The organism is Kitasatospora sp. Xyl93, from assembly GCF_055383135.1.
Map to the genome: position 1 here is coordinate 3,798,950 of NZ_AP029185.1, position 56,918 is coordinate 3,855,867.

The following is a 56,918-nucleotide window of genomic DNA, read 5'->3' on the forward strand; positions in this document are numbered from 1 at the left end:
GGTTCGGCCCGACGAACGGCCTGCTCGCCCTGCTGTGGCTGGTCGGCACCGCCACCGCCCAGACGCTCTGGTGGCGGACCCGCCGCACGCTCGCCACCACCCCGCTCGACGCCCCGCAGTCCTGAACTCCCCTTGGAGGCAGCACAGATGAGCACCCCCCCCGGCAACCCGAGCAGCCCCTTCCCGCCCCCGCGCCGCTCCGGCAACGGCGGCGGCGCGGGCGGCGGCAAGACCCCGCCGCCGAACGGCGGCAACTCCCGCACCCGCGTCGGCCCGAGCTACCACTTCAACTACACCCGCAACACGACCGGCGGCGGTGGCGGGGCCGCGTACGGCGGCCGGGGCCCCGGTGGTCCGGGTCCGGCGGCGGGCGGGATCGGCCAGCCGTCCGGCGGCCGGGGCGCGGGCGGCGGGTCCGCCTACTCCCCGCTCGGCGACCCGGAGTTCTTCACCAACGCCGACGTGCGCAACTACTGCGAGCAGGGCCGCTCCGCCATGTCCCGGGTCTCCTTCGACCTGGCCATGGCCTACGAGCTGCTGAACGCCGTGCTCAAGGAGGTCCCCGACGCGGACGGCCGCCCGTTCGGCTCCCTGACCCGCGCCCGCCGGGTGGCCAAGCACCTCAAGAAGGCCGCCGACGACGCGAAGGACTGCGCCGCCGAGATCGCCCGCACCTACGCCGCGTTCCAGCGCGAGTACGACCCCGAGATCTCCCGCGTGGCCCAGCCCCGCCGTCAGCCCCACCGCAAGTTCGAGTTCGGCGGCTGACCCGTCCCTGATCCCCGGCCGGGGCAGGGCGCGCACAGCCCTCACCCCCATCCGGTCGGGTGAGCTGTGCCGCGCGCTGCCCCGGGCCGGGCCCTCTCCCAGCTTCCCCACTTCCCACGCTGCCCAGGGAGGCCGCCCGTGCGCCGCCACCAGCCCCAGACCCTCGCCCACCTCGACACCGGCCAGACCGGCTACCTGCACCTCGACCCCAACCAGCACGCCGGCGGCGTCGGCGAGTACCTGCTCCACCGCATGAAGCCCTACCTGCCACCGTGGATCGTCGCCGCCGGAACCGGCATCCTCTCTCTCCCGGCGAACCTGATGTGGGACGAGTCCGCCGCCGCTGCGGTCGGGCTCACCCTTGCCTCGCTCGGCCTCACCGTCGCCACCTGGTGGGCGGGCAAGCCCACCAGCCAGCAGCGCCGCCTCCACTCCGCCATCACCGTCGCCGCCGGGACGTCCTGGTTCACCGCCGCAGCCCTCGCCGGACCCGCCGCCGGGCCCCTACCCAGCCTCTACCTGATAGGGGGATCGGCACTCGCCGCAACCTGGAACATCCGCCAGTTGCTGCGGGTCAACCCCGAGGGCGCCGGCGAGGGCGCGGACAAGGGGCTGCTGGAGAAGGTCGGGCTGGCCAAGACCATGGTCACCTCGGCCACGGTGCAGCCGAACAAGGCGACGTTCGGCCTCCAGCTCCCCGGCGGCGAACTGACCCCGGACGACGTGTCCAAGGCCCTGCCCAAGCTCGCCAGCGCGCTGCGGGTCGCCAAGAACGCCGTGCGGATGACCCCGGACGCCGACGACTCGTCCAAGGCCGTGCTCACCGTGGTGCCCAACGACCTGCTCAAGGCCGGCGCCCCCTACCCGGGCCCGTCCTACCCGGGCGGCTCCATCGCCGACCCGGTCCACGTCGGGATCTACGAGGACGGCGCCGACATGGCGATGTTCTTCCCCGGCGACCCCGAGGCTGGCCGCAACGCCATGCACCTGCTCGGCATGGGAATGACCGGCAGCGGCAAGTCCGAGGGATGCATCACCGCGCTGGACGAGGTCATCACCCGCCGCGACGTGATCGTGTGGGCGTCCGACCCCGCCAAGGCGGAGCAGACCCTCGGCCCGCTGCTGCCCGCGATCGACTGGGCCGCGCTCGACATCAAGTCCACCAAGGCCATGGTCAACGCGCTGAAGGCCGTGATCCCGGCCCGCACGTCCTGGCTGGCCAAGTACGGCTACAAGCAGTGGGTCCCCGCCTGCGCCGGGGTCCAAGCCGACGGCTCCCCGGGCATGCCCTACCTGATCGCCTGGTTCGAGGAGGCCGCCAAGACCCTGCGGGAGATCGATGAGGACGCCCTGACCGGCATCGCCCAGGAAGCCCGCTCCGCCGGGATCTCCCTGGTCGTCTCGCTCCAGCGCGCTTCCGGTGCCCAGATGAGCACCGACACCCGCGCCTCCCTCGGCTCGTCCTGGGTGTTCGGCCTGCGCGACGACCGCGACGCCATGTTCGCGCTGCCCGACGAGGCCATGGACGCCGGCGCCTCCCCGCAGGCATGGAAGGACAAGCGCCCCGGCTACTGCTACCTGACCGCGAACGGCATCCCGGAGACGTTCTGGGCCACTCCGGGCCGCGCCTACCTCACCCCGGTCGACGCCATCACGCGCAACGTCGTCGAGTTCGCCGACGTCCGCGCCGAGTGCGACCCGGTCACCGCCGCAGCCGCCGCCAAGGCCGCCGGCCCCGCCTTCACCCAGCGCACCCGCTACCCCCTCCCCGCCCTGCCCACGGCCGACGACGGCCGGGACGGCGACGAGGACGGCGGCATCTACGAGGAGAACGCCCCGGTGGACTTCGACTACGACCTGACCACCGACGAGGACGGCGAGGACGACGGGTGGATCGACCCGGACGCCGAACTCCCGCCCGTTGAGCGGGTGGTGGAGATCGCCCCGCCCGAGGTCCCGCCGCGCACCCGGGTCGGCACGAACGAGGCCCGGAAGATCATGGCCGAACTGCTGGCCCAGTTCGCGGCCGAGGGCCGCACCGAGATCGCCCCGGCCGACTTCATGGAGCACTGCGACCGCTTCCGCCGCTCCCGCGGCTGGGTGTCCGGACAGGTCTCCGAGATGGTCGACGCCGGCCGCCTGCGGGAGACCGACGAGGCCGGCCGCTACGAGATCGTCCCACTCGACCGGGCCGCCGCCTGAACCACCGCCCGGACCGTTCCTGACGGCCCTGACGCGTCTGACGCGTCTGACGGCTCTGACGCCGAACGGGCCGATTTCCCCAGGTAACGCGTGCGCGCGAGGGGCTTCTGACGCGTCTGACGCCCCGTTTCTGACGCCTCTGACGCGCCTGACGCCCCTCGCTCGCCGTGGCCTGACACCCCCTCCGCCACCGCTCGACTACGCCCCGGGGCAGCCCCGGGGCGCCCGGAAGGACCCTCCGCCGTGATCGTCACCGTCTCCTCCGCCCTGCTGTTCGCGATCATCACCGTCGTCCTCGTCCGCTCCCAGCGCGTCAGCGCCGGAAGCGCCGTCCTCATCTGGCTGTCCGGCTTCACCATCGCCGGCACCGGCCTCGCCGGACCCGTCAACAGCGCCCTCGACTCCATCGCCCACTACGTCGCCACCCTCCACTGAGACCGCCCCAACTCGCCGACTGGAGAAGCACCGTGGACCACACCGCCAACCCGCAGCCGCCGTTCGCCGCCCCGGTGCTCTACACCCAGGACGGCACCCCCTACTACGCCAACCAGCCCGCTCCGGCCCCGATCGCCCTCTACCACCCGACCGCCCCGCTCCTGGCTCCTGTCCACCAGCCCAGCCCGGCCCTCTCCTACCTGCCCGTCCCGCACACCTCCGCCCCCGCGCCGGTCCCCGTTCCGGTGAGGGACCCGTGGCCCGCCCGCCTGCTCGCCGGTGGCATCGGCGTCGGCGCCGGCGGCCTCGGCCTCGGCTTCCTGCTCCAGACCCTCGCCGCCGCCACCACCGGTCTCGGCCTGCTCGTCGGCGCACTCGGCGTCCTCTACCTGCTCAAGAACGGCGGCGGGGGCGGCCGGGGTGGGCAGGGCGCCGTGAACGTGAGCGTCAACGTCACCAACCGCAACCGCTGACCTTGGAGAACCCCGTGTCCTACTGCGACGAGTGCGCGTCCGAGTACTGCACTGGCCACTGGCTGTGCGAGGAGTGCGAGGACGACGTCTGCCCCGAGTGCTCCGGCTGTTCCTGCCCTGACGCGTACTGCGAGGGCCCGCACCACTGACCGGCCCGTGCCGACCGGCCGTGCTACCCGGACTACCGCCGCCCCAACCGGCGGCCGGGTCCGGGTGGCGCGGGGGACGGACGGACCGCTCCCACACAGCACGACGCCCCACAGCTATCGGGACTTCTTGGCAGAGAGCCGGTGGCTGCGGGGCCGTGCGTCCCTCCAACGAGACGGGATCAGCATGCCCTCTCCCTTGCAGACCACACCACCCGCCCGGTACCGGGCCGTCGACCTGTTCGCCGGTGTCGGCGGACTCGACCTCCCCGCCCGCGAGTTGGGTGTTCACGTGACCGGGATCGAGTGGAGCCCGGACGCGTGCGCCACCCGCCGAGCGGCCGGATTGACCACGATCGAGGACGACGTACGCCGCTACGGCCCCGGCGACTTCCCCGACGCCGAACTGCTGCTCGGCGGCCCGCCGTGCCAGCCGTTCTCCGCCGCCGGCACCGGCGCCGGTCGCCGCGCGCTCGGCGATATCGTCGCCCTCGCCCACCGGCTCTCCGAGCGACAGACCGTCGCCCGCCACGGCCACACCCCGGTGGACGACCTGATCCGGCTCGTCCTGGAACCCCTGCGGTGGGCCCTGGACGCCACGGACGCCGGACGGCCCTTCGGGGCGGTCGTCCTGGAGCAGGTCCCCGCCGTCCTGCCCGTCTGGCAGACCTACGCCGCGATCCTGCGGGCCGAGGGCTACAGCGCCGTCGCGGGCACCGTGCGGGCCGAGCAGCACGGCGTCCCGCAGACCCGCAGGCGAGCCGTCCTCATCGCCCGTCGCACCGGCACCGCCGCCCTGCCTGCGCCCACCCACCGGGCCTACGCCAAGGGCGTGCTCCGCACGGCAGGTGATCCGGGCCTGCTGCCGTGGACGGCCATGAGCGACGTTCTGCCCGAGCGCGGCCGGTTCACGGTCGTCTCCAACTACGGCACCGGCGGCGACCCCAAGGCCCGAGGACGGCGTGGCAGCAACGAGCCGTCCGCGACCATCACCGGGAAGATCAGCCGCGTCCGCGTGCTCGCCGACGACGGCACCGAGTCCCGGTTCACCTGGTCCGAGGCGGGCGCCCTCCAGTCGTTCCCCGTCGATCACCCGTGGTCCGGGCGGGACATCGGCCAGCAGATCGGCAACGCCGTCCCGCCCCGACTCGGCGCCGTCCTGCTCTCCGCCGCCCTCGGCGGCTAGGCCCGCCGTGTCCGCCGTCCTGGACTGGCGCGACGCCTCCCACTTCGACCGCACCGGCCCGCGTCCCTGCCGCTGGTGCCGCCGCCCCACCCCGCTTCGCGACGAGCAGCGCAGGCCCTCACACAAGGTCTGCGCCGAGCAGCACGCCGCCGAACTGGAAGGACCCGATGAACAGCAACCCGCAGATGACGGCCGCGCTCGCGGCGGCCGAACGGGGACGGCGAGTGTTCCCGCTGGCCCCCGACTCGAAGTACCCGGCGCTGCACAGCAAGGAGGACTGCCCCGGCACCGGGCCGTGTGAGGGCGGGCACCTCGGGTGGGAGCACCGCGCCACCACCGACCCCGGCGTGATCCGCCGGGCCTGGCAGGTGGCCCCGTACAACATCGGCCTCGCCTGCGGGCCCTCCGGCCTGCTGGTGGTCGACCTGGACACGCCCAAGCACCGCCGCGACACCCCGCCCGCCCGCTGGGCCGAGCAGGGCATCACGGACGGCCGGGACGTGTTCGCCGCGCTGTGCGAGCAGCACGACCAGCCGTGGCCGCAGACGTACGAGGTCCGCACCGGCCGGGGCGGCGCCCACCTGTACTTCGCTGCCCCGGCGGGCGTGGTCCTGCGCAACACCTGCGGGGAGAAGGGCAACGGGCTCGGCTGGAAGGTCGACACCCGGGCCCACGGCGGCTACGTCGTCGCCCCCGGCAGCATCGTCAACCGCCGCCCCTACACCGTCGTCAACGACACCGACCCGATCCCGCTCCCCGAATGGCTGCTCGGCCTGCTCACCCCCAAGCCCGCCCCGGCCCTCGTGGTGGACGCGAGCGCGGTGCGGGCCCGGATCGGGCGCCTCGGCCCGTACGTGGACACCGCCGTCGCGCGGGAGACAGCCAAGGTCCGGGAGATGCGCGAGGGCGGGCGCAACGACCGGCTGTTCGCCTCCGCCGCCGCCCTCGGCCGCCTCGTCGGCTCCGGCGCGCTGCCCGGGGCGGACGCCACCGACGCCCTCCTGAGCGCGGGCCTGGAGGCCGGTCTCGGGGAGGCGGAGTGCAGGCGCACGATCGCCAACGGCCTCGCCCGGGGCGCCGGTACGGTGGGGCGTGCCGCATGAGCAACCGTCACCCGTCCTGCGCCAAGGAAAAGCGCTTCTCCTCGGGGCATCGCCCGAGGCGGTGGGCCGAGTGAACGCCCCCGCCGCGCCGTCCGAGTCGCTGTTCACCGAGGGCTGGGAGGACACCGCCCCGCCCGGGATCGACCCGGGCCCGCCCGGGTGGGAGGACCCGATCCCCCTCGGCGAGGCCCGCACCCTGCCCGCATTCCCCTCCGACGCCCTGCCCAAGTGGCTCGGCGCCATGGTCGACGCCGTCGCGGAGGAGACGCAGACCCCGGCCGACCTCGCCGGAAGCCTGGCGCTGGCGGTGCTGGCCGCCGCCGGCGGCGGGCGGGCCGTGGTGGTCGTGCGCGGCAGGTGGCGTGAGCCGGTGAACCTCTACGTCGTCGTCGCCCTGCCCCCGGCCAACCGCAAGAGCGCCGTCTTCGCGGCCATGACCCGCCCGCTCGTGAAGGTGGAACGGGCCCTGGTCGAGCAGAGCGCGAGCGCGATCGTGGAGGCCAACACCACCGCCAGCCTCGCCCGCGCCGCCGCCGACAAGGCCGCCGCCAAGGCCGCCACCGCGAGCGAGGACGAGCGCGAGGAGCTGAACCGCCTCGCGCTCGACCTGGCCCACACCGCCTCGGAGATCACCGTCCCGGCCGAACCGCAGCTCATCGCCGACGACGGCACCCCCGCCGCCATCACCAGCCTCCTCGCCGAGCAGGGCGGGCGCCTGGCCGTCATGTCCGCCGAGGGCGGCATCTTCGACACCATCGCCGGCCGCTACTCCGGCGGCACCGCAGACATGGAGGTCTTCCTCAAGGGCCACGCCGGGGACCTGCTCAAGGTCAACCGGCAGTCCCGCGACAAGCAGTACATCGACAACCCCGCCCTGACCATGGCCCTCGCCGTCCAGCCCTGCGTGCTGGAGGACATCGGCCGCAACCGCCAGTTCGACGGCCGGGGCCTGCTCGCCCGCTTCCTGTACTCCATGCCCGAATCCCTCGTCGGCCGACGCAAGACCCTGCCCGACCTGATCCCCGACGAGGTCACGGACGAGTACGAGAAGCGCGTGGCCGCGCTCACCCTCGCCATGGCCGACTGGACCGACCCGGCTGTCCTCACCACCACCCCCGAGGCCGGGGCCGCGCTCGTCGCCTTCCAGGACCACATCGAACCGCGCCTGGCCCCATGCGGCGCCCTCGGCCACATCAGCGAGTGGGCCGGCAAGCTCGTCGGCGCCACCGTGCGCATCGCCGGCCTGCTCCACCTCGCCGAGCACGGCGGCGACGCCTACAAGCACCCCATCACCGCCGACACCGTCGAACGCGCGATCCGCCTGGGCGAGTACTTCACCGTCCACGCCCTGAACGTCTTCGAGGCCATGGGCGCGGACAAGGCCCTCGCCGGCGCCCGCACCGTCCTCAAGCACCTCACCGCCTACCCGACCCCGTCGTTCTCCCGGCGCGACCTCATGGCCAAGCTCTCCCGCGCCGAGTTCCCCACCGTCACCGTCCTGGAGACCGCCCTCGGCCTGCTCGAAGAACACGGCTGGCTCCGCCACGAACCGGCACCTCTGCGCGAACCCGGCACCCGGGGCCGCCCGCCCGCCCCCCGGTACGCCACCCACCCGCAGCTCCACCCCAACTGATCCACGGCACAAGGCCGCCCGCAGAATCCACAAAATCCACGAAACCGCCCACCACCCGCCCTGACCAGCACCAACGCCCAGCGCACCCGCCCGCCACACAAACCAACCGGAATTCCACAAAAACCCAGGCGTACCCACCCTCGGGCCGCCGCCGGAACCCACCCCGGCGGCGGCCCGAGGCACGTCCGCCTATTTCTGCGGAATAAGTGCGGACTTCTGTGGAGAACCCCGCCCAACCACATCACCGCAGTTCAGACACCACGCAGAGGGTTTCTGTGTATTCCGTGGTTTCCGTGGCACCCCGCACCCTGGCCCGCCCTCCACCACGCGGACCGCCGCCCCTTCGCCAAGGAGTAGCCGCAGTGACCGTCACCACGATTCGCCCGGTTCTACTGACCGCCGAGGAAGCCGCGAAGATGCTCCGAATCGGACGCTCGACGCTCTACCAGCTCCTGGCGGAGAAGGAGTTGACGTCCATCAAGATCGGGCGCTCCCGCCGTATCCGGCCCGCCGACATCGAGGCATACATCGAGCGCCAGGCCGCCAACGCCGCCTGACCCACAACAACCGCCTGTCGAGGGCATCCAGCAGCACGCCGGGTGCCCTCGGCCCTTTTCAGGAGCACCACTTGAGCGAGCGTAAGTCCCGCATGCCCAACATGGAGTCGACCATCTACCAGGGCGCGGACGGCCGTTGGCACGGCCGCGTGACCATGGGCGTGAAGGCGGACGGCAGCCCCGACCGACGCCACCGAAGCGCCAAGACCGAGCCCGAAGTCCGGCGCAAGGTCAAGAAGTTGGAGGCCGATCGCGACGCAGGACAGGTGGCGGCGGCCGGCCGGGCGCCGACGGTCGAGCAGTGGATGACCACCTACCTGACCACCATCGCGAACCAGCGGCTGAAGCCGCGCAGCCTGGACGACTACTGGTCGAAGACCCGGAACCACATCATCCCGGGCATCGGCAAGCACCGGCTGGACCGGTTGCTGCCGGAGCACCTGGACGAGCTGTACGGGCAGATGCGCGCCGAGGGCCGGGCCGGATCGCACATCCTCAAGGTGCACCGGATCATCTCCCGCGCGCTGAAGATCGCCCACCGCCGGGGGAAGGTCGCCCGCAACGTCGCCACGTTGGTGGACTCCCCCACGGTGGAGGAGACGGACGCGAACCCGTTCACCCAGGACGAGGCCCGCCGTTTCCTGGTCGCCGCAATGAAGCGCCCGACCTGGGTCCGGTGGGTGGTCGGCGTTGGGCAGGGCCTGCGCCAGGGCGAGGCGCTGGGCCTGCGCTGGAAGTATGTCGACGAGGAAGCCGGGCAGATGGACACGTCCTGGCAGCTCCAGCGGCTGAAGTGGCGCCATGGGTGCGACGACCCGCACGCGTGCGGCGAGCGGCTGCACCGGGACGCGTGCGAGCCCGGGTGCGCCAAGCACCGCCGCTACACACGTGGGTGCCCAAAGCCCTGCCCTCCGAAGTGCGACCGGCACGCCAGTACCTGCCCGAAGCGACACGGCGGCGGCCTCGCCTTCACCCGCCCGAAGACCAAGGGCAGCCGCCGCACGACCCCCTTGCTCCCGCCGCTGATCCCGCTCCTCCGCGAGCAGCGCCAGCAGCAGGAGGAGTGGAAGGCGGCGGCCGGCGAGGAGTGGCAGGACTACGGCCTCGTGACCTGCCGTCCCGACGGGCAGCCGATCGATCCTCACGCCGACTGGGAGGAGTTCAAGGAGCTGCTGGCCGAGGCCGGGATCGAGGACCGGCGCCAGCACGACGGCAGCCGGCACTCCGCCGGGACGATCCTCAACGAGCTGGGGGTGGACCCGTTCACCATCATGGAGATCCTCGGCCACTCGCAGATCAGCATGACCCGCCGCTACGTCAAGACGACCACCCCGACGACCCGCGAGGCGGCCCGAAGGATGGGCAACGCGCTCTGGCCCCAACCGGCCGGAAGTGAGACCACAACTGAGACCACGAACACGCGAGCGGCCCGCGCCCGGCGCCGCCGACGCATGATGTAGACGACAAAAGGCCCGGTCAGAGTACTGACCGGGCCTTTTGGTTTCTGAGCCGCCTGCGGGATTCGAACCCGCGACCTACGCATTACGAGTGCGTTGCTCTGGCCAACTGAGCTAAGGCGGCACCGCTGCCATGTGTGGTGGCAACGCGGGCCAGTCTACACAGGTTCGCGGGTGATCCGTAACGGGGTGGTGGGGGCGGTGGTCAGGCGGAGGAGACGGCGAGTTTGGCGGCGAAGCCGGCGAAGAGGACGGCGACGCCGCTGGTGAGGGTGGCGGAGAGGCGCTTGCGGCGGCGGAAGGCGGTGGCGAGGGTGGTGCCCGCGAAGATCAGGAGGGAGAGGTAGAGGAAGCTGAAGGTCTGGAGGATGCCGCCGAGGAGGGCGAAGGACAGGGCGGGCTGACCGTAGGAGGGGTCGACGAACTGGGTGAAGAAGGAGAGCAGGAAGAGGATCGCCTTCGGGTTGAGCAGGCTGATCACCAGGGCGCGGCGGAAGGGGTTCTCGGTGGATTCGGCGGCCGCTTCGGCGGTGGGGTCGGCCGCGGCGCGGCGTTCGCGCCAGAGCTGGCGGGCGGCGCGGAGCATGCCGTAGCCGATCCAGAGCAGGTAGGCGGCGCCGCCGAACTTGACCACCGCGAAGACCGCCGGGTTGGCCTTGAGCAGGGAGGCCGCGCCCAGCGAGGTGAGGCTGATCAGGGTGAGGTCGCCGATGAAGACGCCGGCCGCCGCCCGGTAGCCGGTGCGGATGCCCTTGCGGGCCGCGACGGACAGGACGTACAGGGAGTTGGGGCCGGGCAGCAGGATGATGACGAGGGCGCCGAGGACGTACGTCGCCAGGTCGTTGACTCCGAGCACGATGCGCTCCGGTGCAGGGGAGGGTGGCAGGGGGCGCTCATCGTAACGTCGCACCGGTGATCGGTTGAAGTGAAAACCACCTGTCGGACACCCGGCTCCAGGCCGCCCTACCGCTCGCAGCGCTTGCCCTGCTCCGGGGCCTCCCCGGTCAGCAGGAAGCGGTTCACCGCGCCGTCCACGCAGGGGTTGTGGCGGCCGTACGCGGTGTGGCCGTCCCCGTCGAAGGTGAGCAGACGGCCGGACTCCAGCTGACCGGCCAGCGACCGGGCCCAGGCGTACGGGGTGGCCGGGTCGCGGGTGGTGCCGATGACGACGATCGGGGCGGCCCCGGCGGCCCGGATGGTGTGCGCCGCGCCGGTGGCGCGGACCGGCCAGTAGGCGCAGGTCAGGGCCATCCAGGCCATGTCGCGCCCGAAGTGCGGCGAGACCCGCTCGAACTCCGGCACCGCTCGCTGGACGTCCTCCGGCCCGGTGAACGGAGCGGGCAGGTCGAGGCAGTTCACCGCGGTGTTGGCGAACATCAGGTTGGGGTACGAGCCGTCCGCCTCGCGCCCGTAGTAGTCGTCGGAGAGCTTCAGCAGGCCGGTGCCGTCGCCGGCCTCGGCGGCGGCGAGCGCGGTGCGCAGCTCGGGCCACAGGAAGTCGGCGTACATGGCCTGGATGACGCCGGTGGTCGCCTGGGACTCGGTGAGCCGGCGGCCGCCGTCGGTGGTGGGCAGCGGGGCGGTGCGGACGCCCGCGAACAGGGCGGTGAGCTGCTCGCCGACCTGCTGCTCGGTGCGGCCGAGCGGGCAGTCCTCGCGCGTGGCGCAGTCCTGGGCGAAGGCGGTCCAGGCGGTCTCGAAGCCGCCCGCCTGAGTCCGGTTGCCGGTGACGGAGTCGAGCGCCGGGTCCATCGCGCCGTCCAGCACCAGTCGTCCGACCCGGCCGGGGAACAGCCCGGCGTAGGTGGCGCCGAGGAAGGTGCCGTAGGACTTGCCGACGTAGTTCAGCTTCTCGTCGCCGAGCAGGGCCCGCAGCACGTCCATGTCGCGGGCGCCCTCGACGGTGCTGAGGTGGCCGAGCGCCGCCCCGGCCTGCTTCCGGCAGCCCTCGGCGAACTCCTTGTCGGCCGCGATCAGCGCGTCGATGCCGCGCTGGTCGCCGGGGGTCAGGTCGACGGTGGTGTAGGCGTCCATCCGGTCGCCGGTCAGGCAGTTGACGGGGTTGCTGCGGCCCACCCCGCGCGGGTCCAGGCCGACCAGGTCGTAACCGGCCCGCACCCCGCGGTCGTACGTCCGGGCGGCGGCCTCCAGGTACTCGATCGCCGAGCCGCCGGGCCCGCCCGGGTTGAGCAGCAGGGAGCCTAGCCGTGTGCCCGGGGAGGCGGAGGTGGGAGGGGATGCGGCGTCGGCAGGGAAGGCGGAGGAGGCGGAGGAGGCGGGGGAGGCGGAGGAGTCGGGGACGGACGGCTCCGCCGTCGCGCGGGCGGCCGCCAGGGTGAGGTCGCCGTCCCCCGGGTGGTCGTAGTCCAGCGGAACCCGGAACGTCGTGCACTCGAACCCGCCGTCGCACGGCTGCCAGGCCAGGCGTTGCGCGTAGTACGGCGCGAGCGCGGCCGGGACGGCGGCGGGCAGCGGCTCCAGCGGGGTGGCTGCCGCCGGGGCCGAGGGCGCGACGGGAGCGGCCGAGGGCGAGGAGGACGCCTTCGCCGCCCCGGACGGATCGGCGCTGCAGCCGCCCGCCAGCAGCCCCGCGACGACCAGCGCCGCGGCCAGCGCGCGTGCCTGCGCCCGAGTCCGTGCCTGTGTCTGTGCCCGCCCGACGGCCCTCATCCGTCACCTCTCCGCAATCGACCAGCACGTGAACAACCGGAGGAACGACCAGGGGGACAACCGGTGGATCAACTCCCGAGAGCACCCGGAGGAAACGCCGCTGCCCGGCACCCGCCCCGGGGTACCGGGCAGCGTAGCGCCGCCGGAGCGGCGCTCAGGACGCCTTGGCCAGTGCCTCGGCCAGGTACTGCGCCGCCTGCCGGACCAGCCGCAGCCGCTCCCGGTCGGGGGTGTAGTCCTGCACGTTGTCCGAGATCCGCACGTCGGCCTTGGCCGCCGCTCCGGGCCCGGCCTTCAGCGCGGCCTGGAGTTTGCGGGCCGCGTCCAGCCCGGCGGAGTCCGACCTGGCGGCCGCCAGCAGCAGCCTGGCCGCGCTGCCGGCCGGGGCCTCGGCGCCGGTCTGGGTGAGCGCGGTGGCGTCGTACCGGCCGGAGACCGCCGCGGCCGCCCCGTACAGGTCCGGCCGGGACAGCCCGGCGGCCGCCGCACAGGGCGCACCGCCGTCGACGCCGAGGGTGCCCCAGGAGGCCGGGCCGGGCGGCAGGGCGCGGAAGGAGGCCGCGATGGTGGCGCGCAGCGTCGCGTCGTCGGCGACGGCGGCCGGGGCTGCGGCGACCAGCTCGCAGGGGTGCGCGGTGCCGTTCGGCGCCTCGGGGGCGACCAGGATGAAGGGTCGGGTCTTGCCGGTCTGGAGAGCCGAACCGATGCCCTCGAAGACGTCGGGGACCTCGGAGTCGGCGGTCTTCTGAGGCGTGGCGGCCTGCATCACGACGACCGGGAAGCGGGCGTTCGGCTCCTTGGAGTACTGGGGCGGGAGCCAGACCCGGATGTTGCGGGGGCGGCCGTCGGGGCCGAGCACGGCGGACTGGAGCAGCTCACCACCCCCGGGGTGGCCGACGCTGTCGAAGCGGCTGGCCACGACCGGAGCGCTGGTGGGAGCGGACACAACGGCGGGAGCAGCGGCTGCGGCTGCAGCGGCTGCCGATTCGGCGCCTGCGGGCGGCGCCGCCTGCTGCTGGCGGGCCGCCTCCCCCGAATCGGCCCCGGCGCCCGCGGCCGAGTCCACGACCGGCTCCGCCCGGTCCGGCTCCTGGGCGTCCCGGCCGAGGCCGCCGAAGGCGCCGAACGCGGTGAGCACGGTCAGCGCGGTGACGCACACCCCGCAGACCATCGCGCCGCCCGCCCGCAGCAGCATCGGCCAGCGGTCGCCGGCCAGCTCGTAGGTCTCGGCGGCGCGCAGATCGCGCCAGCGCTGGCGGGCCCCCCGGGCCAGCCAGACCCCGCCGAGGGCGGCGGCCAGCAGGGGGATGACGAGGAGCGAACGAACCACGGGACGCACCACCTCTGGAGGGGGCCGCGCCGAACCGGAACCGGCGCGTGCGGGAGGCGACCGCCCCCATAGCGGGCGCAGTCGGCCCCCAGCGTGCACACCGGGCGCGCGGTCACACGACGGTGTGCCCGGCGAGTGTCGCCCGTTCACTCGAAGGGGGGACGTCCCTCGCTCCGGGGGGCCTACGGGCTCGCCCGCTGAAGCGCACCGCCCGGTGGAGCGCACCGCTTGGTGGAGCCCCCGGTGGAACCGCGCCCGGCACAGCGGGCCGGCCCTCGGAACGCATGACGAGCGGGCGACCGAGCGAGCGACGGAACAGCCCTCGGACAGACGCCCCGGCCCGACGCCAGGACGCCCCGGCCCGAGGCCCGGACCGTCCGGCACTCAGCCCGCGCGCAGCGCCACCGTCATGGCCTCGACCGCCAGCAGCGGGTCCACGTTGCGGTCCAGCGCCTGGCGGCACGCCAGCACCGCCTCGATCCGGCGCAGCGTGCTCTCCGCCGGACCGGCCTGGGCCACCCGGTTCAGCGCCTGCCGCTGGTCCTCGTTGGCGAGCGCGCCGGTGGAGCCGAGCTGGATGGCGAGCACGTCCCGGTAGAAGCCCAGCAGGTCGAGCAGGGCGACGCCGAGGGTCTCCCGGCGGGTGCGGGTGGCGCGGCTCTTCTGCCGCTTCTCCAGCTCCTTGACCGCGCCGGCCATGCCGCGCGGTGCCTTGCTGCCCTCGGCGGCGCCGTAGGCGGCCTTGAGGTCGTCGGTCTCCTTGGCGTCCTGGGTCTCGGCGAGCGCCTCGGCGTCGGCCTTGGCGGTGTCGACCAGGCGCTGGGCGGCGGTCAGGCAGCCGCCGATGTCGCCGATCTCCAGCGGGATGCGCAGCACCTCCGTCCGCCGCGTCCGGGCCTGCTCGTCGACGGCGAGGCGGCGCGAGCGCTCGATGTCGCCCTGCCCGGCGAGCGCGGCCAGTCGGGCCGTCTCCGGGTCCACCCCGTCGCGGCGGACCAGGGTGTCGGCGACCGCCTCGGCCGCCGGTGTGCGCAGCACCAGCAGGCGGCAGCGCGAGCGGATGGTCGGCAGCACGTCCTGGACGGAGGGGGCGCAGAGCAGCCAGACGGTGCGCGGGGAGGGCTCCTCCACGCCCTTGAGCAGCGCGTTCGCGGCGGCCTCGGTGAGCCGGTGGGCGGCGTCCACCAGGATCACCGACCAGCGGCCGCCGGTCGGGTAGCTGGAGGCGCGCATCACCAGGTCGCGCATGTCGCCGACGCCGATGGAGAGGCCGTCGGTCCGGACGTACTTCACGTCGGCGTGGCTGCCGGCCAGCACGGTGTGGCAGCCGTCGCAGAACCCGCAGCCGGGCGTGCCGCCGAGCGCGAGGTCGGGGCTGGTGCACTGGAGGGCGGCGGCGAAGGCGCGGGCGGCGGTGACCTGCCCGGCGCCGGGCGGGCCGGTGAACAGCCAGGCGTGCGTCATCAGGGAGGCGTTCGCGCCCTCGACCGGGACGGCCCCGCGACCGGCCTCGACCGTCGCCCCGGCCGCCCGGGCGGCGGCGGTCAGCTGCTCGACCACCCGCTCCTGGCCCACCAGGTCGTCCCAGACGGCCACTGCTGCTCCCAAGCTCCGTACGGCAGCGCTCCCGGCGCCTCTTCCCCGCCGTCGAGCATACGTCGCCGCTCCGACACCCACTGCTCCGTCCGGGTCACGGCGAACGGGGCGGCCCGGTCCCCAGGCCCTGGCCGCGACGTCCCAGGCCCAGGCCCAGGCCCGAGGCTCCCGCCCCGAGGCGACGGACCTCCGCCGACCGGCCTTCCCCGACGGACGGCCCACCCGACGAAACGCGGCGGCGCCGCCGGGGACCTGCCCCGACGGCGCCGCACACGCGTGTCCGGTCAGCCCCGGCGGCCCCAGCGACGGCCCTTGCCCTTGCCGTCGCCCTTGTCCTGGGCGTCCCCGCGTCCCTCGGGACGCTCCGCGCCGGCCTGCGGGCCGCCGTACGGACCCGACTGGCCCTGGCCGCCGCGCTCCCAGTGCGTCCACTCGTCGTGCGAGCCGAGCAGGGTGTCGGTGAGGCTCGGCAGGTCGTCCAGCGGCGTCTCCTCGGCCCACTCCGGCCGCGGCCGCTCGGTGCCCGACTGCGTCTTGGGCTCCGGCTCGGCAGCCGGCTCCGCGCCGACCACCGGCAGCTCGCGGGTGCTGTCCACCGGCTCCGCCCGCCGCGGGCCCTGGGCCGGTCGGCCCTCGGTACGGCTCTGGGCACGGCCCTCGGTACGAGAGTCGGCACGACCCGGCTCGATCCGAGGCAGCACCTCGGTCCGGTCGGTCTCCGCCGGAATCGTCGGCAGCACGGCCGTCTCGTCCACCGCCGAGGCCGGTACCACCGGCAGCTTGGCGGTCTCGTCGACCGATCCGGCAGCCCCGCCGGCGGCCCGGCGCGCCTCAGCGGCCTTTCGTGCCTCGACGGCCTCCGCGGCCCGGACGGCCGCCTGACGGTCCCGCGGCGACAGCTCGCGCGTCGCCTCGTCCCCGAGCCCGCCCGAAGAAGCCTGCCCCGCCGCCTGTGCCGACGGCCCCGACGGCCGCGACGGCGCCTGCGAGGCATCCCGCGGAGCGTCCGCCGGAGAAGCGTCCCGGACCGCCCGCAGCTCCGTGGTCACGGCATCCCCGGCCGTCCCCCCGGAAGCCGGGCCCGAACCCGTACCCGGAGCAGAACCCGGAGCAGCACCCGGCCGCCCCTCGGCCCGGTCCTCCGCCGACTCCGCCGCCGCAGCCGCGGCCGCGAGCGCGGCGGCCTGCGCCAGCCGCGCCTCCTCGGCCCGCTGGAGCGCCTCCTCCGCCCGGCGGCGCTGCTCCTCGCGGGCGAGCTCGCGCTGCCGCTGGAGCTCGGCCTGGGCAGCCGCCTCGTCGGCGATCCGCTTGCGCTCGGCGGCCTCCGCGGCCAGCCGGGCCTCCTCGGCGGCGCGGCGCTCGGCCTCCTGCTCGGCGCGGCGCTTCGCCTCCTCCTCCGCCCGGCGGCGGGCTTCCTCCTCGGCCTTGCGCCGGGCCTCGGCGGCGGCCCGCTCGGCCTCCTCCTTGGCCAGCCGCTCCTTCTCCTCCTGCTCGGCCCGCAGCTGCGCCAGCACCTCCTGCCGCTTGCGCTCGGCGGCCTCCTCCACGGCCTTCCTGCGGGCCTCCTCGGCTGCGCGGCGCTCGGCCTCCTCCTTGGCCAGCCGCTCCTGCTCGGCGCGGGCGGCCTTCTCCTGCTCGGAGAGCGGCAGCTCGCGGTCGAGCCGGTGCCGGATGGCGGTGGTGACGAAACCGGGGGCCTGGCTGCCGTCCACGACCAGGTAGCGCGCCGGGTCGGCGGCGGCGAGGGCGAGGAAGCCGGCCCGGACCCGCTGGTGGAACTCGGTGGGCTCGGACTCCAGCCGGTCCAGCGCCTCGGTGAAGCGCTCGCGGGCCCTGGTCGGGTCGACGTCCAGGACGACGGTCAGGTCGGGCAGCAGCCCGCCGGTGGCCCAGCGGGAGATCCGGGCGACCTCGGTCGCGGCCAGGTCGCGCCCGGCGCCCTGGTAGGCGATGGAGGAGTCCATGTACCGGTCGGTGATCACCACCGCGCCACGGGCGAGGGCCGGGCGGATGACGTTCTCGACGTGCTCGGCGCGGTCGGCGGCGTAGATCAGCGCCTCGGCGCGGTGCGACAGGCCGGTGTTGCCGACGTCCAGGACGAGGCCGCGCAGCCGCTGGCCGACCGGGCTGCCGCCGGGCTCGCGGGTGAGCACGACCTCGTGCCCCTTGCCGCGGATCCACTCGGCGAGCGCCTGGGCCTGGGTGGACTTGCCGGCGCCGTCGCCGCCCTCCAGGGCGATGAAGAAGCCGGTGCCCGCGCCCCGGTGCGGCGCCGGGCCGCCCGGGCCGCGCACCGAGTCCACCAGGTCCCGGACGAACGGCGCGGTGCCGCGCCGGTCGTCGGTGCGCAGCAGCACGACCGCGGCGAGCACCAGCGTGAGCAGCCCGGAGGTCGCGACGGCCAGGGCCGCGCCGCCGTGGATGAAGGTGAAGGAGCCGGGCTCGACGGTGCCGTACTCGACGTCCCCGTAGCCGGCGGCGATCAGCGGGACGGCGACCAGCGCGGCGGCGACCACGGCCCGGAGCACCGCGAACAGGTGCTCGGTGACCTTCGGCAGCCGGGCCTCCTCGACCTCCTGGGCGAGCAGCGTGCGCCCGGCCGAGACCACGATCCCGGCGGCCAGGCCGGCCAGCACGGTGAGCAGCAGGACCAGCACGAAGTCCAGCACCAGCCCGGCCAGGATCAGCGCGACGCCCTGGGTGAGCAGGGCCAGCGCGAGCAGCCGGCGGCGGGACAGCGAGGGCAGCGTGGCCCGGGTGAGCCGGGCGCCCAGGGCGGGCGCCCCGGTGGCGGCGAGCACCAGCAGGCCGTAGCCGATCGGCCCGGCGCGGTGCTCGGCGGCGGTGAGCAGCGCGAGCGCGGCGACGCCCGCCATCGCGGCGTAGCCGGCCGCGACGGCGAAGGTGAAGTACGGAGCGCTGCCGGTGCGGCCCTTGCCCAGCGCGGGGCCGGGGGCGGCGTCGGTCGGGGCGCGCAGGCCCTGGAACGGGGAGACCGGGGCGACGGACACCGGGCCCCCGGGCAGCTGCTGGAGGTAGCCGCGGACCGCCGAGGCGGCGAACAGCCCGGCCGCGCCGAGCGCCGCGAAGGTGAGCTGGTGGGCGCGGAGCCAGTCGGAGCCGAGGGCCGCGGCGATGTTGTTGAGCAGGGTGAAGGCCACCAGGCAGACGGCGCCGAGCGGCACGGTGACCCAGCCGGTGAAGCGGTCGATGCCCCGGACGCTCTCCAGGTTGGCCGCGGCCGGACGCTGCTCGGCGGCCGGGGCGTACGGGTCGGCCGGCGGCAGCAGGCCCGGGACGGCGGCGGCCTCGGCGATCCCCCAGACCCGCTCGGCGGCACCGGTCAGGAACACGGTGGCGAGCAGGACGTAGGCGGCGGCCCCGGAGGGCCTGGCGGTGGAGCCCAGCCAGACGCTCCACCAGGGCGCGAGGCCGATCAGCAGGGCGCGCAGCACGTCGGCGCCGAACAGCGTCCAGCGCCGGTCCAGCTTGCCGGCCACCAGCCGGTGCACCGGTCCGAGCAGCGCCACGCCGACCAGGCCGGTGGCCAGCACCCGGACGGCGAGGACCGCGGCGAGGGCGAAGGCGAGGCTGCGCGGCGGGCTGCCGAACCGGCCGCCCTCGGCGGCGGCGATCACGGTGAGCGCGAGCAGCACCAGCAGGCCGAGCCGGTCGGCGGTGCCGCCGATCAGCTGGGTGGTCCACAGGCGCCGGTAGGCACGTGTCCGCAGCAGCGCCCGGGCCCGGTCCATCGGAGTCCCGGCGGGCGCGACCTCGGGCAGGTCGGACGCCCAGGCTCTGGCGGCCGGGGCGGCGCTGGGGGTGGGCTGCTCCTCGCTCGTCATACGGTCAGCGTAGCGGGCGGGGCTTGGCCGGATTGCGGCGAACGGGCTTCCGGATCCCGCTCATCACCGGGTTGTGACGTTCCCCGCACAGATCCCCGCGCGCATCCCGGCACGCATCACCGTGCGCATCCGCGCACGCGTCCCGGCACGTCCGGCCCACATCCTCATGCGCATCCCGGCAAGACCCCCGTCCCACCCCGGGCAGCGCTCGGGCCCGCACCCCGGGATCGGGGTGCGGGCCCGCTGTCACCGCCGGGGATCAGCCCTCGTCGGTGGCCGTGGTCTTGCTCGCGGCCGTCTTCTTGGCGGCCGTCTTCTTCGCCGCCGCCGTCTTGGTGGTGGTGGTCTTCTTGGCCGCGGTCTTCTTCGCGGCCGCGGTCTTGGTCGCCGCGGTCTTGGCCGTGGTCGTCTTCTTGGCCGCGGCCTTCTTGGCCGGGGCCTTCTTCGCGGCCTTCTTCACCGGCCCGCGCGCCCGCTTCTCGGCGAGCAGCTCGTACCCGCGCTCCGGCGTGATGGTCTCGACGTCGTCGTCCTTGCGGAGCGTGGCGTTCGTCTCGCCGTCGGTCACGTACGGGCCGAAGCGGCCGTCCTTGACCACCACCGGGCGCTCGCTGACCGGGTCGTTGCCCAGCTCCTTGAGCGGCGGGGCGGCGGCGGCCCGGCCGCGCTGCTTGGGCTGGGCGTAGATCGCCAGCGCCTCGTCGAGGGTGATCGTGAAGAGCTGGTCCTCACTGGTGAGCGAACGGGAGTCGGTGCCGCGCTTGAGGTACGGGCCGTAGCGGCCGTTCTGCGCGGTGATCTCCGCGCCCTCGGGGTCGGTGCCGACCACCCGCGGCAGCGAGAGCAGCCGCAGCGCGTCCTCCAGCGTGACGGTGTCCAGCGACATCGTCTTGAACAGCGAGGCGGTGCGCGGCTTGACCGCGTTCTTGCCGGTCTTCGGCGTGCCCTCGGGCAGGATCTCGGTCACGTACGGGCCGTAGCGGCCGTCCTTGGCGACCAGCATGTTGCCGCTGACCGGGTCCTGGCCGAGCTCGAAGTCGCCGCTGGGCTTGGCCAGCAGTTCCTCGGCCAGCTCGACGGTGAGCTCGTCCGGCGGCAGCTCGTCCGGGATGTCGGCGCGCTGGCCGGGCTCGCCCTCGACCGCCGAGGCGCGCTCGACGTACGGGCCGTAGCGGCCGACCCGCAGGGTGATGTCGTCGCTGACCCTGAACGAGCTGATCTCGCGGGCGTCGATCGCGCCGAGGTCGGTGACCAGTTCCTTCAGGCCGCCCAGGTGGTCGCCGTCGCCGTTGCCGGCCTCGGCGGCACCGCCCGCGGCGTGGCCCTCGCCCTCGCCGAAGTAGAAGCGCTTCAGCCACGGCACGGACTGCGCCTCACCGGCGGCGATCCGGTCGAGGTCGTCCTCCATCTTGGCGGTGAAGTCGTAGTCGACCAGCCGGCCGAAGTGCTTCTCCAGCAGGTTGACCACGGCGAAGGAGAGGAACGACGGGACGAGCGCCGTCCCCTTCTTGAAGACGTACCGGCGCTGGATGATCGTGTCGATGATCGACGCGTAGGTGGAGGGGCGGCCGATCTCCCGGTCCTCCAGCTCCTTGACCAGCGAGGCCTCGGTGTAGCGGGCCGGCGGCTTGGTGGCGTGGCCCTCCGGGGTGATCCGCTCGGCGGCCAGCGGGTCGCCCTGGGCGACCTGCGGCAGCCGGCGCTCGCGGTCGTCGAGCTCGGCGTTCGGGTCGTCGGCGCCCTCGACGTAGGCCTTGAGGAAGCCGTGGAAGGTGATGATCTTGCCGGAGGCGGAGAACTCGACGTCCCGGCCGTCGGCGGAGGTGCCGCCGACCCGGACGGTGACGGACTGGCCGACCGCGTCCTTCATCTGGGAGGCGACGGTGCGCATCCAGATCAGCTCGTACAGCCGGAAGTCGTCACCGGTCAGACCGGTCTCGGCGGGGGTGCGGAAGCGGTCGCCGGACGGGCGGACGGCCTCGTGCGCCTCCTGCGCGTTCTTGACCTTGCTGGCGTAGGTGCGCGGCGCGTCCGGCAGGTAGTCGGCGCCGTACAGCTGGGTGACCTGGGCCCGGGCGGCGGAGACCGCGGTGTCCGACAGCGTGGTGGAGTCGGTGCGCATATAGGTGATGAAGCCGTTCTCGTACAGCTTCTGGGCCACCTGCATGGTCCGCTTGGCGCCGAAGCCCAGCTTGCGGCTGGCCTCCTGCTGGAGCGTGGTGGTGCGGAACGGCGCGTACGGCGAGCGGCGGTACGGCTTGGACTCGACGCTGCGGACCGCGAACGCCGTCTGCTCCAGGGCGGCGGCCAGCTGACGGGCCGCCTGCTCGTCCAGGTGCAGGGTGTTCGCGCTGGCGGCCTTCAGCCGGCCGTCCTGGCCGAAGTCGCGGCCGCTGGCGATCCGCTTGCCGTCGACGGAGGCCAGCCGGGCGCCGAAGGTCTCCGGGTTCGCGGCGTCGGCCGGGGTGCGGCCGGTGCCGAAGGTGCCGACCAGGTCCCAGTACGAGGCGGTGCGGAAGGCCATCCGCTCGCGCTCGCGCTCGACCACCAGCCGGGTCGCGACGGACTGCACGCGGCCCGCCGACAGCTTCGGCATGACCTTCTTCCACAGCACCGGCGAGACCTCGAAGCCGTACAGCCGGTCGAGGATGCGGCGGGTCTCCTGGGCGTCGACCAGGCGCTGGTTGAGCTCGCGCGGGTTGGCCACGGCCTCCTGGATCGCCGACTTGGTGATCTCGTGGAACACCATGCGGTGCACCGGCACCTTGGGCTTGAGCACCTGCTGGAGGTGCCACGCGATGGCCTCGCCCTCGCGGTCCTCATCGGTGGCGAGGAAGAGCTCGTCGGACTCCGCGAGCAGCGACTTCAACTTGCTGACCTGGGACTTCTTGTCCGCGTTGACCACGTAGATCGGCGCGAAGTCGTGATCGACGTCCACCCCGAGACGGCGTACCTCGCCGGTGTACTTGTCCGGCACCTCGGCCGCGGTGCTGGGGAGGTCGCGGATGTGCCCGACGCTCGCCTCGACGATGTAGCCGGGGCCCAGGTAGCCCTTGATCGTCTTCGCCTTGGCCGGCGACTCGACAATGACGAGTCGCTGTCCGTGCGCGGTCTCGCTGCTCGGGGACACCTTCGCTCTTCTCTCCCGGTCCTTATGTGGCTGGTCGGCGCCGGCAGCACGGGCTGCGCTCCGCCCGACCCCTCCACCGTCCCAGGGCTGCCGCGGCACGACACCCCCACCAGCGGAGTGTGACCGTACCCCGGCCACCCTTGTCAAACGGACTGATCCCGCTTTTTCACTTGCCGGGCTCACCGACGCCACTCGAACGGTAACCCGATGACGGAGGTTCGCGCCCCGCGGAGGGGGGCCTTCGGCAGGTTCCGGAGGATGGAATGACGGATTTCAAGATCTGTCAACGAAAAATCGACGGGCGGGCGCGGGGTGGCGCGAATTCGCCCGGGGGCGCGTTCGGCGGCGGGACGCTCGGTGTCCGCGCGGCGCTCGCTCGGCGCTCGCTCGTCGGGTGGTCGGCGGGCGGTGGTCCGCGGGCGGCGGTGGGCGGGCGTGGGGCTCAGGCGCCGGCCACGGCCAGCAGGCCTGCGCCCGCCGCCAGGCAGCCCACGCCCAGGACGCTCCACAGCAGGTCGACGACGGCCGCCCGGCCGACCTCCCCGGCCGCCAGCACCACCCGGCTCGGATGCCGCGGGTCGTAACAGATCCGCACCGGGACACCTGGCGCGAAACGGTCCGGCCGGCGCAGCGGAGTGTGCCCGCGCGGGCGGGCGATCACGAGCCCCGCTATCCCGCACGCGCCGGGGCCGCCGACCGAGGGCGGCACCGAGAAGGAGAGCAGCGGCGCGCTGTCCAGCTGGCCGTGCACGTCGTCCTCGGCCACCACGGTGGCCACCGTCGGCACCCCCCGGTGGCGCACCCGCAGGCGCAGGCTCACTTCCGCGGCGCACCAGAGCAGCAGCACGCCACCGAAGAGGGCGAGCACCGACCCGCCCACCATCGCCGTCGTCGTGTCCACCCCTGGCCCCCGGCTCCCCAGCTCTGTCCACAGCCTGTGGACAGAGCTTCACAGCGGAGAGCCAACGGGAGACAGCCGTCCGGCGGCGGCCGGACGAACCAGGGGGTACGGGCGGGTGAACCGGGCCCGGATCCCGACGGGGTCCGGGCGTCCGGTCAGACCAGACCGGTCACGACTGACCGGTTTCGACCGGCCGGCTTCGACAAGACCGGCTTCGACAGACGGGTCTCAGCGGACCGGCTCCGACAAACCGGTCTCAGCGGACCGGGTCGATGAAGCCCTGCTCGGTCAGCAGGCGCAGCGACTCCGGCACCCGGTCCCGCAGGACCACCCGGTCCTCGCCGAGCAGCTGCGCGATGGCGTCCACGATCTCGCCCGCCGACAGCGTCCCGTCGCAGACCCCGACGAAGCCGGCGCCCACCGTGTCCACCTTCGTGGCCCTTCGCATGCCGCGGTTGTGACGCAGGATCACGTGCTCGGGGTCCTCCGCGCCCGGCGCGCCGACCTGCTCCTGGACCACCTCGTCGGCCAGCACGTAGCGGGCCGCGAGCAGGCCCGCGTCGTCGTGCGAGCGGAGGAAGTCCTGCCGGTCGAACCAGGCCTCGATGTGCGGGCCGAGCGGCTGCTCCACCGGGTGCGGCCACTCCTCCGCCCGGACGGTCGGACGCTCGGCGCCGCTCGCCCGCAGGGTGATCCAGCCCATGCCGATGCTCTCGACCCGGCCCGCTTCGAAGGCGTCCAGCCACTCGCCGTACCGGGCCTGGTAGTCCCCGCCGGGGCCGCGGTGGTCGCCGCCGTCGCGCAGCCACAACTCGGCGTACTGGGCCACGTCCTGGACCTCGCGCTGGACGACCCAGGCGTCCAGGCCGGTGCCCGCGACCCAGCCGGCCAGCCGCTCGTGCCAGTCCTCGCCCTTGACGTGCTGCCAGTTGGCGAGCAGCTGGCAGTAACCGCCGGGCTCCAGGTGGTCGGCGGCCGAACGGACCAGGCTGCGGCACAGGTCGTCGCCGGCCATGCCGCCGTCGCGGTACGTGAACCGGCCACCCGGCGAGATGACGAACGGCGGGTTGGAGACGATCAGGTCGAACTTCCGCTCCCCGACCGGCTCGAACAGGCTTCCGGCGGCCACCTCGGTGTTGTCGAAACCGGACAGCGCCAGCGTCAGCTCGGTGAAGCGCAGCGCGCGCGGGTTGAGGTCGGTGGCGGTGACGGTACCGGCGTGCCGGGCCGCGTGCAGCGCCTGTACGCCGGAGCCCGAACCCAGGTCCAGCGCGGCCCGGACGGGGCGGCGCACGGTGATGTTGGCCAGCGTGGTGGAGGCGCCGCCGACGCCCAGCACCAGGTCCTTGCGGGCCACCCCGTGCGCGGTCTCGCCGGAGCCGATGCCGCCCGCGCCGCCCACCGCGCAGCCCAGGTCGGAGACCACCCAGGCGTCCGAACTGGGCATCCCGGCGACCTCGTTGGCGTACGGCCGGACGTCGACGGTGGCGCGCACCAGATCGCCGTCGGGGCGCAGCCAGCCGTCCGCCAGGCAGTCCTCCACCGGCAGCGCGGCGGCGGCCGCCCGGTACGGGACCGGCTGCTGCAGCAGGAACAGCCGCACCAGCGTCTCCAGCGGACTGCCACCGCGGGTCGCCCGCAGCGCCGGGACCGCCTCGCTGCGGGCCAACGCCGAATAGCCGATGGGCCCGAGCAAGTCCAGGCATCCGTCGGCGGTGAACGAGGCGGCGAGCAGCGCCTCGCGGAACTTGGCGAGGCGGGTGGGGTCGAGAACGGGGCTACTGATCACCCCGCCATTGTCCCCCGCCGCCCAGCCCGCGGCCGCCGCTGCGCCCCGCGCCCATCGGACGGAAGCCCGCGCCGCACCGCGCGCCCCCGGAAGCCGCCGTGCGCCGCCCTGGCGGGCGCGCCGAGTCGTTCGGCGGGCCGCGGGACACCGCACCGGCTCCCGCGGGCACCGGCTCCCGGGGACAGCGGCTCCGCGGACGCAGGCCCGCACGGCCGGTTGTCGGGCGGCGCGCGTCGCCCGCCGCTGACGGCTACCGGGGCCGGTGTCAGGGGCGGGCGCGCGGATCGTCCGGTCCGCCGGGCTCAGCTCGCGCTGGGGGCGGGGGTCTCCGGGGCGGCGGGCGGGGCGGCCGGAGCGGTGGTCGAGCCGGCCGCGGCCGGGCTCGCGCCGTCGGTCGCACCGGGCGCCGGGGTGGCCGCCGGGGCACCCGGGGTGTCGGTGGCACCGGGGGCCGGGGTCGTGCCCGCGCCGCCGGGGGCCGGGGTACCGCTGGCACCGGCACCCGCGCCACCGGTGGTACCGCTGGTCGGGGCCGTGGTCGGGGACGGCTTGCAGCCCTCCTGCTTGGCCATCGCCGCGCCGAGCTCGCCGCGCTGGAGCTTGCTCTGCGCCTGGGTGGAGAGCGAGGCCAGCTGCTGCACCTGGTCGGCCACGCTGCGCAGCCCGTCGGCGAACTTGGCCTGGTCGTTGTTGGGCAGCGCGTCCAGCTTCTTCTGGACCTCCACGTAGCCGTCGGCCGCCTTCTTCAGCTCGTCGACGGTGTCCTTCTGGAGGGTCGCGCCGTCCTTCACCTTGGGCGCCCCGGCCGAGTCGATCGCGGCGGCTATGTCCTGGTTGGTCTTGGCCAGCCGGCCGATGTCCGTGGAGAGCCGCTTCTGCAGGTCGGCCGGAGCCTCGCCGGTCTTCACCTGGCCGGTGTCGGCGAGCGCGCTCTGCGCCTGGGTGATCGGGGCCTTGGCCGCGCCGCAGACGGTCGACGCCCAGGAGTCCAGCTGCTTGCTGTTCTGCTTGCCGTCATCGCCGCAGCCGACGGCACCGAACGCGAGCAGCACGCCGAGGGCGGGTACGGCCAGCAGTCGCTTGTTCACCGGGAGAAGCCTTTCGGTTGCGGTCGTCATCGGTCGTCGAACCTACACGGCCGGTGCCCGTCCCCCGGCTCCCCGGTCCCCGCTGCCCGTTCACGCATGGGGCACCCGTCTCGACACCCCCGACCGGACCGTTCCCGGCCCCCGGGCGTCCCCGCCCGTCGCCCGGAAGGCACCCGCGCGCCGGCTCCAGGGCCCCGCCGGACCCGGTCCTCGCACGGCATGCTGACGGGCCGGCTGACTGATCGGCCGGTCGGATCGACGGCCGGTCGGCGGCCGGTCGGCGGCCGTGGCGAAGTCGGCGCCCTCCCCCGGGCGCCGGCCGAAGAGCCGTGCGGCAGGGCGGCAGGGCGGCAGGGCGGCCCGACGCGTCCGCGGTGACGGGGCAGCCGCCAGTGCGGGATGGTCCGCCCGGGCGCATGACGAGGTGCCGGCCTCCGGCTTGGGGCGCGGGCGCACGGGAAACGGGGACGGGCGGAAACGCGGAGGCGGAGCCTCAGACCGCGACGGATGGGACCGAAACCGGCCAGCTCATCCGGATCAGGCCACCGTCCGCGCCGTTGGTGACCTCCAGGTCCTCGACCAGGCCGGTGATCACGGCGAGGCCCAGGGTGTCCTCGTCCGGCTCGCCGCCCTCGGCGGCGCCGGAGGCCGGGACGGCGGCAGGGCCGGCCTCGTCCTCGACCTCGATGAGGAAACGCTTCTCCTGGTCGGTCAGCGCCACTCGGACGGTGCCGCCGAGGCCGCCGCGCTGGTGCAGTCCGACCGCGCGGGAGCACGCCTCGCCGACCGCGAGCCGTACCTCGTCGAGCACCGACTCGTCGACCCCGGCCCGTCTGGCGACGGCCGCGGCGACCAGTCGGGCCGTCCGCACATGCTCGGGAAGCGCGCTGAATCGAAGTTCGACGGTTGCCATCTCTCCCCCTCGGGGTGCTTCGACCGGGGCCGGACGTCCGGCCCCTGCGGACCGGCGGAACCGGCCCAGAAGCGCCCGGGGGACGCGCCGGGCCACGCGGGCCCCGGCACCCGGACGCGATGAACGAGCGGGCCGGCCGCACGGGCCGGCCCGGTCGCGTCAGTCGGTCGCGCTGACCGCGTCGTCCACCGAGGTGTGAATCGGGAAGACCTTGGTCAGGCCGGTGATGCGGAAGATCTTCAGGATGCGCTCCTGGTTGCAGACGAGGCGCAGCGAGCCCTCGTGAGCGCGCACCCGCTTCAGACCGCCCACCAGCACACCGAGGCCGGTCGAGTCGAGGAAGTCAACGCCCTCCATGTCGACGACGAGGTGGTACTTGCCGTCGTTGACGAGCTCGACCAACTGCTCCCGCAGCTTCGGGGCGGTGTACACATCGATCTCGCCGCCAACCTCGACGACCGTACGATCGCCGACTGAACGGGTCGACAGGGACAGGTCCACGGAACCTCCAGCACCTTGCCTTGCTACGTCATGTGCGATCCTCGGCCGGACGGCCGCCACCGCATGGTCGCGAGCCCGGGCGCGCCCAGCCAACGCGTGGCAAGCCTCAGCGCTGCGACCCACGGCCATACGGCCGTCACGGCCACATTCAACCACCTGCGACCATGCCCGCACGATGGCTTACGACGATTCTCCGTCACGCCGGTGACACACTGGGTCCCCATGCCGCCCCGACACAGCCCGCCCGAGGCACTGCTCACGACCCTGGCCACCGTCCGGGGACGGTCCGACCGGCTCACCCATACGGAGCACCTTCCCGCCCGACCTGCGCGTTATTCACCGTGGCCCGACTCGATCCGTCCGGAGATCGTGGCCGCGGCGCGCGCCGTCGGGGTGGAACAGCCGTGGGCGCACCAGGCAGAAGCGATGAATCTGGCCAAAAGCGGCCAGACTGTGGTGATCGCCACAGGCACCGCCTCGGGCAAGTCGCTGGGCTATCTGGCCCCGGTACTCAGCGATCTGCTGGACGGCACCGAGGCCCGCAACGGCCGTGGCGCCACCGCGCTCTACCTGGCGCCCACCAAGGCGCTCGCCGCCGACCAGCGCCGCCGGGCCGCCGAACTCGCCCCGCCGAGGGTCCGCGCCGCGCTGTACGACGGCGACACCCCGCCCGAGGAACGCGAGTGGGTCCGCCAGTACGCCTCCTACGTGCTCACCAACCCGGACATGCTGCACCGGGGCATCCTGCCCGGCCACGCCCGGTGGTCCTCCTTCCTCAAGGCGCTGCGCTACGTGGTCGTCGACGAGTGCCACAGCTACCGTGGCGTGTTCGGCTCGCACGTCGCCCAGGTGCTGCGGCGGCTGCGCCGCGTCTGCGCCCGTTACGGTTCGTCACCCGCCTTCCTGCTGGCCTCCGCCACCACCGCCGACCCGGCCGCGACCGCCCGGCGGCTGACCGGGCTGCCCGCCGCGGCCGTCACCGAGGACGCCTCTCCGCGCGGGCCGATGGTCTTCGGGCTCTGGGAGCCGCCGCTGACCGAGAACGTCGGCGAGCACGGCGCGCCCGTGCGCCGCACCGCGACCGCCGAGGCCGCGCACCTGCTGACCGACCTGGTCGAGCGGGAGACCCGCACCGTCGTCTTCGTCCGCTCCCGGCGCGCCGCCGAGCTCGTCGCGCTCCAGACCCAGGACCAGCTCGACCGCGCGCTCGCCGGACGGGTCGCCGCCTACCGCGGCGGCTACCTCGCCGACGAACGCCGCGCCCTGGAGCGCGACTTGCACACCGGCCGACTGCTCGGCCTCGCCTCCACCTCCGCTCTGGAACTCGGCGTCGACATCTCCGGCCTCGACGCCGTCCTGATGGCCGGCTACCCCGGCACCCGGGCCTCGCTCTGGCAGCAGGCCGGCCGGGCCGGCCGGGAGGCCCAGGGCGCGCTGGCCGTCCTGATCGCCCGGGACGACCCGCTGGACACCTACCTGGTGCACCACCCGGAGGCGCTGTTCGCGGCCCCCGTCGAGGCCACCGTGCTCGACCCCGACAACCCCCACGTACTCGCCCCGCACCTGTGCGCGGCCGCCGCCGAACTCCCGCTCACCGATGCCGACCTGGAGCTGTTCGGGCCGTCCACCGCGCCGCTGCTGCCGGTCCTGGAGCGGCGCGGCCTGCTGCGCCGGCGCAGCGACGGCTCCTGGTACTGGACCCGACGCGAGCGCGCCGCCGACGCGGTGGACCTGCGCGGCAGCGGCGGCAGCCCGGTGCAGATCGTCGAGGCCGACACCGGCCGACTGCTCGGCACGGTGGACGCCGCCGCCGCGCACACCACCGTCCACACCGGGGCCGTCCACCTGCACCAGGGCCGCACCTACCTGGTCCGGGAGTTCGACCTGGAGAGCTCCGTGGCCCTGGTCGAACCGGCCGACCCGCCGTACACCACGGCCGCCCGCGACATCACCTCCGTCTCCGTCCTCGACACCGACACCACCGTGGAGTGGGGCGAGGGGCGGCTCAGCTTCGGCTCGGTGGAGGTGGTCAACCAGGTGGTCGGCTACCTCCGGAAGCGGATCTCCACCGGGGAGATCATGGGCGAGACCAAGCTCGACCTGCCGCCCCGCACGCTGCGCACCCGCGCGGTCTGGTGGACCGTCACCGAGGACCAGCTGCTCGACGCGGACATCCCGCCCGACCAGTTGCCCGGCGCCGCCCACGCCGCCGAGCACGCCTCGATCGGCCTGCTGCCGCTGTTCGCCACCTGCGACCGGTGGGACATCGGCGGCGTCTCCGTCCCGCTGCACCCGGACACCGGGCTGCCGACCGTGTTCGTCTACGACGGCCACCCGGGCGGGGCCGGCTTCGCCGAACGCGGCTTCCAGCGGGCGGTCCAGTGGCTGTCGGCCACCCGGACGGCGATCGCCTCCTGCGAGTGCGAGCGCGGCTGCCCGTCCTGCGTCCAGTCACCCAAGTGCGGCAACGGGAACGACCCGCTGGACAAGGCCGCCGCCGTCCGGCTCCTGGACGTCCTGCTGGCCGGGGCACCCGGAGGCGCGGGGGAGCCGGACCGGCAGCAGGAGCCGGACCGGCAGGACCGAACAGACGAGGCGGGCGGGCGGGGCAGGCAGGGCGGCCCGGAGACGGCGGAGGCGGCCTCGGAGCTGGACGGTGGAGCGCCAAACGGTGGAACGCCGGACGGTTCATGAGACCGCCGCCGCGGTGCTCGGGGCTCCGCTCGGAGCACCGCCCGGCCCCTCGCCCCGACCCCCGCCCGGCCCCTCGCCCGACCCGCCCCCCGGAACGTCCTCGGGAACGGTGACCGGGGCCCGTACCGGCCCTGCCCGTGCCCTCGCCCGCGCCGGGCCGACCGGCAGCCGGGCCGGGAGCCCGCGGACCCCCACCTCGGCCACCACCTCGACGGCGTCCGCCGACCGGTCGACCGCACAGGACACCAGCCCGGCGCCCTGTACGGCGGCGAGTTCGGCGGCCCGCGCGCAGCCCCCGTCCGGGTCCAGCAGCAGTCGGTCCGCCGCGGCCAGGGCCGCGAGGTCGGCGGCGGACTCGGCCCGGTGCCGGGCGGCGACCGCCGAGCCCACCGCGATCGTCGCGGCGAACACCGCCGTGCCCAGCATCGCCAGGGCGACCAGCCAGACCGTCGCCGAGCCGGCGTCCGGCCCCCGCCCGCCCGCCGCGACCGCTCGGGCGGCACGGGCACTCGCCACCAGGCCCGCCGACGCCCGCAGCCGGCTCAGGACGGCCATGGGCCACCGCCTCCCTCCGTAACCGCCACCAGGGCGTCCTCCCGCGCCGCCACGGCCGCCGCGGTGAGCCGGACGGCGAGCAGCCCGCCGAGCCTGCCCGGCCCCGCGCACGGCGCCTCCACGTCGACCCGCACCGTGTCGGCCGCCAGGGCCACCCGGACCTGCGCGCCCGGCGGGGCCGCCGCACGGGCGAGTTCGGCCGCGTCCGCCTCCCCGCGCGCTGCCGCCCTGGCACCGACCCGGGCGGCGTCCACGCAGCGGATCTGCGCGGCCGCCGCGAGCACGCCCCAGATCAGCATCGCCACGAGCAGGACGAGCGCCGGCAGCGCCACCGCCGTCTCCGCCGTCACGAAACCCGCGTCACCGCGCCGCCCCGGCCGCAGCGACCAGGCCCGGCCGACACACCGCTCCCCCGCCCGGCGAGGGCCTGCCCCTGCCCCCTGGCCGGGCATCCGCCGGGCGGACCTCCCGGCCGAAGACTGGGGGCGCGGCGCGCCGCAGAGGCGGGTTCGTCGACCGGCGCTAGGTCGCATGGAGCGCCCGCACCAGCATGTCGGTCAGCGCACCCGTGATGGCCTCGCTGGTCACCACCTTGTACAGCCCGGCCGCGAGGGCGCACGCGCCCAGCGTTATCTTGTGCAGAAGCAAGCCGTAAGGCAAGTAAGTCAAGTAGGGTGATCTCTACTTGATTTACAGATATCCGGGGGGTGTTAAAGCAAGTTGGCTACGTCAGCGATGTTGCATCGTCACTACCGGGCCGAGCGGGCGACTTCCGCTGACAGCAGTACGTTCTGGGTGGTCGTCAACGACTCCTTCGAGCTTCATGTCGAGGCGTCCGTGTACCTGGCCGCCCTGCGCAACGGGGGCCGGTCGTGGAACACCGGGAAGACCTACTCGGGCCGGATCGCCCTGTACTTGTCGTACTGCCATGAGTTCGGTGTCGACTGGACGCGGCCCTCCCTTGCTCAACTGCACGCTCTGCTAAGGTGGTTGGTCGACGTTTCGCTTCCGCCGCGCGGCCGGCGCCCTGAGGTAGAGCCGAGGTACCGGGACGAGGGCACGGCGAACGCGATCGTCGGCACGATCGGCGAGTTCCTGACCTGGTCGTCGTTGCAGGGCTGGGTGCCGGTCACGGTCGTCAGCCAGCTGGTGCAGCCGAAGTACCTGCGGTTCACCCCGGCGGGCTTCGACCCGGGCGAGGACGGTCAGCGCCGTCACATCGACGGGCGACGGATCAAGTTCCGCGTTGCGGTGCCGGGCTACGAGTGGCTGACCGACGACGAGATCAGCCAGATCGTGGCCGCCACCACTCACGCTCGGGACCGCTTCCTGGTGGTGCTGCTGGCGGTCACCGGGATGCGGATCGGCGAGGCCCTGGGGCTGCGGCGCGAGGACATGCACTTCCTTCCGAACTCGTCCTCGCTGGGCTGCAAGGTCAAGGGTCCGCACGTCCACGTGCGCCGCCGCGTGAACAGCAACGGGGCGTACGCGAAGTCCGTGCAGCCGCGGTGGATTCCGGTGGATGACGAGTCGATCGCGCTCTACACCGACTACCGCTACGAGCGGGACGAGGTGGCGGAGGCCCTGGACAGCGACATGGTGTTCGTGAACCTGTTCCGTGCGCCGCTGGGCCACGCGATGAAGTACGCGAACGCCTACGAGCTGTTCAAGCGGCTGGCCGCCCGTGCCGGGTTCCGGGCCCGGCCGCACATGCTCAGGCACTCGGCGATCACCCGCTGGGTGCGCAAGGGAGTGGACCGGGACGTGGCCCAGAACATGGCCGGGCATCAGTCCCCGGCCTCGATGGACCGCTACACCCATGCCACTGACCAGGACAAACGCGATGCGGTCGAGAAGGTGGCCGCCAGGTTCAGGGAGGCCACAGCGTGACCGTGACCGGCAACGTCGTCCCCCTCCAGCGGCCTGGGGCCGCGCCGGAGGCCCCGAGGCCCGGCAGCGTGCCGCCCGGTGCCGACAGCTGGATGGCGTGGTTGCGCGAGAACACCGCCGACAACTGGCGGCTGCTGGAGTGGAATCCGTCCACGCTGGTGTTCACGGGCGACATCGACAACCCCCGCACGGTGGTGTTCCGCTGCGGGGTGGCGGCCTGCGACCAGCTGGCCAGCGCGCGGAGCCTGTGCACGGCGTGCGGGAAGGCCCACAAGGCCAGCGGGATGCTGGTCAAGGAGTTCAAGGAGACCTTCGTCCCGGTGCGCGACCGGACGGTCACCGGCGTCCAGCTGCGGTGCCGGGTGCAGGACTGCCCCCGCGATTCGCACCTGTGGAATCTGTGCAGCTCGCACTCCTCGCTGCGGCAGAAGGACATCGCCCGTAACCCGTCGTCCCCGCTGGACGACTGGGTGGCGCGGCAACGGCCGTACGATCCGGTGCCGACGTGCCGGGTTCGCGGGTGCCGCTACGACGGCCGCGGCCAGTACGGACTGTGCTTCCAGCACGGCCGGCGCTACCGGCAGCACCCCGCCTCGAACACCGGCGCCCCGGTGCCGCCCTCCTGGCTGGAGCACCAGGCCCCCTACCTGCGCGTCCACCAGTTCTCGCTGGCACCGCTTCACCCCGTCGCCCGGCTGGAGGTGCTGTACGCGCTCCAGCAGCGCGACGAGCGGGGGCAGAAGATCGACCCGCTGGCGGTGCGACGGGTGATCGCCTTCGTGGCGGAGTCCTTCGACAGCCTGACCACGGTCGGCGCCGACGCGTTGCCGGGGCCCTCGCACTCCAACGTGGACGCACTGATCCGCGAGACCCACCGGGTGGTGACGGCCGCGTTCGCGCGCTTTCAGGGCGTCGACCCGGCCGAGCTGCCGGTGCTGGACCTGGCCGAACTCGGGGTTCGGGGCAAGCGCGGCGGCCGGACCAGCCGCAGCGGGAACCTCGACCTGACCGAGCTCAAGCAGCCGTGGCTGCGGCAGGTCCTGGTCTCCTGGATCGACGACACCAAGCCGAACACCGGGGAGGTCCGCCGGGCCTACCGGGCGTACTGCACCGCTGCCCGCGCGCTGGACCTGCGGCCCGGCGGCGGGACGGACGTGGCCGAGCTGGGCTTCGCCGACATGAACGCGGTGGTCGACGCCTTCCGGGTCCTGCCGAAGCTGGACGGCGAACCGATGAGCAACAAGGCCCGCAGTGCCCTGCTCTCGTTCTTCTACAGGGTGCTCGATCACAGCCGCGCGGCCGGCTACCTCGACGGCATGTCCGCCTACTTCGCCCGCCACAGCACCCACGTGATCGCCGTCGAGGACGCCGAGGAGGACGAGGCCGGCAAGTCCCTGCCGGACACGGTGATCCGCCAGCTCAACGCCAACATCCACCTCCTCGGCGAGGGCGTCACCCACGGCCGGATGACCCCCGACCAGGTGAAGGCGATGTGCACCGCGGTCTACGAGCTCCTGCGCGACACCGGGCGCCGCCCCTACGAGATCGCCGAGCTGCGAGTCGACTGCCTCAAGCAGAGCAAGGGCGACTGGGCCCTGATCTGGGACAACCGCAAGGCCAAGCGCCTGCGTCGCAGCCTGCCGATCGCGAGTGAGACCGCGCAGACCATTCACAGGTGGCTGGAGGTCCGCGAGACCATCGACCTGCCGACCGGCAGCGGGCGGTTCCTGTTCCCCCCGACCGGGGAGAACGGCCTCCTGCGGCACCTGCTGCCCGAACACATCGCGAACATCATCCGCAGGTGGGCCGACAGCATCGAGGTCATCGAGGGCGAGGAGATCGGTAAGGACGGCACCCTGCTGCCCTTCGCGCGCTCCCTGATCTTCCCGTACGCCTTCCGGCACTCGTACGCCCAGCGGCACGCGGACCAGGGCATCCACCCTGACGTGCTGCGAAAGTTGATGGATCACCGTTCGCTGGCAACTACTCAGGGTTATTATCGCATTACTGAGAGGCGCAAGCGCGAGGCCGTCAACGTCATGCGCCTGCACACCATGGACCGGTGGGGCCAGTCCGCGCCGCTGTCGTCGGCGATGGCCTACGAGGCCCGGTCGGTGTCGGTGCCGTTCGGCAACTGCACCGAGGCGTCCAACGTGAAGGCCGGCGGCCAGCACTGCCCGATCCGGTTCCAGTGCGCCGGGTGCAGCCACTACCGGCCCGACCCGTCCTACCTGCACGCCATCGAGGACCAGATCCGCTCCCTGATGACCGACCGCGAGGTCGCGCTGGCAATGGACGCGGCCGAGTGGGTCATCGCGGGCTTCGACAACCAGATCGGGGCCTACAAGGAGGTGACCGCCAAGATTCGTGATCAACTTGCCGGCATGAACGAGGAGGAGCGGGCCCAGATCGAGGAGATGTCCACGGTGCTGAGGAAGGCCCGGGCGGGCACGGCCGGGCGGGGGGCCGTCGCGCTGCCGATGCCCAGCTTCCCCGGCGTGCGGGACGGGGCCGGGGCATGACCGGGAAGGCGGCCCGCAAGCCCGGCGACGTCCTACGCGAGCTCCGCCACCGCGACAGCCAGGTCAAGCGGGCCAAGGTCCTGGCGGCGGTCGACGCGATGAAGGGCCGAGGCGAGCCGATCACCTTCCGTGCGGTCGCCCGCGCGGCCGGGGTGTCCCACACGCTGGTCTACTCCGAGGGCCTGCGCGAGTACGTCGAGTCGGCGATGCAGGGCCAGGCGAGGACCGAGCGCCGCCGCAAGCAGGCCGGAGCGGGTGCCTCGGCGGCGAGCGTGGCCACCGACCTTGAACTCCTGCGCGCGGAGAACAAGGCCCTGCGCGAGGAGCGGGACAGCCTCAAGGCGGCCGTGCGGCGCGGGATCGGTGCCCAGTTGGAGAACGGCGGCACGAAGGAGCTCACCGAGCGGGTCCGCGAGCTCCACGCGGCCCTGGAGCGGATGGCGAACGAACGCGACCAGGCCCGCGCCGAGCGTGACCACCTGCGGGCCGAGCTCGCCGAGACGCAGGACCAGCTCACCTCCGTCCGGGAGGCCAACCGGCGGATCTTCAAGTCCGTCAACACCGGCCATACCCCGTAGCCGGGTGCCCGGGGCGCCATCGGCGCCCCGGGCACCGTCAGGCACTCGCCGCCGGCGGGCGGTTCCTCAACTCGATGACCTCGGCCTCCAGGTCGGCGATACGCTCCGCCATCCTGTTCACGGTCCGCTGGGTCTTCATCGCCTTGCTGCCGAGCTTTTCGACACCGCTGACCATGCGCATCGCCCCGTCGGCGACCTCGGCCATCTTCGAGAACGCGTCGGCGTCCACGCTGCTTTGGACAGTCGCCTGGAACGCGCACGCGCGGTGCATCTCGGCCATGGCGGCCACGCTCTTGCGGCAGGCCAGCAGCGCGTCCTGGGCGCCGAACTCGTCACCCTGTCCCGCGCGGTGGAAGCGGGTGACCGTCGCCCCGCGCCGCAGCGGGTCCCTGGAGCGCATGAACTGTTCCAGCCGGTGGCCGTCGACGGCTGCGGCCACGCGGGCCCGGCGGACCGCCGTCCTGAGACGGCTGGCCACCGGCAGGCCGACGCCCGCGGAGATGTCCGCGTAGGAGACCTCGTGCCCGGCCCGTGCGTACAGCCACAGCAGCACGTCGACCGTGTCCTGCTCCGCCCTGGTCGGCGGCCTGTCCTCGCTGTGGCTCACCCCAGCTTCTCGCTCTCTTCGATGAACGCCCGCAACGCGGCGTCGTCCAGGACCGCGTACGGGCTGGCCACCAGGTCCTTCACGAAGTCGAGGGCCGCCGCCGCCGACTCGCACAGCTCGGACAGGGTCCTGCCACGGTCGGCCGTGAACTCGATCGGGTGCTGCTGCAGCAGGGACAGCACCCGCAGGGTCCCCAGCCGCACCTGGGCCAGCTCGTTGAAGACCTGCAAGGCGGCGTCCGCCTCGCCCGGCCCGGCCGCGGCCCGCACCGCGGCGACCGCCGCACTGGAGTCCATCACCTCGCCGTCGCCCTCCGGCGACCAACTGTCGGAGCGGCCGTCGAGCTCCCGCGCGTGCTGGTCCGCAACCGACTGCGCGGCCTGCCTGGCGGCCTGATCCTGGGCCTCCGTCTCGCGGCGCGTGTGCTCGGCGATGCCTTCGATGGCGGCCACCCGGGTCGTCTGGTCGGCGATGACCGCGGCCTTCACCGCCTTCGGGTGCCGGGCGACATCGACCGTGCTGGCCGGGCTCACCCCGACCCGTTCGGCCTCTGCCTCCAGGGCGTCCCGGCGGTCGCCCTTGCCCATCCGCGCCTCGTAGCTTTTGTAGAAGCCGTGCTCGCCGTAGAAGGGCACCTCGGCCTCGTCGGGAAGCTCCACGTACTCGCCCGCAGCGATCTGCTCCAGCGTGGGGACCTTGCCGGCCGCCGCAGCCCTGACCCACGCTTCGTGCAGGGCCAGCACCCGCTTGGTCGCGGTCTTGGCCTTACGGGCGAACTCGACCGCAGGGACCTGGCGGCAAACTTTTCGGCCGAAAAGTTTGTCCTGCTGCTCGAAGCTGAGGCCGTGTCCGATGCCCGGCTCGACGCGGCGGGCGACCAGCAGGGCCAGGGCCCAGCCCCCGCCCCGGTTGTGCCGGGCGAACTCCGCGATGTCGGCTTCCAGGCCCTCGTCCGTCTCCTCCACGGTCGGCGGCGTCACACCGCCACCGCGACCTTCACCGCGCGGGGCCCAGCGTGTGCGGGCTTGGCCGCGCTGTCGAGCCGCATCTTGACCCAGCCGGCGGCCAGTTCCAGCTTGACCAGGGCCTCCCGGGCGGCCGGGATCTGCTGCTCGACCAGTTGGGCCGAAGGGTGGCGGTTCACGAAGGAGCCGGCCTGGTCGCCCAGGGTCACGAGGGCCCGGGCGAGCGGCATCCACTGCTCGACCGGCTCGCGGCCGTCCAACTGCTCACGGTCGCGCTCCCGGCGGCGCTGGGCGTCGATGGTCCGGCGCACGGACGTCCGCAGGTTCGTGTCGTCCTCCAGGAGCGAGCAGACGATCTTCTCCCGCTCGCTCCCGCTCAGGCCGCCCAGGTACGACATGAGCTTGGTGGAATCCCCGGAGGCGGGGTCGACCAGGTCCTTGAGGGCCGGCGCGGTGCCCAGGACCTGCTGGTAGGACGCGAGGGTGACGCGGTCGCGGCCCACCTCGCGGGCCTCTTTCAGCAGGGCGCGGAGCTTGGTCCAGTTCTCGTCTGCCGGAATACCGCCCAGCCTGGACCGGGCGCCCTCACGCAGTGTGCTGTAGCTGACGTGCACGTTGCTCTCGGCGATCAGCTTCCGGATCGCCGGGGTGGCCATCCGGGCGGTGTGGCGGTACTCGCGCCCAGTGAAGGGCGTGAGCCCGATCCGGCCGCAGAACTCCTCGAACACGCTGTCGCTGTTCAGCCCGGCAACAGCCAGCAGCTTGTCGCCGATCGCCAGCCGATTCTCTCGGCCTTCGTCCATCAGGCGGCGGCCTTCGCGGACATCCTCGTCGGTGTATGTCATATGGGCTTCCCATCAGAGATCAACTCGACGGGCACGCATCGTAATCATATGAACGCACCATGCGGGCGCGCTCAAACACCATAATGATTCGATTAGTTGACGGATCATCAGCACTGATCTGGGGCGTCAAACGCGGACCCCCATCACAGGTTCACTCTTACGGGTGAACCTGTGATGGGGGTCCGGGAGGAGCGTCCTGGAAAGTCCGGCCGGGGCGGGCTATGCCGGGATCGGGGTGGTCTTGAGGCGGTCCATGAGGTCGGCGACGCCGTCGACCTGCCGGTAGGGCTTGAACGCCGGCGCGAGCTCGCGGATCAGGGTGACGCACCGTTCGGCACCGATCCGGGTGGCGAGGTCGAGCGACTGGTTCGTGACGGTGAGGGCCTGTTCGACCTCGCGCGCCTGCAGAAGGCTGCGGGCCTCGTAGGTCAGGAAGATTCCGCGGGTCTTGTCGCGGGATCGCGGCAGCAGGCTCATGCCCTCGTCGATCCGGGCGTGGGCCTCCTCGCTGCGGCCGAGGTCGAGCATGCACTGACCGGAGTCGACGGCTAGGTCCGCCGTGCTCATCCACCGGCACCAAGCCGGGGCCGGGTCGGGGCTGTCGGTCAGCAGGGCGGCCTCGGCGGCGGCCAGGTCCCGGTGGCAGTCGGAGGCGGCGCCGAGGGCGGCGTGCGCGCGGGCCCGGCGGAGGTGAAGCAGGGAGCGGGCGGTGGGGTGCTGGGTGTGGATGAGGGCCTGGCTGAGCGGTTCGACGGCGGCGTCGGGCTGAGTGAGCCAGATCGACTGGTAGGCGAAGTCGGAGAGGATGCCAGCGCCGAGGTCGCGGTCCCGGGCGGCATGCGCGTTGGTGAGGGCCGCGTTCCAGAGCTTGCCCGCCGCGTGGTGGTGGCCCTGGTCGAAGCGGTGCCAGCCGCAGGTGCTGGCCAAGGAGGCCGCCAGCAGGTGAAGCCGTCGGCCGACGGGTTCGGTGTAACGGCCTTGTTCCAGCAGGTCGGTCACCGTGTCCAGCTGGGCGTCCATCAGCTTGGCGGTGTGCTGTCGCTGTTCGGTGGGCAGGGCGGTCAGCTTGGCGCTGGTGTCCTCCAGCCAGTCGACCAGTTCGCCGTCGACGTGCTTGCCGTTCAGGGCGGTGGTGAGCCGGTCGGGTTCGAGGGCGGCCCACTGGGTGGAGAGCCCGGCCAGCGCGAGCGCGCTGAAGGTCATGAAGGTGCGGCGGCGGTGGTCCATGGCGGCTCTCTGTGCATCTCGAAGGGCGAGGACGGTGAACGCCGATCCGAGCGGCACCGGCTGTTCCTGCCCCGGCAGCCAGTGAGGCCACTCGACGGCTTCCAGGTCGGCGATTGGGACATCGAAGGCTTCGGCGATCAGGAGCTGGGATTCGATGCTGGGCGTCTTGCGCCAGTTCTCCCACTTGCTGACGGCCGCCTTGTCGGTGCCCGAGCGAAGGCCCTCGGGCCTGTTCCTGGCGGCGTGGTGGATGCGGGCCGCGAGGTCGGTCTGGGACCAGCCGCGAAGCGCGCGGGCGTACGCGAGGGGGTGCCGGATCTGGTCGTCCACGGGGCCAATCCCATCATCGACGGTGACCGTGAGCCTACTGCGAGCGATGGCGGGACAACCCCGGGACTACAGACAACGCCTGGATGGTGACCATGAGTTGGGCTCTACTCGTCGTGCACCGACAAGTTCCTTCACGAAGCGGAAGGAGTCCGCGCATGAAACGACGCGCTGCGGTCATCGGCCTCGGCCACCAGGCGATCGAAGACCACCTGCCCGGCCTGCTCGCATCCTGCAGGGCCGAGCTCGTCGCCGTCTGCGACAGCAACCCCGACACCCTGCGGCAACGACAGGAACAGCTCCAGGTTCCCGGATTCACCCGCGCCAGTGAGCTGCTGGACGCCGTGGCCCCGGACTTCGTGGTCGTCGCCGTCCCGCACCACGCCGGCCGGGAGGTCGTCCAGGAATGCGCCGCCCGGGGCGTCCACGTCCTCAAGGAGAAGCCGTTCGCCACCTCCGTGTGGGAGGCCCGGGATCTCGCCCAGGTCTGCCAGGCCGGGCAGGTCGAGCTGATGGTCACCCTCCAGCGGCGCTTCAACCCGATCCACGCGAGCGTCGCCGGGATGCTGGACCAGATCGGCACCCCGTTCCTGATCGACGGCCAGTACACCTTCCACACCGACGACCCCGGCGCCGGCTGGCGCGGGGACATCCGGCAGGCCGGCGGCGGCTGCATCATCGACATGGGCTACCACCTCATCGACCTGCTGCTGTGGTACTTCGGCCTGCCCAGCCGGGTCATCGCCGAGTTCTCCACCACCGCCCTCCCCGGCGGCGGCTACGACGCGGAGGACACCGCCGTCATCCAGCTCGGCTACGACACCGACCTGTACGGCTCGGTGCTGCTGTCGAGGTGGGTGGCTCCGAAGACCGAGCGCCTGCACGTGGTCGGCACCCGCGGCTCGGTGCTGCTGACCAAGGGCACGGTCCAGCGCCTCGACCTGCACGGCGCCGTGGTGGAGGAGCTGACTCGCCCCCACGCCCCGGCCTCGGCGGCGACCGCGCAGATCGACTACTTCTGCCGGGTCCTGGATGGCGAGCGGCCCAACACCTCCGGCCCCGACCAGCACCTCGCGCACGCCGCCTTCATCGCCTCCTGCTACCAGTCCAAGGCAGCGGGGCGTTACATCGACCCGAAGGAGATGCTGTGACCAGCGTCCTTGCCCTGCTCGGCGGCAAGCCCGCCGTCACCGCCGACGGCCCGCACTTCAGCTGGCCGCCGATCGACGACACCACCCGCGCCAAGGTCGCCGCCCAGCTGGACGAGTCGATCTCCGTCCCCGGCCGGTCCGGCATCGTCGCCGAGCTGGAGGACGGCCTGCAGGAGTACTTCGGCGTCCGGCACGCGGTCACCACCAGCTCCGGCACCGCCGCCCTGCACGCCACCTACTGGGCCGCGCGGATCAAGCCCGGCGACGAGGTCATCGTCCCGGCCTGGACCTTCCACGCCACCGCCTCCCCGCTTTTCCACCTCCGCGCGGTGCCCGTGCTGTGCGAGACCCGGCCGGACGGCAACATCGACCCGAACCGCATCGAGGAGCTAATCACCCCCCGCACCCGGGCCATCATGGTCACCCACCTGTGGGGCAAGCCCGCCGACATGACCGACCTCGTCGCCGTGGCGAACGCCCACGACCTGGCGGTGCTGGAGGACGGCTCCCACGCCCACGGCGCCAGCATCGCCGGGCAGAAGATCGGCACGTTCGGCCCCGCTTCGGCCTTCTCCCTCAACGGCCCCAAGCCGCTGTCCGGCGGTGAGGGCGGCTTCGTCCTCACGGACGACGACGACATCTACCACCGGGTCATCACGCTCGCGCACTACAACAAGCGGGCCAAGACCGAGATCCCGGAAGGCCATCCGCTCGCGCGGTACGCGGTCACCGGGGCCGGCCTCAAGCTCCGCATCCACCCCCTCGCCGCCGCCATCGCCCACGACCAGCTCGCCCGCCTCGACTGCTACCTCGCCGGACGGGCCGAGGTCGCTCGCTACCTCACCGGCCAGCTCGCCCGGATACCCGGCCTGGAGGTCACCGAGATGCCTGAGGGGGTGATCCCGTCCTGGTACGGGTTGACGCTCACCTACAAGCCGGATGAGCTCGGCGGCCTGCCGATCGAGCGCTTCCACCAGGCGCTGATCGCCGAGGGCGCCACCGAGTTCGACCGGCCCGGCTCCACCTGCCCGATGAACCAGCTGCCGCTGTACCAGCAGCCCAGCATGCTGTTCCCCGGTCACCCGCACTCCCACCGCCGGTACAAGCCAGGGGACTTCCCCGTCGCCGAGCACGCCCACGCCCACACGATCAAGCTCCCGGTCTGGCATCGTGAGCAGGATCTGGAAGTGGCCGAGCAGTATGTCCGCGCGGCCACCAAGATCAGCGACCATCACAAGGAGCTGCAGTGACTGTCACCTCCCCCGAGTTCGTGGCCAGCCTGGCGGCCGACGCCGACGCCGCCGGCATCACCGGCTTCGTCGCCGCGGCCGTGATCAACCACGACGGTCGGGTCCTGCTCGTACGGCGCAACCCCGACGACTACATGGGCGGGATGTGGGAGATCCCCTCCGGAACGGTCGAGACTGGCGAGACCATCCTGGATGCCCTGCACCGCGAGACCGCCGAGGAAACGGGCCTGGCCATCGACCAGGTCACCAGCTACGTCGGGCACTTCGATTACCAGAACAGCCGCGGCGGTACGACCCGCCAGTTCAACTTCGCCGTTACGGTGGAGAAGACCGAACCGGTCGTCCTCACCGAACACGACGCCCACCAGTGGGCACTCCCAAGTGAGCTGCCCGAGGTCAGCGACGCGGTCCGCAACCTGATCGCACCCTGAGCCTGGCGGCTGCACCCCTCCAGCCATGCGGCCCGCCTCTCGGCGCTTCGAGAGGCGGGCCGCAGTCACATCGAGCCAGCTAGATGAGGTATGAACACACTGACCTGCATAGGCAACCGTCACTAATCGAGATGGGCGCCTGCAACGTCACGCAAGCCGGAGAGGACGTCGGAAACTTGTCGGCCGTGAGAGGTAAGTCGGTAGGTGATGGTCACGGGCCGGGTTGCGGTGACATTCCGAGACACCAATCCACTGCCTTCCAATTCGGCGAGGCGGCCCGAGAGCACTCGGTTGGAGATCCCGACCACGGATTCCTGGAGCTCGCCGAACCGGCACTCTTCAGCGGTGTGGAGCGCCAGCAGGATGTGCATTGTCCACCGGGCCGAGAGGGTCTCGACGAGATCACTCTCGGCCCGGGTCAGCGCGGCGCGGCGGTTATCAGCCGTCATGGCCCTCCTATAACCGTGGTGGCGCCAGCTTAGAAGGGGGGTTCCTCTTCGGCCTGGTCGGTGTCGAACAGCGTGCCGGTAGGACTCTCATCCACCTCCGGCTGGGCCTTCGGGGTGTTCTTCTTGAGCACGACGAATGTTGTGGGCTTCCCCTTCTCATCGTCACGGCGGTCGCGCGTCCACTGACCGGGGTAGAGCTCATCGAGTGCTCTCACCACGAGGTTGAAACCCCACTGCCAGCCTCCATCCGTGTCCCGCTCGTGCGCGGGTGCCTTCGCCTTAAGAAGGTTGGCGATGTGCGACCACTTGATGCCGCGCTCGCTCTCGATGAGCTCGTGGAACTTTGAGGTGTTGTCGAGATGCAGAATGGCGATGGCGCTGTCATCGGCAGCCGCCTCGGAGTCGTCCATGTCGCTGCCGCCATCGCCGTCGGCGGAGTGGCGGGCAGCCAGGATGGCGGCTGCTTCGTTGGTCTCCTGGCGTCGGGCATCTACCCCGGCACGGATTTGGGCCGCGAAGTGATCGGGAGCCGGAAGGTTGTACTCCGGATCCGCGCTCTCGTGGGCGCCCTCGAAGCTAAGTACGCGTACGGAGATGGGGTAGGGGCGCGAGCTTCGGTCGGTGCCGGGCGCGCTGGACCAGTAGATGCCGTTGCCGACGAGAGGCTCGTTGAGGAGCGTGGCCAAGAGGTCGTCGGAGAAGTGGGCGTTCGCCTTCTTCAGAGACACGAGGTCGCCCTGTGACAGCAGGTGGAAGACGAAGAAGTTATCGCCCTGGCTGAGGAGTTCGTGGGGGAGGCTGCCCGGCTGCTGGGTGATCAGCAGGGCGCCGAGGTCGTATTTGCGACCTTCCTTGACCCAAGAGACAAAGGGGCCATCCTCACGCTGGTTGGAGCCTCCGAGGACGGACTGGGCCTCCTCGATGACGGCGATGGTGGGAATGGACTTCGGATCGGCCTCGGTGAACTGGTTCTGGTTGTGCTCGAAGATGTCGCTGAGGAGCACGCCGGCCAGCTGAAGCCCCTGGGCACCGCGCATCTGCGAGATGTCGACCACGCAGAGCTTGCCCTTGCTCAAGCAGTCCTTGAGTACGGTCAGCAGCTGGCTCTTGGGGTCGTGGAGGGCGTTGATCACGCGCGTCATGTTGCTGATCGCCGCGTTGACCTCCATCTCCGACATCCCCTTGACGTTGAGGATCTTCTGAAACTCGGCGCCGTCCGTTCCACCCTTGTGACGGTAGACGAGGTCAACCAGCTTTCCCCAACGGGGCGGATCGAGGGCCTTGAGCTTAATGACGTTCTGCTGATCCTGCCGTTCGGGAGGCAACGCGATGCCGAGTACGCGGGCCGGGCTCAGCTCCTTGATGTTGAGCTTGACCCCGTTGACGACGAAAGAGTCGTAGAAGTCGCTCGGGCCCTTGCGGTTGGTGAAGACGACGAGCTTGTCGCGCAGGTGAGGCACATCGCACAGAGCGGGGCGGCCCTTGAAGTCCGGCCAGAAGTACTCTCCGTCGGGATCGAAGATCACCGTGCCCACCGGCACCTCGCCGTTGCGGCGCGGCACGGTCGGCTGAGTCTCATAGAGCGCGGAGAACAGCAGCTTGACCAGGTTGGACTTGCCGAAGCCGGCACGAGCGAAGACGAAGCTCCGGCGGGCCACGAGCTTGTCGACCTGGAAAGTCGGCATGATCGTCGGATGCTGGATCCTCATCCAGGATGTGTCATCGCCCACCCGCTTGTCGTTGCCGGCGTAGACGAACTCGCCGAAGGCGAGGTAGCCGATAGGTACCGCGCCTTTGGTGGTGTCGTTGGCGTTGACGACCTCGGCAAGCAGGTCGTCGGACAGGAGGGCTACCTGAGCGCCGACTTGCGGTAGACGTCGGTGGCTAGGCACGAAGATGTGCTTGCCGTCTTCAAGGCGGAGCACGCCGAGAATACGGATGTCGACCTTGTACTTCAGGTAGCGCTCGCGAAGCTCGTCGGGGATGGGCCGCTGGTCGCGCACCGCACGAGTGGCGTAGTCCTCGCCGATCGGAGACACCAGACGCCCTTGGGATGCGATGGTCGTGATCCGCCCGAGGATGGCCTCGCGCTCGTGCTCGAGCTGCACGAGAACGAACTGGCCGTGCATGGCAGTGGTCTGGAAGTCGTCGTGGTGCGGCAGGACGAGGTCGGCGTGAAACTCCATGCCGCTCTCGGAGAAGCCGCGGAAGGTGCCGACGACTTTTTCGCGCTCGAACAGGCTCATGACGGTTCTTACTCCACTGGATGCGGGGAGGAGACAGTGAGGAGGTGTTACTCGTAGCGCCGGGCGGCGACGTCAGAGGCCAGCCGCAGGGCGTCGATGACAGGGGCCTTGTCCTTGCCGACCTGTTCACGGACAGCGTCGACGAGCTGGTCTTCGACGATGTCCATGTCGAGATCGGCGACGCGGGAGTAGCTGTCAGCCGCCTGGATGCAGTTGGGATAGAGCGGGATGGGGAAACCGGCCACTGCGTCGGCCTGGAGGTAGCCGAAGATCGCCTGGGCTTCCGTATCCTGACGCGACATAAGGTCGACCGTCCAGATCGGGTCGCCCGAGTACGGGCCGAAGCGGACGAAGTACATCGAGCCGAAGTTGAACTTTGGTTTTTCGCCGGGGGATTCGTCGTCCACGTTGCGGGTGTACTCGTCCCACAAGTACGCCTTCTCCAGCATGTCGGCGGGAACCTTCACGAAGCTGGCGGCGCCGTTGTCGAACACCGCGGACAGAGACATTGCCAGCCGGTAGTACTCCAGGACCTGGGTCTTCTTCGCCAGCCCCACGAGCCACACCTTGCGCTTGTCTCGCCGTCGAATGCGCTCCATGGCCTCGAACATCTGCTCGCCCATCTTCACGAACAGCTCGCCCTGGAAGATCTTGCTGCGGAGCAGGCCATCGCGGACGATGAGCGTGTCGACCGCGTAGTCGCGGTGACAGATCAGGTCGTACAGGGTGGCCCACTCGCACAGGTCACGAAAGACCAACACCCAGCTTGGTGACTTGCCGGACATCATCGGTGACAGCTGCCGGAGCGTCTGCACACCCAGGCCGCACATCAGCCTCCCCAGCGCAGTTCGTGGAGTTCCGTCCTCGTTGAACTGACGTCGGCCCAGTGCCTCGATGTCGGAGATCGGGGAGACCACCTCCATGCATAGTTCCTTGCCGCTGGAGTCCACGACCCGGACCACTTGGAGGTAGGGCCCTGACCCCGGATGTTGGACACGGGGTTATGCGGCTTGGGCGAGTGTAGTTGATGTTGTGCTGAGGGCGGTCTCGTAGGCGATCGGGCTGCGGTATCCGAGGCTGCTGTGGCGGCGGACTGTGTTGTAGCGGTGGAGCCAGCGGAAGAGCTCCAGGCGGGCCTCGCGCTCGCTTGACCAGCTCTTTCGGCCTTGGAGGGTCTCGCGTTTCGCCGTCGCGTTGAAGCTCTCCGCGAGCGCGTTGTCAGCGCTGGACCCGACCGCGCTCATCGACTGCCGGACGCCGGCCCGGCGGCAGGCCTCGGCGAAGACCCTGCTGCTGTACTGGGAGCCGTGATCGGTGTGCATCACCGCCCCGTGCAGGCTGCCGCGGGTCCGCTCGGCCGCGGCCAGGGCGTCGATGACCAGCTCGGCGCGCATGTGGTCGGCGATTGCCCAGCCGGCCAGCCGGCGCGAGCACAGGTCGATCACGGTCGCGAGATAGCAGAACTTGCCGCCGCCGACCGGCAGATACGTGATGTCGCCGACGTACTTCCGGTTGGGCTGCTCGGCGGTGAAGTCGCGGCCGACCAGGTCCGGGGCCTTCGCCGCGGCGGGGTCCGCGATGGTGGTGCGGTGCTTGCGCCGCAGCCGCAGCCCGGCGATCTGGGCGGCGTTCATCAGCCGGGCGACCTTCTTGTGGTTCACGACGTCGCCCTGGTCGCGGAGCTCGGCCGTGACGCGCGGGACGCCGTAGGTGCCGTCCGAGGCGGCGTGGACCGCGCGTATCCGCGCGGTGACCTCGGCGTCCGCGGCCTGCCGGGCGGCGCGGTCGGGGGCGGTGGTCTGCCAGTAGTAGAAGCTGGACCGGGCGATGCCCAGGACCTGGCACAACCGCTTGACGCCGTAGCGGCGCTGGTGGTCGGCAACGAACTGGCAGCGGTTCACCAGCGCGTCTCCCCTGCGAAATACCGGGCGGCCTTGCGCAGGATGTCGCGCTCCTCCTCCAGCTCGCGGATCCTCTTGCGCGCGGCCGCCAGCTCGGCCTGCACCGCGTCAGCGGCCGGAACCGCCGCGAGAGCCCCGGCCGCCGAGTGCGAGGCGGGACGGCGTCCGTCGGCGGTCCGAATCCAGTTGCGCAGGGTCTCGGTGTTCACCCCGAGGTCCTCGGCGACCGACTTGATCGTCGCCCCCGGCCGGGACCGGTACAACGCGACCGCGTCCACCTTGAACTGCGGCGGGTAGTGCTTCATCACCATCTGTGCAGGACTCCTGTCCACCCGGACCATCAAGATCCAAGTGTCTCTGGTGTCCAACATCCGGGGTCAGGGCCCGTAGAAGGGATTGAAGGCGACCTTGTTGTTACCGCCGTCAGAGGCCATCAGCGCCACCGATGTCGCTGCACGTGGCTTGATGACCTTGACCTCGGAGCGGATGGCGCGGGCCTGCTCGACTAGCTTGTCCAGCTCCCCGCGGCCAGCCTCGACCTGGTCACCGATCAGCTGCCTGAGCTGCTTGATCTGGTCCGCGTCGAACATGCATCTCCCCACACCTCGATCACGACGTCGCAAGGCGAGCGGTTCACTCGTCTGGCCCCGACAGCATGCCACGGCGCACTGACGATCCGTTATGGAGTTGTGGAAAGTAACCGAGTAACTCTGTCAGCGTGGAAGGCCGACCAACTCCGCCACCAGGTCGATCTCTTCCACGGCAGTGCCGGCCTTGCCAAACTGTTCGGCCTGTCGGGTCTTCTTGGGTGGAGTGCCGGCTTGGCGGACTTCCTTGACTACCCATCCGGCCTTTGCTTCCGTCACGGACGCCAGCAGCATCTGCTCCGGATTGGTGAGGGCCGAAGGCAGCGCGCCAAAGCGGATGGCGAGTCGCGCCCCCGGGTGGCAGCGGCGGGCAGTAGCAGCCCACACGTCGGCGAGCGCCTGGATGAACGCCTCCTGATTCGGCTGGCGCGCGATCTGGCCCTTGGTGCCGTAAAGGACTTCCTCGGGGCCGCCGAGGAACCACGAACGCAGCCACTGATCGGCCACGTAGGTGCGCATGCCGTAGTACGGCGGCGAGGTGACCACCAGGTCGAACTTCTGCCGCAGGCCGTTGAGCGTCTGAACCGAGTCGCCAAGATAGATCCGACCACCGTGGGCAAGCGGAGCCGCGTCAAGGAGGCGATTGGCCCGCCGCTCGATGACCTCCAAGGCCGGGATCCGCACCGGCTCCATGTCGCGCGTCTTCCAGAACTTCACCGCGTAAGCAGGCTTGGATGCATAGGTGCGCGGCATCTGGTTCGACAAGTAGGACGGAAGGTGCTTGTTGCGTGGACCGTGCAAGATGCCAAGCAGGATCGCCCGGAGCATGGCCGCAGTCGGAGTGGTCATGCCCAGCAGAGCATGACGCAGCGTCACAAGCTCGCGTAGAGTCTCCTGTTCGAAGCACCACTGCCAGAACTCGCCTTGGGGCACCGTGTCCCGTGCGCCGCCACTAAGGATCGCCCGAGCGAGGCGGACCACGGCGCGAGGTGTGACACGGGTGAGCTTCGCCTGGGCAATGGCCGCGGCTACCGGGTTGATGTCAATACCGACGGAAGGCAGACCCGCCAGCCGAGCCGCATACAGAGTGGTCCCCCGTCCGCAGAACGGGTCGAGAACTCGGGTCGCATCGGGGCGAGCGGCAAGCTGCTGAAGTGGAAAGTCCAGCGGGAACATCGTGTAGTACGGGCAGACGGCATTAAGGCGCAGCGCATCTTCAGGCCAGCTAGGTGTAAGGGCCGCAGCAGTTGCCATCATGGGTGTAACCATACAGGTATAGTTACACCCATGTCACGAAGGAGCCTTGATCCTGCCGCCCAGCGCCGGGGGCAGATTCTGGCATCCCGTTTGACGCAGGCCCGCCGCGCATCTGGCCGTTCGGCGGAGGTGGTTGCCCGGAGTGCAGGCATCTCGGTTGAGACCGTGCGAAGCATCGAAAAGGGCCGAACGTCCACACCGGAGTTCTTCACCGTCGCCGCTCTGGCCACAGAGCTGGGGCTGTCGCTTGACGACCTGTACGCCTTCGCCTGTCAGCCCTCTGGGGCCCATCTCCAGTCACCTGATGGTCGTGACGCTGACAGCTCCCCTTGAGTGGGCCCTGCCGCAGAGGTGTGCTCGCCGTTGGCCATGTGGCGAGCCCCGCGTGTCCCTCGCCGGAGCCACTGAGTCCTCAGTCCATCGTGCGACCACCTCAACGTGGGAGCGCCAGCCAAACTTGGCCACGCAGTCAAGCGTGGCTGCGGCGCACATCCATCCTCGTCTCCGCTTGACGTCCAAGCTTTAGCCGCTCGACTCTCAAATTTCAGCAAGGGCTATCAAGAGGAAGAGCCTGATGCGCAGCCAACCAGGCTCAGGCGTGGGCAAAGTTATCCCTCATCAAAAACGCTAAGAAGACTAGATGGTTCAGCCTGAAGGCCTCGCGCAAGGTTCAGCAGAGTGGTCAAGCTTGGGTTCCGGCGCCCGTGCTCGATGTAGGCCACGCCCCGGAAGCTAAGGCCGCTTCGCGCCGCCAGCTCCTCAAGAGTGAGTCCGCGACCCTCGCGAAGTCGCCTCAGGTGCATGCCGAAGGCATGAAGCTGGGGGTCCGGAAGATCTGATGGCGACACGGATCCGACTCGAACATCGAGGGCCGTTTGACTGCCATGAACAGCTGTGCATAATCGGCGCTGATTGCCGCTTCAGACATGCCGCGCCGACCAGGTCGGTGAAGCTGGCCCTTCGAGAGGGAGCACCATGCCTGCGCCGAGGAAGTACTCACCAGAGCTGATCGAGCGCGGGGTCCAGATGGTGATCAAGATGAGGCGACAGGACCCGGGGCGATCGAGCGTGGTGAGGGAAGTGGGCGAACAACTTGGCGTTCACCCGGAGGTCTTGAGGCACTGGGTCAATAAGGCGAATTGTACGGCTGGGCAGCAAAAACATGACGACAGTTCCTCCGAACGACTTCGTCAGCTTGAGGAGGAAAACGCAGATCTGCGTCGTATCAACGCGATCCTAAGGTCCGCTGCTGCCCTGTTCGCGGCTGAGCTCGAGCCCGGTGGGCGTCTCATGCGGTGAATGTCCCGCGGTTCAGGTATGGCACCGCGCGGGTCCGGCTGGGGGCTCACCTCTGCCCTCGGCCGGCAGTCTGTGGCTCGGCTCGGCATCAGTGGCGCGCATGGGTAGCTGTGGACATGGCGGGGCTACCGCAGAGCAAACGGCTACGGCCGCAGTGACATGAGCATGCAGGCAGCGAGCCCACCCGCCTGACGCTTTTTCTGGGCACCAATGGGCAGATGGCAGCCAGTGGTCCATGTGGATTCGACGGTCAACACATGAACTACTGGCTGCATGGATGGCGACAACGAATTAACACTCATCCATCGTGCTGCGTCGTCAGCTCAGCTAGCTTCCTATTAGTGGCTGGCGATAGGTCACCTAGGACGGGGAGCGCGTAGTTCAAAAGCTCTCGCAGGGTGAACTTGGCGGCAGTTCGACCTGCGGCAGAGTGTTTTTGGAGATCGCACTTCAAGTGTCGAGTTCGTCCCTCCAGTGGAACTGTTGCCGACGTCACGAATGAGCCCTTCCCGAGGGCCAAGGAGAACTCCTCAAGCACCGGGTCGTCCCAGATGTATGTGTTGGCTGGAAGTCGATACTCAAGCCGCCTGCCATTCTCTGCCTCGATTACAAGCTCGTCGATAGTTACACGGGCCAGCGCTGCTCGATCGACCAGTTCCCTGAGTCGAACCTGTCGACTAGGAGAGCCAGTCGACGATCCCAGCGAGGAGACTGGGCCAGGGGAGAAGTGGGAAACGAATGATTCATCCTTGAGCCCAAGCATGCCGGAGTGCAGAAACCATCGCAGAGCCTCGGGAGCAGCCACTGGAGATGTAGTGACATCTGACAGCTGAAGCGACTTGGCGCGGAACCTGTCAAGGTTGGAATTTACTAGGTGCTGGAGGTTCTCAGATTCTTGAGAAGCGTCAATTTCGCAGAGTCGCTCAAGCGTCAGCCCTGCGCCAATCCTCCTCCAGAACTCAGCGTCAGAGGAGGTAACGACATCCAGCAGCAACTTCAGGCCGGCTGCGTCGAGACTAGTAGCGATGCCACCTGCGCCGGGAAACGTCGATGCCGGCGCTCCAGAGCCGAGCCATACTGCATGCAATAGCCTTGTTAGAATCCCGGCCCGAGTCGCGTCTAGGAGGTCCTCAGCAGTCGTAAGCGCGTCGCGTGTCGACTTGACCTCAGCGTGCTGGGCAGCGGTGAATCCCGCATCGACCGTGGCGGTCGCGGAGCGCGCCCGGTCTTGGTCGACGAAGCCCCGACCGCCCTGCAAGACCGCCTTGGACAGCAAGCCCAAAACGGGCTTGTCGCCCTGCGTATCAGCAAACGTGCTGATGGTAGAGGGCGTTGCCACAAGCGTACTGGCCTGCGCCGATTCCACCTTAAGTGCTTCCGCATTTTGGCTATCGCGTAGAACAGTTAGTGGCATGATGATGGGGCGCTGGTTAGCGATGACCGAAACATCTTCGCGAATGTACTCGGGATTGTCGCTCGTTCGAAGGAAAACGGGCCTGATGGAATGGTCGCCATGCCAGCGAAGAACCAAGTCCGGGGCATAGGTATGGTTGAAGTAATCCGTCGACTCCACCGTCACGTCAGAGTCTGAGGCTTCAAGCCTTGAGATGACGGCATTCTTAATTGAAGCCACGTTCTGTGACGGATTTTCGGAGGTCAGATTATAGATGAAGGCTTCAAAGTCATCCATTACCCTTCACCCCTCTCGACCTGATTCGCGATGATCAGGCCTCTATTTTTTGGGGTGATTACCAGCTTCTCCTGCTTTTCGGAGAGTACGATCACCCAGATACGATCCGAGACGTCTTTGGCTAGATCGTCATCGATCAGAGCTTCCGCCTCGGCATTGTCCGCCGTGCCGAAAACCCTTTCGAGGTTCCGCTCCAGCAGCAAGGATTCGGCGATCTTCTCGGGGGAATAGAGCGAGGACCATGTTGTGACCCGGAATGGGTGCCAGGTGATCCACATGAAGTCATCCGCAAGGCGATGATGATCCCGGCGAGTCAGGTAGCATTTGGCTAGGAAGTCATCGAAGTGATATCCCTGATCTGCGGCCGTCGCATAGTTTTTGCATTCAGAGAGGAAGAATCGCCCCTCGAACTCGTCGCCGGATAGAATTCCACCCAGGTCATATGAGTAGGGCTGTCGTTCGCCATGAGGCCAGTTGAACTCAAGTCGGCCCGCGGCGACGGCGTCCTCATTCGTCCATGAAGACCTGACACGGGTAGTGGCGTCGAGGTAGCGCTTGGCGCGTCGCGCCCCGTCGGCGCCCTTCTGGTGCATGGCCTCACCTGGCATGGCGCGATCCTAGCCGCTGCCGTCGAAGGCCAGCGTCCGTGCGGCAGAGGCAAGCCACGACAGAGGCACAGACCAACCGCGATCGCCAGGGCTTGGCTCAGGGTGCACCAGGCGACGGCGCGCCAAAGCGGGCACTTGCCTTACGTGCCTGAATGAACCCGACCTGCGGTGACCAGCGCACAGTGCTTGACAGCACTAGATAACGGTGGTCCCGACGGCGTACTCGGCCGTGGTCATCCCGGCGTCCGAGCGGCCCCGGAGCCGGACCACCCTGCGCACCCGGCAGGCTGCTCGGCGGCTCCTGCGCCGCCATGCCGCGGCCGACGGGCGGAGCGGACGCCCGGCACCGGGCCCGATCGCGATCACTGCGGTCATGAAACTCTCCTGTCGCTTGTCTTCCGTTGATGGTCGATGACCGTGCACTCGACCCTTGTTCACATCGCCTGGGCGAAGCGGCTGGTGAGGCCGATCACCACCGGCACCACTCCGATCAGGACGAAGGCCGGGAGGAAGCAGAGCCCCAGCGGCGCGGTGGCGAGCACCGCGGCCCGGCGCACCCGTGCGTGGGCCGCGCGGGCCGCCGCCGTGCGCTGCCCCTGGGCCAGGCCGATCAGCGGGCCGGCTGCCGGGACACCACCGAGGCTGCTGCGCTCCAGGCAGCGCGCCAGCGGTGCCAGCGGCGGGTGCTGCTCGCCCAGCCGGCTCCAGCACAGCTCCGGCGGTGCGCCCAGGGCCAGTTCGGCCCCGATCGCCACCAGCCGGGGCCCCAGTGGCGCTCCCACGCTCCGACCCACCGCCGACACGGCCTCCGAAGGCAGCGCCGCGGAGCCGAGGCAGGCCGCCAGGAGCTCGGCGCCCAGTGGGAGTTGCCTGGTCAGCAGCTCGTCCTCGCGGGCCGCCCGGCGGTCCGCCGGCGGTCGTGCCCGGGCCGACCACCGGTGGACGCCCCCCGCCAGCAGCGCCCCGGCGACCAGTCCGGTACCGCCACCGAGCAGCACCATCGCCGCCAGCCCGGCCACGGCCGCCGTCACCGCCCGCCGTCGGCGCCCGACTGCCAGGGCCTCCAGCCGCGTTCTTCGCCCCCTCTCCTCCCGTCCTGCGGCCCGGGCGAACACCCTCCGACGCCTCGCCCGGCCACGCACCGACGTCCACCCCACGGCAACCGCCACCGCTGGAAGGGCGACCGCCAGCCACTCGGCGCCTCGCATCACCTCGCCCCCGCTTCCGCCCCGAGCACCCGTGCGCGCACCCGCGACAGCCCGCAGTTCCGCTCGCTCGCCCGAGGAGCGGGCGCCGCACGGCCACGGGTTCGACGCGGCTCACCCCGCCGCGAAGGCGCCCCCAGCCCGCCGTGGGCCGCCGCCCGCACGATGCGCGCCGTCCAGAGCACCCCCAGCCCCTCCAGGACCGCTCCCGCCACGAGGCAGCCCAGCCCGGCCGGGGTGTGCAGCAGGACCTCCAGCGGACGTGCGCCGAGCGCCGTGCCGAGGAGCAGTCCGACGGCCGGCAACGCGGCCAGGACGGCGATGGTCGCGCGGGGACCCGCCAGCTCCCCGGCGATCTCCTCCGCGAGCGCCCGCTCGCCGCGCAGCGCCTCCGCGACCCGCTCCAGCGCGTCGGCCAGCCCCGCGCCGCTGTCCGCGGCCACCCGCCAGCAGGCCGCGACGGCCGCCGCCCCGCTGCCGCCCGGCTGTTCGGCCAGCAGGTGCAGGGCAGCGGGCACGTCCCCGCCGTAACGGCCGGCCGCCAGCCGCGCCACCGGCTCCTCGCCGAGCCTGCGCAGCGCCTCCGGGTCGGCGGCGAGCCTCGCGGTGGCCAGGTGCAGCGCCTGCTCCGGTGTCGCCCCGCCGCGCAACTCCCCCGCCAGGCCGGCACAGAACTCCACCACGGCCGCCGCCCGGTGCCGGGCCTCCGCCGCCAGGCGTCGCCGCAGCCGCCACCTGCGCAGCGGCAGCACGGCCAGGGCGGCCACGAGCACCGGCACCGGCGAGGCGACGGTCCGTCCGGCGGCCAATCCGAGCGGCAGGAGCAGCAGTTCGGGCGCCAGGAGCTCCGGCAGCCGGCCCCGGGCCCGCGCCAGGATCTCCGTGCCCGGTCCTGGCCCCAGCCCCGGCACCGGAACCGGCACCGGGGGCCCGCTGCCCGCCAGCACCAGCCTGGAGCGCCGCCCGCCCGGCAACTGCTCCTGCACCGAGCGCCACGCGGCGACGGCCACCAGGCACAGCACCACCGTCCAGCCGAGCGCGATCTGACTCTGCGCCAAGTCGTTCACCTCCGTCGTCCTCCGTCCTTCCGACCCGCGCCACCGAGCAGCACCAGGGCACCCGCAGCGCACCCGCCCAGCAGCAGGGCGAAGGCGAGTTCCACCACCCGCACGTCCGCTCCTCCCGACCCGGCCACCGTCACCGCGATCACGACCGCCCCGATCCGAGCGGCACCCCGCGCGCCGCCAACAGTCCGACCAGCCGCTCCCAGCCCGCACCGGGACGCAGGCCGCCGGACGCCGGGAAGGCCACCGCGGGTGTGGTCACGGCCGATCCGTCGCCGGCTCCGGCCAGCGTGTGGATCTCCGCCACCCGGCGCAGCCCCGAGCCCGGATCGCGGGCCAGGTGCACCACCACGTCGATCGCGGCCCGCAGCTGGCTGTGCAGTGTCGGCCGGTCGAGACCGGCGAGCGAGCCCAGGGCCTCCAGCCGGACCGGCACGTCCGCCGCCGTGTTGGCGTGGACGGTGCCGCAGCCGCCCTCGTGCCCGGTGTTCAGCGCGGCCAGCAGGTCCGACACCTCGGCCCCGCGCACCTCGCCGATCACCAGCCGGTCCGGGCGCATCCGCAGCGCCTGGCGGACCAGGTCCCGCAGGGTGAGCTCGCCCAGCCCCTCCTGATTGGGCGGCCGGCCCTGCAGCCGGACGACGTGCGGGTGGGCCGGTTGCAGTTCGGCGGAGTCCTCGGCGACCACGATCCGCTCGTCCGGCCCGACCAGGCCGAGCAGGGCCGACAGGAGCGTGGTCTTCCCCGAGCCCGTCCCGCCGGACACGAGCAGCGAGAGCCGGGCCCGCACGATGCCCGCGAGCAGCTCGGCACCCTCCGGTGGCAGCGACCCGCCCGCCACCAACTCGTCGAGCGTGAACGGCCGGGGGCGGCAGACCCGCAGCGAGATGTGCGTGCAGCCGGCCGCGATCGGCGGCAGCACGGCGTGCAGCCGGGTGCCGTCCGGCAGGCGGGCGTCCACCCACGGGCGGGCGTCGTCCAACCGCCGGCCGGCCGCGGTGGCCAGCCGGTGGGCCAGCCGCCGCACCGCCTCGGCGTCGGCGAACCGGACTCCGGTGGCTCGCCGCAGGCCGCCGCCACGGTCGACCCACACCTCGTCCGGGCCGTTCACCAGGACGTCCGTGACATCGGGCGCCGCCAGCAGCCGGTCCAGCGGGCCCGCACCCACCAGCTCGGCGCGCAGCGAGCGCACGGTGTCCAGGACCTCGTCGCCGCCGAGCGGCGGGCGGGTGGCCCGCAGTGCGGCCGCGACCGAGCCCGCCGTCGGGGCGGCGCCCGACTCGGCCAGCCGCAGCCGCACCGCGTCCACCAGGGCCGCCGTCCGCTGCTCGCGGGCCGTCCGGCCGTACGGGCAGGGACCGTGACCGGGCCCCGGCTCCGGCGGCCCGCCGGACGACGGCACGCTCCGCAGCGGCCGGTGCTCCCGCGCACCCCCGCCGCCCGGGCCGGGCGAGCCACTCCGAAGGACTGTTCTGCGCAGACGGACCATCAGTACACCCCTCCTCCGACCGCCGGCACCGGCGGCAGCACCTCGTTCAGGAAGCCCGCACAGAAGCGTGCGAGCGGGCCGTTCTCCCGGCTCCCGGGCGGGACGCCCTTCACGACGTCCTGTGCCAGGCCCGGCTCCGGTTCCAGCTCTCCCGCCAGCGGCAACCGCAGCCCGCGGACGATCTGCCCGGCCGGGAGACCGCCGGCCCGCACCGGCCGCACCACGGCCCGGACGTCCCCGAGCCGCATCCGGGCGGCCGCCGCGACCCGGTCGGCGGCGGCCACCGCGCGCAGTTCGGCCGACACCACCAGGAGCGCCAGGTCGGACTGCTCCAGCGCCTGCCCGGCGGCCGCGTCGA

At 71.9% G+C, this 56,918-nt stretch carries 52 protein-coding genes and 1 tRNA gene (2 of these 53 running past the window's edge); 20 read left to right on the forward strand and 33 right to left on the reverse strand.

Annotated elements, in window-relative coordinates; all coding sequences use genetic code 11:
- The 11 genes from ACZ5GH_RS16915 to ACZ5GH_RS16965 all read left to right on the forward strand — a co-directional run.
- A protein-coding gene (locus tag ACZ5GH_RS16915) for a hypothetical protein (protein WP_464334632.1) crosses the window boundary here: on the forward strand, positions 1-125 show its 3' portion. Its footprint begins 418 nt before the window's first position; only the last 125 of its 543 coding nucleotides appear in the window; its start codon lies beyond the left edge, outside the window; its stop codon occupies positions 123-125.
- 22 nt (positions 126-147) lie between these two features.
- Positions 148-768, forward strand: coding sequence for a plasmid transfer protein TraA (traA, locus tag ACZ5GH_RS16920; RefSeq protein WP_464334633.1), 621 nt, complete (start codon positions 148-150; stop codon positions 766-768).
- Positions 769-906: 138 nt separating this feature from the next.
- Positions 907-2,970 (forward strand): plasmid transfer protein TraB, encoded by a 2,064-nt coding sequence (traB, locus tag ACZ5GH_RS16925; protein ID WP_464334634.1) that lies wholly within the window; start codon positions 907-909, stop codon positions 2,968-2,970.
- A 243-nt stretch (positions 2,971-3,213) separates the two neighbouring features.
- Positions 3,214-3,405, forward strand: coding sequence for a hypothetical protein (locus tag ACZ5GH_RS16930; RefSeq protein ID WP_279095459.1), 192 nt, complete (start codon positions 3,214-3,216; stop codon positions 3,403-3,405).
- A gap of 32 nt (positions 3,406-3,437) precedes the next feature.
- Complete coding sequence (locus ACZ5GH_RS16935) at positions 3,438-3,878, forward strand: hypothetical protein (RefSeq protein ID WP_464334635.1); 441 nt, start codon at positions 3,438-3,440, stop codon at positions 3,876-3,878.
- Positions 3,879-3,892: 14 nt separating this feature from the next.
- Positions 3,893-4,027, forward strand: a complete 135-nt coding sequence (locus ACZ5GH_RS16940) for a hypothetical protein (protein ID WP_464334636.1) — start codon at positions 3,893-3,895, stop codon at positions 4,025-4,027.
- 184 nt (positions 4,028-4,211) lie between these two features.
- Positions 4,212-5,210 (forward strand): DNA cytosine methyltransferase, encoded by a 999-nt coding sequence (locus ACZ5GH_RS16945; protein ID WP_464334637.1) that lies wholly within the window; start codon positions 4,212-4,214, stop codon positions 5,208-5,210.
- A 167-nt stretch (positions 5,211-5,377) separates the two neighbouring features.
- Positions 5,378-6,313 carry a bifunctional DNA primase/polymerase gene (locus ACZ5GH_RS16950; protein ID WP_464334638.1) on the forward strand — a complete coding sequence of 312 codons (936 nt, stop codon included), beginning with the start codon at positions 5,378-5,380 and terminating at the stop codon, positions 6,311-6,313.
- Positions 6,314-6,383: 70 nt separating this feature from the next.
- Positions 6,384-7,946, forward strand: coding sequence for a YfjI family protein (locus tag ACZ5GH_RS16955; RefSeq protein WP_464334639.1), 1,563 nt, complete (start codon positions 6,384-6,386; stop codon positions 7,944-7,946).
- A gap of 362 nt (positions 7,947-8,308) precedes the next feature.
- A complete protein-coding gene (locus ACZ5GH_RS16960; protein WP_464334640.1) occupies positions 8,309-8,503 on the forward strand; it encodes a helix-turn-helix domain-containing protein in 195 nt (64 codons plus the stop codon).
- A gap of 101 nt (positions 8,504-8,604) precedes the next feature.
- Positions 8,605-9,963, forward strand: coding sequence for a tyrosine-type recombinase/integrase (locus ACZ5GH_RS16965; protein WP_464336838.1), 1,359 nt, complete (start codon positions 8,605-8,607; stop codon positions 9,961-9,963).
- 47 nt (positions 9,964-10,010) lie between these two features.
- Here the strand turns inward: ACZ5GH_RS16965 and ACZ5GH_RS16970 are convergent.
- The 12 genes from ACZ5GH_RS16970 to bldG form a co-directional block, all read right to left on the reverse strand.
- Positions 10,011-10,084: transfer RNA gene (locus ACZ5GH_RS16970), tRNA-Thr, on the reverse strand.
- Positions 10,085-10,165: 81 nt separating this feature from the next.
- A complete protein-coding gene (gene leuE, locus ACZ5GH_RS16975; RefSeq protein WP_401105721.1) occupies positions 10,166-10,816 on the reverse strand; it encodes a leucine efflux protein LeuE in 651 nt (216 codons plus the stop codon).
- Between the two features lie 107 nt (positions 10,817-10,923).
- Positions 10,924-12,630 carry an alpha/beta hydrolase gene (locus ACZ5GH_RS16980; protein WP_464334641.1) on the reverse strand — a complete coding sequence of 569 codons (1,707 nt, stop codon included), beginning with the start codon at positions 12,628-12,630 and terminating at the stop codon, positions 10,924-10,926.
- A 154-nt stretch (positions 12,631-12,784) separates the two neighbouring features.
- Entirely contained in the window at positions 12,785-13,960 is a 1,176-nt protein-coding gene (locus ACZ5GH_RS16985) for an alpha/beta hydrolase (RefSeq protein WP_387752621.1), read from the reverse strand.
- Positions 13,961-14,344: 384 nt separating this feature from the next.
- Positions 14,345-15,556, reverse strand: a complete 1,212-nt coding sequence (locus tag ACZ5GH_RS16990; RefSeq protein WP_387753179.1) for a DNA polymerase III subunit delta' — start codon at positions 15,554-15,556, stop codon at positions 14,345-14,347.
- Between the two features lie 284 nt (positions 15,557-15,840).
- The gene (tmk, locus tag ACZ5GH_RS16995; protein WP_464334642.1) at positions 15,841-19,401 is read right to left on the reverse strand and encodes a dTMP kinase; all 3,561 of its coding nucleotides are present in this window, start codon (positions 19,399-19,401) and stop codon (positions 15,841-15,843) included.
- A gap of 259 nt (positions 19,402-19,660) precedes the next feature.
- On the reverse strand, positions 19,661-22,531 hold the full coding sequence (topA, locus tag ACZ5GH_RS17000) for a type I DNA topoisomerase (protein WP_387752616.1): 2,871 nt from the start codon (positions 22,529-22,531) through the stop codon (positions 19,661-19,663).
- Positions 22,532-22,973: 442 nt separating this feature from the next.
- Positions 22,974-23,432, reverse strand: a complete 459-nt coding sequence (locus tag ACZ5GH_RS17005) for a DUF3592 domain-containing protein (RefSeq protein WP_387752613.1) — start codon at positions 23,430-23,432, stop codon at positions 22,974-22,976.
- Positions 23,433-23,688: 256 nt separating this feature from the next.
- Positions 23,689-25,221: a DUF7059 domain-containing protein gene (locus ACZ5GH_RS17010; RefSeq protein WP_464334643.1), complete on the reverse strand. Its 1,533-nt coding sequence runs from the start codon at positions 25,219-25,221 to the stop codon at positions 23,689-23,691.
- A 302-nt stretch (positions 25,222-25,523) separates the two neighbouring features.
- The gene (locus tag ACZ5GH_RS17015; protein WP_464334644.1) at positions 25,524-26,309 is read right to left on the reverse strand and encodes a hypothetical protein; all 786 of its coding nucleotides are present in this window, start codon (positions 26,307-26,309) and stop codon (positions 25,524-25,526) included.
- A 493-nt stretch (positions 26,310-26,802) separates the two neighbouring features.
- Positions 26,803-27,222, reverse strand: a complete 420-nt coding sequence (locus ACZ5GH_RS17020) for an ATP-binding protein (protein WP_387752605.1) — start codon at positions 27,220-27,222, stop codon at positions 26,803-26,805.
- 159 nt (positions 27,223-27,381) lie between these two features.
- Positions 27,382-27,723: an anti-sigma factor antagonist BldG gene (gene bldG / locus ACZ5GH_RS17025; protein WP_030240921.1), complete on the reverse strand. Its 342-nt coding sequence runs from the start codon at positions 27,721-27,723 to the stop codon at positions 27,382-27,384.
- A gap of 222 nt (positions 27,724-27,945) precedes the next feature.
- Here bldG and ACZ5GH_RS17030 point away from each other — a divergent pair, with 222 nt between their 5' ends.
- Positions 27,946-30,417 (forward strand): DEAD/DEAH box helicase, encoded by a 2,472-nt coding sequence (locus ACZ5GH_RS17030; protein ID WP_464334645.1) that lies wholly within the window; start codon positions 27,946-27,948, stop codon positions 30,415-30,417.
- Here ACZ5GH_RS17030 and ACZ5GH_RS17035 read toward each other — a convergent pair.
- The 3 genes from ACZ5GH_RS17035 to ACZ5GH_RS17045 form a co-directional block, all read right to left on the reverse strand.
- Positions 30,412-30,972 (reverse strand): Rv3654c family TadE-like protein, encoded by a 561-nt coding sequence (locus ACZ5GH_RS17035; protein WP_464334646.1) that lies wholly within the window; start codon positions 30,970-30,972, stop codon positions 30,412-30,414. The genes ACZ5GH_RS17030 and ACZ5GH_RS17035 overlap by 6 nt on opposite strands.
- Positions 30,960-31,424 carry a TadE family type IV pilus minor pilin gene (locus tag ACZ5GH_RS17040; RefSeq protein ID WP_464334647.1) on the reverse strand — a complete coding sequence of 155 codons (465 nt, stop codon included), beginning with the start codon at positions 31,422-31,424 and terminating at the stop codon, positions 30,960-30,962. The genes ACZ5GH_RS17035 and ACZ5GH_RS17040 overlap by 13 nt, the downstream gene beginning before the upstream one ends.
- Positions 31,425-31,494: 70 nt before the next feature.
- On the reverse strand, positions 31,495-31,641 hold the full coding sequence (locus tag ACZ5GH_RS17045) for a DUF4244 domain-containing protein (protein WP_464334648.1): 147 nt from the start codon (positions 31,639-31,641) through the stop codon (positions 31,495-31,497).
- A 66-nt stretch (positions 31,642-31,707) separates the two neighbouring features.
- Between ACZ5GH_RS17045 and ACZ5GH_RS17050 the strand changes: the two genes are divergently transcribed.
- From ACZ5GH_RS17050 to ACZ5GH_RS17060, 3 genes are read left to right on the forward strand one after another with little or no spacing between them, the layout of a single operon-like run.
- The gene (locus ACZ5GH_RS17050) at positions 31,708-32,862 is read left to right on the forward strand and encodes a tyrosine-type recombinase/integrase (protein ID WP_464334649.1); all 1,155 of its coding nucleotides are present in this window, start codon (positions 31,708-31,710) and stop codon (positions 32,860-32,862) included.
- Positions 32,859-35,384: a tyrosine-type recombinase/integrase gene (locus tag ACZ5GH_RS17055; RefSeq protein ID WP_464334650.1), complete on the forward strand. Its 2,526-nt coding sequence runs from the start codon at positions 32,859-32,861 to the stop codon at positions 35,382-35,384. The genes ACZ5GH_RS17050 and ACZ5GH_RS17055 overlap by 4 nt, the downstream gene beginning before the upstream one ends.
- Positions 35,381-35,962 carry a DUF6262 family protein gene (locus ACZ5GH_RS17060; protein WP_464334651.1) on the forward strand — a complete coding sequence of 194 codons (582 nt, stop codon included), beginning with the start codon at positions 35,381-35,383 and terminating at the stop codon, positions 35,960-35,962. Before ACZ5GH_RS17055 ends, ACZ5GH_RS17060 begins: the two co-directional genes overlap by 4 nt.
- A gap of 37 nt (positions 35,963-35,999) precedes the next feature.
- Here ACZ5GH_RS17060 and ACZ5GH_RS17065 read toward each other — a convergent pair whose 3' ends face one another.
- The 4 genes from ACZ5GH_RS17065 to ACZ5GH_RS17080 form a co-directional block, all read right to left on the reverse strand.
- The gene (locus tag ACZ5GH_RS17065; protein WP_464334652.1) at positions 36,000-36,569 is read right to left on the reverse strand and encodes a hypothetical protein; all 570 of its coding nucleotides are present in this window, start codon (positions 36,567-36,569) and stop codon (positions 36,000-36,002) included.
- Positions 36,566-37,549 carry a hypothetical protein gene (locus tag ACZ5GH_RS17070; RefSeq protein ID WP_464334653.1) on the reverse strand — a complete coding sequence of 328 codons (984 nt, stop codon included), beginning with the start codon at positions 37,547-37,549 and terminating at the stop codon, positions 36,566-36,568. Before ACZ5GH_RS17070 ends, ACZ5GH_RS17065 begins: the two co-directional genes overlap by 4 nt.
- A complete protein-coding gene (locus tag ACZ5GH_RS17075; RefSeq protein WP_464334654.1) occupies positions 37,546-38,379 on the reverse strand; it encodes a hypothetical protein in 834 nt (277 codons plus the stop codon). Before ACZ5GH_RS17075 ends, ACZ5GH_RS17070 begins: the two co-directional genes overlap by 4 nt.
- 219 nt (positions 38,380-38,598) lie before the next feature.
- A complete protein-coding gene (locus ACZ5GH_RS17080) occupies positions 38,599-39,936 on the reverse strand; it encodes a helix-turn-helix transcriptional regulator (protein WP_464334655.1) in 1,338 nt (445 codons plus the stop codon).
- Between the two features lie 155 nt (positions 39,937-40,091).
- Between ACZ5GH_RS17080 and ACZ5GH_RS17085 the strand changes: the two genes are divergently transcribed.
- From ACZ5GH_RS17085 to ACZ5GH_RS17095, 3 genes are read left to right on the forward strand one after another with little or no spacing between them, the layout of a single operon-like run.
- Entirely contained in the window at positions 40,092-41,084 is a 993-nt protein-coding gene (locus tag ACZ5GH_RS17085) for a Gfo/Idh/MocA family protein (protein ID WP_464334656.1), read from the forward strand.
- Positions 41,081-42,334 carry a DegT/DnrJ/EryC1/StrS family aminotransferase gene (locus tag ACZ5GH_RS17090; protein ID WP_464334657.1) on the forward strand — a complete coding sequence of 418 codons (1,254 nt, stop codon included), beginning with the start codon at positions 41,081-41,083 and terminating at the stop codon, positions 42,332-42,334. The genes ACZ5GH_RS17085 and ACZ5GH_RS17090 overlap by 4 nt, the downstream gene beginning before the upstream one ends.
- A complete protein-coding gene (locus ACZ5GH_RS17095) occupies positions 42,331-42,765 on the forward strand; it encodes an NUDIX hydrolase (RefSeq protein ID WP_464334658.1) in 435 nt (144 codons plus the stop codon). Before ACZ5GH_RS17090 ends, ACZ5GH_RS17095 begins: the two co-directional genes overlap by 4 nt.
- A gap of 122 nt (positions 42,766-42,887) precedes the next feature.
- Here the strand turns inward: ACZ5GH_RS17095 and ACZ5GH_RS17100 are convergent, their stop codons facing one another.
- The 6 genes from ACZ5GH_RS17100 to ACZ5GH_RS17125 form a co-directional block, all read right to left on the reverse strand.
- Positions 42,888-43,214, reverse strand: a complete 327-nt coding sequence (locus ACZ5GH_RS17100) for a winged helix-turn-helix transcriptional regulator (protein ID WP_464334659.1) — start codon at positions 43,212-43,214, stop codon at positions 42,888-42,890.
- 29 nt (positions 43,215-43,243) lie between these two features.
- Entirely contained in the window at positions 43,244-45,460 is a 2,217-nt protein-coding gene (locus ACZ5GH_RS17105; protein WP_464334660.1) for an ATP-binding protein, read from the reverse strand.
- A 47-nt stretch (positions 45,461-45,507) separates the two neighbouring features.
- Positions 45,508-46,383 (reverse strand): hypothetical protein, encoded by an 876-nt coding sequence (locus ACZ5GH_RS17110; RefSeq protein ID WP_464334661.1) that lies wholly within the window; start codon positions 46,381-46,383, stop codon positions 45,508-45,510.
- 78 nt (positions 46,384-46,461) lie between these two features.
- Positions 46,462-47,672 (reverse strand): IS3 family transposase gene (locus ACZ5GH_RS17115; RefSeq protein WP_464334099.1). Its coding sequence is split into 2 segments (ribosomal slippage): positions 46,462-47,378 and positions 47,378-47,672, totalling 1,212 coding nucleotides; the frame shifts between segments, so codons are not numbered across the junction.
- A 66-nt stretch (positions 47,673-47,738) separates the two neighbouring features.
- Positions 47,739-47,951, reverse strand: coding sequence for a hypothetical protein (locus ACZ5GH_RS17120; RefSeq protein ID WP_464334662.1), 213 nt, complete (start codon positions 47,949-47,951; stop codon positions 47,739-47,741).
- A 123-nt stretch (positions 47,952-48,074) separates the two neighbouring features.
- The gene (locus tag ACZ5GH_RS17125; protein WP_464334663.1) at positions 48,075-49,205 is read right to left on the reverse strand and encodes a site-specific DNA-methyltransferase; all 1,131 of its coding nucleotides are present in this window, start codon (positions 49,203-49,205) and stop codon (positions 48,075-48,077) included.
- Between the two features lie 30 nt (positions 49,206-49,235).
- On the opposite strand from ACZ5GH_RS17125, the gene ACZ5GH_RS17130 reads away from it, so the two are divergent.
- Positions 49,236-49,538, forward strand: a complete 303-nt coding sequence (locus ACZ5GH_RS17130) for a helix-turn-helix domain-containing protein (RefSeq protein WP_464334664.1) — start codon at positions 49,236-49,238, stop codon at positions 49,536-49,538.
- 275 nt (positions 49,539-49,813) lie between these two features.
- Here the strand turns inward: ACZ5GH_RS17130 and ACZ5GH_RS17135 are convergent, their stop codons facing one another.
- A complete protein-coding gene (locus ACZ5GH_RS17135; protein WP_464336839.1) occupies positions 49,814-50,008 on the reverse strand; it encodes a helix-turn-helix domain-containing protein in 195 nt (64 codons plus the stop codon).
- A 172-nt stretch (positions 50,009-50,180) separates the two neighbouring features.
- Here ACZ5GH_RS17135 and ACZ5GH_RS17140 point away from each other — a divergent pair, with 172 nt between their 5' ends.
- Entirely contained in the window at positions 50,181-50,504 is a 324-nt protein-coding gene (locus ACZ5GH_RS17140) for a transposase (protein WP_464334665.1), read from the forward strand.
- Between the two features lie 298 nt (positions 50,505-50,802).
- Here the strand turns inward: ACZ5GH_RS17140 and ACZ5GH_RS17145 are convergent, their stop codons facing one another.
- From ACZ5GH_RS17145 to ssd, 7 genes are all read right to left on the reverse strand, one after another.
- Positions 50,803-52,194: a hypothetical protein gene (locus ACZ5GH_RS17145; RefSeq protein ID WP_464334666.1), complete on the reverse strand. Its 1,392-nt coding sequence runs from the start codon at positions 52,192-52,194 to the stop codon at positions 50,803-50,805.
- The gene (locus ACZ5GH_RS17150) at positions 52,194-52,802 is read right to left on the reverse strand and encodes a hypothetical protein (RefSeq protein ID WP_464334667.1); all 609 of its coding nucleotides are present in this window, start codon (positions 52,800-52,802) and stop codon (positions 52,194-52,196) included. Before ACZ5GH_RS17150 ends, ACZ5GH_RS17145 begins: the two co-directional genes overlap by 1 nt.
- Before the next feature lie 434 nt (positions 52,803-53,236).
- Entirely contained in the window at positions 53,237-53,833 is a 597-nt protein-coding gene (locus ACZ5GH_RS17155; RefSeq protein WP_464334668.1) for a type II secretion system F family protein, read from the reverse strand.
- A 176-nt stretch (positions 53,834-54,009) separates the two neighbouring features.
- Entirely contained in the window at positions 54,010-55,065 is a 1,056-nt protein-coding gene (locus tag ACZ5GH_RS17160; RefSeq protein ID WP_464334669.1) for a type II secretion system F family protein, read from the reverse strand.
- A 5-nt stretch (positions 55,066-55,070) separates the two neighbouring features.
- Positions 55,071-55,217 carry a hypothetical protein gene (locus ACZ5GH_RS17165; protein WP_464334670.1) on the reverse strand — a complete coding sequence of 49 codons (147 nt, stop codon included), beginning with the start codon at positions 55,215-55,217 and terminating at the stop codon, positions 55,071-55,073.
- On the reverse strand, positions 55,214-56,473 hold the full coding sequence (locus ACZ5GH_RS17170) for a TadA family conjugal transfer-associated ATPase (RefSeq protein ID WP_464334671.1): 1,260 nt from the start codon (positions 56,471-56,473) through the stop codon (positions 55,214-55,216). Before ACZ5GH_RS17170 ends, ACZ5GH_RS17165 begins: the two co-directional genes overlap by 4 nt.
- 86 nt (positions 56,474-56,559) lie before the next feature.
- On the reverse strand, positions 56,560-56,918 hold the end of the coding sequence (ssd, locus tag ACZ5GH_RS17175) for a septum site-determining protein Ssd (protein ID WP_464334672.1). The gene runs 766 nt beyond the window's last position; 359 of the gene's 1,125 nt are visible here — the last part of the coding sequence; the start codon falls outside the window, past its right edge; the stop codon is at positions 56,560-56,562.

What these genes read in the sequence shown, in the direction of transcription:
- ACZ5GH_RS17050 (WP_464334649.1), top strand. Translation starts at nt 31,708, where the DNA reads ATGTTGCATCGTCACTACCGGGCCGAGCGGGCGACTTCCGCTGACAGC.
- ACZ5GH_RS17130 (WP_464334664.1), top strand. Translation starts at nt 49,236, where the DNA reads ATGTCACGAAGGAGCCTTGATCCTGCCGCCCAGCGCCGGGGGCAGATT.
- ACZ5GH_RS16980 (WP_464334641.1), bottom strand. Translation starts at nt 12,630, where the DNA reads ATGAGGGCCGTCGGGCGGGCACAGACACAGGCACGGACTCGGGCGCAG.
- ACZ5GH_RS17020 (WP_387752605.1), bottom strand. Translation starts at nt 27,222, where the DNA reads ATGGCAACCGTCGAACTTCGATTCAGCGCGCTTCCCGAGCATGTGCGG.
- ACZ5GH_RS17125 (WP_464334663.1), bottom strand. Translation starts at nt 49,205, where the DNA reads ATGATGGCAACTGCTGCGGCCCTTACACCTAGCTGGCCTGAAGATGCG.
- ACZ5GH_RS17140 (WP_464334665.1), top strand. Translation starts at nt 50,181, where the DNA reads ATGCCTGCGCCGAGGAAGTACTCACCAGAGCTGATCGAGCGCGGGGTC.
- ACZ5GH_RS17145 (WP_464334666.1), bottom strand. Translation starts at nt 52,194, where the DNA reads ATGGATGACTTTGAAGCCTTCATCTATAATCTGACCTCCGAAAATCCG.
- tmk (WP_464334642.1), bottom strand. Translation starts at nt 19,401, where the DNA reads ATGACGAGCGAGGAGCAGCCCACCCCCAGCGCCGCCCCGGCCGCCAGA.
- ACZ5GH_RS17030 (WP_464334645.1), top strand. Translation starts at nt 27,946, where the DNA reads ATGCCGCCCCGACACAGCCCGCCCGAGGCACTGCTCACGACCCTGGCC.
- ACZ5GH_RS17100 (WP_464334659.1), bottom strand. Translation starts at nt 43,214, where the DNA reads ATGACGGCTGATAACCGCCGCGCCGCGCTGACCCGGGCCGAGAGTGAT.
- ACZ5GH_RS17040 (WP_464334647.1), bottom strand. Translation starts at nt 31,424, where the DNA reads ATGCCCGGCCAGGGGGCAGGGGCAGGCCCTCGCCGGGCGGGGGAGCGG.
- ACZ5GH_RS17085 (WP_464334656.1), top strand. Translation starts at nt 40,092, where the DNA reads ATGAAACGACGCGCTGCGGTCATCGGCCTCGGCCACCAGGCGATCGAA.
- ACZ5GH_RS17105 (WP_464334660.1), bottom strand. Translation starts at nt 45,460, where the DNA reads ATGAGCCTGTTCGAGCGCGAAAAAGTCGTCGGCACCTTCCGCGGCTTC.
- ACZ5GH_RS16950 (WP_464334638.1), top strand. Translation starts at nt 5,378, where the DNA reads ATGAACAGCAACCCGCAGATGACGGCCGCGCTCGCGGCGGCCGAACGG.
- ACZ5GH_RS17150 (WP_464334667.1), bottom strand. Translation starts at nt 52,802, where the DNA reads ATGCCAGGTGAGGCCATGCACCAGAAGGGCGCCGACGGGGCGCGACGC.
- ACZ5GH_RS17060 (WP_464334651.1), top strand. Translation starts at nt 35,381, where the DNA reads ATGACCGGGAAGGCGGCCCGCAAGCCCGGCGACGTCCTACGCGAGCTC.
- ACZ5GH_RS16945 (WP_464334637.1), top strand. Translation starts at nt 4,212, where the DNA reads ATGCCCTCTCCCTTGCAGACCACACCACCCGCCCGGTACCGGGCCGTC.
- ACZ5GH_RS17035 (WP_464334646.1), bottom strand. Translation starts at nt 30,972, where the DNA reads ATGGCCGTCCTGAGCCGGCTGCGGGCGTCGGCGGGCCTGGTGGCGAGT.
- ACZ5GH_RS17075 (WP_464334654.1), bottom strand. Translation starts at nt 38,379, where the DNA reads ATGACATACACCGACGAGGATGTCCGCGAAGGCCGCCGCCTGATGGAC.
- ACZ5GH_RS17110 (WP_464334661.1), bottom strand. Translation starts at nt 46,383, where the DNA reads ATGGAGGTGGTCTCCCCGATCTCCGACATCGAGGCACTGGGCCGACGT.
- ACZ5GH_RS16965 (WP_464336838.1), top strand. Translation starts at nt 8,605, where the DNA reads ATGGAGTCGACCATCTACCAGGGCGCGGACGGCCGTTGGCACGGCCGC.
- traA (WP_464334633.1), top strand. Translation starts at nt 148, where the DNA reads ATGAGCACCCCCCCCGGCAACCCGAGCAGCCCCTTCCCGCCCCCGCGC.
- ACZ5GH_RS17120 (WP_464334662.1), bottom strand. Translation starts at nt 47,951, where the DNA reads ATGTTCGACGCGGACCAGATCAAGCAGCTCAGGCAGCTGATCGGTGAC.
- ACZ5GH_RS17135 (WP_464336839.1), bottom strand. Translation starts at nt 50,008, where the DNA reads ATGCACCTGAGGCGACTTCGCGAGGGTCGCGGACTCACTCTTGAGGAG.